Below are 57,671 nucleotides of genomic sequence, written 5' to 3'. Positions count from 1 at the left end.
CGGAGTTCGTGTCCGCCGTGGCATATCGGGCGCCGCGGGACGAGCGCGAGCGCGTCTTGGCCGGTCTGTTCGCCGAGGTGCTCGGCCGGAAACAGGTCGGCATCGACGACAACTTCTTCGACCTGGGCGGGCATTCGCTGCTGGCGACCCGATTGGTCAGCCGGATCCGGCTCGCGCTCGCGGTGGACGTGCCGATCCGGCAGCTGTTCGAGGCGCCCAGCGTCGCAGAACTAGCGGTCAGGTGCTCGGCGATGGCGACATCCCGGCGTCCTGCCCTACGCAAGATGAACCGAGAGGCCTTCTGATGATCCCGTTGTCGTTCGCGCAGCAGCGCCTGTGGTTCCTGCACCGGTACGAAGGGCCATCGGCCACCTACAACATGCCGATGAGTGTGCGACTGACGGGTGTGGTGGACGTGGCCGCGTTGCGCGCGGCGGTCGAGGACGTCGTGGGCAGGCACGAAAGCCTGCGCACCGTGTTCGCCGAGATCGACGGCGTGCCGGGCCAGCGGGTGCTCGACATCGACGAGGTGGCGCTGCCGGTGTCGATCGACGATGTCGACGGGTCGGACGTGCCTGCGGCGCTGATGCGGGCGGCACAGTACGGATTCGATCTGACCTCGGAGATTCCGTTGCGGGTCAACGTGTTCCGCAGCGGGCCCGACGAGTGCGTGGTGCTGCTGGTGGTGCACCACATCGCCGGTGACGGGTGGTCGCTGGCGCCGCTGATGCGTGATCTGTCCCAGGCATACGCGGCCCGGTCGGCGGGCCGGGCTCCGGGGTGGGCGCCGCTGCCGGTGCAGTACGTGGACTACACGTTGTGGCAGCGCGAGCTGCTGGGGGATCGGGCGGACCCCGAGTCGTTGATTTCCCGGCAGTTCGACTACTGGCGTACGGAATTGGCGGGATTGCCCGCGGTCCTGCCGCTGCCGACGGATCGGCCGCGCCCGCCGGTGGCTTCCTATCGCGGCGACGTGGTGGCGTTGCAGATCGACGCGCGCACGCGCTGCTCGGTAGAGCGGCTGGCGCGCCGGGACGGGACTACCGTCTCGATGGTGTTGCAGGCCGCGTTGGCGGTGCTGCTCTCGAAACTGGGTGCCGGACAGGATATTCTGATCGGCACACCCATCGCCGGTCGTACCGAAGAGGCCCTGTCCGATCTGGTCGGGTTCTTCGTCAACACCTGGGTGCTGCGGGCCACGGTCACGCCGGCCATGTCGTGCACCGAACTGCTCGAACAGGTTCGGGAAAAGGCCTTGGCGGCCTATGAGAATCAGGACGCGCCGTTCGAGTTACTGGTGGAGTTGTTGCATCCGGTGCGGTCGCCCGGGCATCATCCACTGTTCCAGGTGTCCTTGGCCTTTCAGAACAATGAGCTGCCGGACCTGCGGTTGGCGCAAGCGCGGATCGAGAGTGTCGCGGTCGCGACGGGTACGGCGCGGTTCGACCTGTTCTTCAGCATTGCCGATGCCGCCGGATCCGACAGCGGATGGAGCGGGTTCATCGAGTACGCCACCGATCTGTTCGATCGGGCGACCGTCGAAGCGCTGGCGGCGCGATTCGTCCGGGTACTGGAACAGCTTGCCGCTGATCCCGCGGTGACCGTCGGGGCTGTCGAGCTGCTCGACGCGGCTGAGCGGCAACGGATCGTGCAGGTCTGGAACGACACGGCCGTCGCGGTGCCGCACCGGACGGTGCCGGAGTTGTTCGGAGTTCAGGCCGTTCGAACGCCGGACGCGGTCGCTGTGGTGTGCGGTGCGCTGGAATTGACCTATCGGGAACTCGACGTCCAGGCCGATCATCTTGCCCAAGAGCTGATTCGGCGTGGCGTAGGGCCGGACTGCGTGGTCGCGGTGGCGTTACCGCGATCGGCGGAGTTGCTGGTGGCGTTGCTGGGGGTCTTGAAGGCCGGTGGCGCGTATCTGCCGTTGGACGTGGAGTATCCGGTCGAACGGCTGGAATTCATGCTCGCCGACGCCGCACCGGTCGTGCTGATCACCGATGCGGCATCGGCGGAAACCCTGCCCGACAGCGGGATTCCCCGGCTGTTCATCGATCGATCCGCGATCAGCCGCACCGATACCGGCCAGCCCGACATCGTCGGCACGTTGCACGGCCACAACCTGGCCTACCTGATCTATACCTCCGGCTCCACCGGCATCCCGAAAGGCGTTACCACCACCCACCGCAATCTGGTGAATCTGGCGCGCCAAGCGTGGTCGATCGGGCCCGGCGACCGGACACTGGTGCACTCGTCGATCGCGTTCGACGGCTCCACCTACGAGATCTGGCCGACCTTGGCCGGTGGCGGCACGCTGGTGCTGGCCGAGCAGCAGCGTTCGGATATCGCGGAGATGGCGCGGCTGATCCAGGCCCATCGCGTGACCCGGATGTTCACCACCCCGGCGCTGCTGCCCGCGCTGGTGGAGTACGCGCAGTCGTTGCGGGACAACCCTTTCGACCCGCTGCGCCAGCTGATCGCGGGCGGGTCCGTGCTTTCCCCCTCGGTTGTCCGCGCTGTGCATGCCGTCCATCCGGACGTCGAGGTGGTCAACGGGTATGGGCCGACGGAGACGACAGTGTTCGCCACCCTGTGCGCCGCCTCCGACGGCCAGGCCGGTGCGTCGGTGCCGATCGGTTCGCCGTTGTCGAATGTGCGGGCCTATGTGCTGGATTCGGGGCTGTCGCCGGTGCCGATCGGGGTGGCCGGCGAGTTGTATGTGGGTGGTGCGCAATTGGCGCGCGGGTATCACGGCCGGGCCGGCCTGACCGCATCGCGGTTTGTCGCCGATCCCTTCGGCGCGGGCGGCGAGAGGTTGTATCGGACCGGCGATGTCGTGCGCTGGACTGCGTCGGGGGAGTTGGTTTTCGTCGGTCGGGTCGATGATCAGGTGAAGATTCGTGGGTTCCGCGTCGAGCCTGGTGAGATCGAATCGGTACTGGCCTCGCATCCGTTGGTGTCGCAGGCGGTGGTGGTCGCGCGTGCCGCGGGGGAGCTGGGTACACAGCTGGTGGGCTATGTAGTGCCCACCGACTCCGCCGATTCCGACACCGGCGAGGAAGAGCTGGTCGAGCAGTGGCGCCGTGTCTATGCGGACCTGTACGGGGGTGCCGAGTACGCCGAGTCCGCGCAGCAAGCCGGTTTCGGCGCGGACTTCAGCGGTTGGAACAGCAGCTATTCGGGGTCCGCGATCGCGATCGAGCAGATGCGGGAATGGCGGTCCGCGGTGGTGCGGCGCGTCCAGGGGCTGGGTCTGGGCCGGGTGCTGGAGATCGGCGTCGGCTCGGGGCTGTTGCTCGCGCAACTGGCGCCGGAATCCAAGGAGTACTGGGCCACCGACTTCGCACCGGCGACGATCGCGGAACTAGCACGCGGACTGAAGGATTCGGCAGCCGACTGGGTCGATCGCGTCTCGCTGAGCGTCCAGGCCGCAGACGATGTCACCGGGCTGCCCGAGAGCTACTTCGACACGATCGTCGTGAACTCGGTGGTGCAGTACTTCCCGAGCGAAGCCTATCTGCGCCGGGTCATCGAGCACGCGATGCGGTTGCTCGCCCCCGGTGGCGCCTTGTTCCTCGGCGACATCAGGAATCTCGCCCTGCTCGCGGAGTTCGCCACGGAGGTGGCGATCACCCGCGGTGGTAGCGATACCGCCGCCGGTGTCCAGGAACGAGCACGCCGCAGCATCTCCGCCGAGCAGGAGCTGCTGGTGGCACCGGAGTACTTCGCGGCCCTGAGCCGCGTCCTCGACGAGATCGCGGTGGTGGATGTCGAACTCAAGCGGGGGTTCGCGGTCAACGAGTTGACCCGATACCGCTATGACGTCGTGCTCCGGAAAGCTCCGGTGCAGGCATTGTCGGTGGCGGACGCACCACGCGTGCGATTCGTTGACCGTGCCGCAGTGGAATCCGTGCTGCGGGCGCACCGTGGTGGCCGGGTGCGGATCACCGACATCCCGCACGCCGGGCTGGTCGACGCGGTGGCGGCCACCCGCCGCATCCGAACGGGCGGGCCGGTGGCCGGCCAGGAAGGTCTGCTCGGCATCGAGTCGATACTGCCCGCAACCGCGGATCGGGTCGGCCTGCTGCCGGAGGATCTGCATATCCTGGGCCGGCGGCTGGGGTTCACCACCGCGGTCACCTGGTCGGCGCAACCGGACTGTATGGAAGCGGTATTCGTCGATGCCTCGATCGTCGACGGTGAACACATCACCGACGTGTTCACCGGGTCGGACTCACCGGTTGACCCGTCGCGGTATACCAGCAAACCGCACATCGGCCTGCTGACCGCCGGTCTGCGGCGGTTCGTGGCAGACCGGTTGCCGGAGTTCATGATTCCGGCCGCGGTGGTGGTATTGGACTCGATGCCGTTGACGGTGAACGGGAAGGTGGATCGGGCGGAGTTGCCGGATCCGGAGTTCGTGTCCGAGGCCGCGTACCGGGCTCCGCGCACCGAACGGGAACAGGCGCTGGCGGGCTTGTTCGCCGAGGTGCTCGGGGTGGCGCGGGTCGGTGTCGACGACAACTTCTTCGATCTCGGCGGGCATTCGCTGCTGGCGACTCGGCTGGTGAGCCGGGTTCGGGCGGTGCTCGGCGTCGAGGTGCCGATTCGGGTGGTGTTCGAGGCCCCCAGCCCGCGGCGCTGGCCGAACAACTCGACAGCGGTGCCAGAGTGCGGCCCGCGGTGCTGGCGGTGCGGCGACCGGAGCAGGTGCCGTTGTCGTTCGCGCAGCGGCGGTTGTGGTTCCTGCACCGCTACGAGGGCCCGTCGGCGACCTACAACATCCCGATCGCGCTACGGATGACCGGTGCGTTGGATGTGCCGGCGTTGCGAGCCGCGGTGGCCGATGTGGTCGGGCGGCACGAGGCGTTGCGCACGGTGTTCCCGGACGTGGCCGGGGTACCGGTGCAGCGGGTGCTCGATATCGATGCCGCTGTGGCGCCCGTGCTGGTCTCGGAGGTGGCGGACGACGAACTCGAAGCGAGAGCGGGTGAGGCGGCGCGCCACGGGTTCGACCTGGCTTCCGAGATTCCGGTGCGGGTGAGTGTGTTCCGTTGTGCACCTGAAGAATTCGTGCTGCTGCTCGTGGTGCACCATATCGCCGGGGATGGGTGGTCGTTGGCACCCTTGTTCCAGGATCTGGTGACCGCGTACACCGCTCGGTCACAGGGGTCGGCTCCGGACTGGGTGCCGTTGCCGGTGCAGTACGTGGACTACACGCTGTGGCAGCACGAGTTGCTGGGGGATCGGCAGGATCCGGAGTCGTTGATTTCGCGGCAGTTCGACTACTGGCGTAGCGAGTTGGCCGGGCTGCCCGCGGTGCTGCGATTGCCGACTGATCGGCCGCGGCCACCGGTCGCGACCTATCGCGGTGACACGGCCCCGCTGGAGATCGACGCGCGAACTCGCACACTGGTGGAACGGTTGGCGCGTCGAGAAGACACCACGGTCTCGATGGTGTTGCAGGCGGCTTTGGCGGTGCTGTTGTCGAAGCTGGGTGCGGGGCAGGATATTCCGATCGGTTCGCCGATCGCCGGGCGTACCGACGAGGCCCTGTCCGATCTGGTCGGGTTCTTCGTCAATACCTGGGTACTGCGCACGACCGTGCTGCCGACCGCGTCGTTCACCGAACTGCTGCACCAGGTTCGGGGGAAGGCGCTGGCGGCCTACGAGAATCAGGACGCGCCGTTCGAGCTGCTGGTCGAGTTGCTCCATCCGGTGCGATCGCCCGCGCACCATCCGCTGTTCCAGGTGTCGTTGGCCTTGCAGAACAATGAGCTGCCGGACCTGGGATTCCTGGGGGCACGGATCGAGCCCGTCGCGCTCGGCACGGGCACCGCGCGATTCGACCTGTTCTTCAACATCGTCGATACCCCGTCCGGGTCGGGCAGCGGGTGGGGCGGTTTCGTCGAATACGCGACGGACTTGTTCGACCGGGAAACCATCGACGCGATGGTGGCACGTTTCGGGCGGGTACTGCGTCAGCTCGCCGCCGACCCGGCGGTCACGGTCGGATCCGTCGAGATCCTGGATGAAGCCGAGCGCCGGCAGATCCTGCACGCCTGGAACGACACCGAAGCCCCGGTCGCGCACACGACGGTTCCCGAACTGTTCCGGTCCCAGGTGGCACGGACGCCGGACGGGCTCGCCGTGGTGTCCGGCGCGGTGACATTGACCTACCGGGAACTCGCCGCCTGGGCCGACAGCCTCGCCCACGAACTGATCGGGCGTGGAGTGCGTCCCGACGGTGTCGTCGCGGTAGCGCTGCCACGGTCGGCGGAGTTGATCGTGGCATTGCTGGCGGTGTTGCAGGCCGGTGGCGCCTATCTGCCGCTGGACCCGGAGTACCCGGTCGAACGACTGGAGTTCATGCTCGCCGATGCCGCGCCCGTCGTGCTGGTCACCGACGAGCCCACCGCGAAAGTTCTGCCCGGCAACGGAACCCAGCAGCTGCTCATGGGTCGCTACGAGACCGCCCGACCGGACGTCGGCCGACCCGATGTCGCCGGATTGCACGGCCACAACCTCGCCTACCTGATCTACACCTCCGGCTCCACCGGCATCCCCAAAGGCGTGACGATCACCCACCGCAACATGGTCAACCATGTCGGTGCGGCAGTGACGCGGCTCGGTGCCGAAGGACTGTCCCGGGTATTGGCAAGTACCTCAACGGCATTCGACGTCTCCGTCGTCGAGATCTTCGCACCACTGTGCGCAGGCGGGACCGTCGACGTGGTCCGTGACGTACTGGTGCTCGCCGAGCAGGACAACTGGTCCGGCAGCATGATCAGCACGGTGCCTTCGGCGTTCGCGGAAGTACTGAACCACACCGACACCACCATCGACGCCGGCACCATCATCTTCGCCGGCGAGCCGCTGACCGCGGCGGTGGTCGAACGTACGCGCGCTCGCATCCCGGGCGTCGAGGTCGTCAACGGATACGGTCCGACGGAGACAACGGTGTTCGCGGCCATGGCCGTGGCATCCGCCGTCTCGGTGGGCGCAGCGCTGCCGATCGGCTCGCCGCTGCCGAATCTGCGCGCCTACGTGCTGGATTCGGGGTTGTCGCCGGTTCCGGTCGGAGTAGCCGGTGAGTTGTATGTGGGCGGTGCGCAATTGGCGCGCGGGTATCACGGCCGCCCGGGTTTGACGGCGGCCCGGTTTGTCGCCGATCCGTTCAACTCGACGGGTGAACGGTTGTATCGGACAGGCGATCTGGTGCGGTGGGCCCGGACGGGTGTGCTCGAGTTCGTCGGTCGGGCCGATGACCAGGTGAAGATCCGTGGGTTCCGAGTCGAGCCGGGCGAGATCGAATCAGTGCTGGTGTCGCATCCGTTGGTCGCGCAGGCGGTGGTGGTCGCGCGTGATGCGGGGGAGTTGGGCAAGCAGCTGGTCGGTTACGTCGTGCCCGCCGAGACCGCCGCCGCCGGAGGCGTTTCCACCTCCGATGCGGACGCCGTCCACGGTGAGAGCGAGCTGGTCGAGCAGTGGCGCCGGGTGTACGAGGACTTGTATGCCGAGTCCGGGCAGCAGGCCGACTTCGGTGCGGACTTCAGCGGCTGGAACAGCAGCTATTCCGGGTCCGCTATCGCGATCGAGCAGATGCGGGAATGGCGGTCACACACGGTGCGGCGGATCCGGGAGCTCGGCGCGGGACGTGTGCTCGAGATCGGTGTCGGCTCGGGGTTGCTGCTGGCGGAGCTGGCACCGGAGAGCAAGGAGTACTGGGCTACCGACTTCTCTGCTGCGACGATCGCGGAATTGGCACGGCGACTGCGAGATTCAGGCGCCGACTGGATCGATCGGGTCTCTTTGCGTGTGCAAGGCGCTGATGATGTCACCGGGCTGGTCGAGAACTCCTTCGACACGGTGGTGCTGAACTCGGTGGTGCAGTACTTCCCGAGCGAGACGTATCTGCGGCGGGTCATCGGGCACGCGTTGCGGTTGCTGGCGCCCGGTGGGGCTTTGTTCCTCGGCGACATCAGGAACCTCGCGCTCGTAGAGGAGTTCGCCACGGGGGTGGCGATCGCGCGCGGCAGTGGTGACGACGACCCCGGCACGACGTGGGAACGGGTGCGCCGCAGCATCGCTGCCGAACAGGAGCTGCTGGTGGCTCCCGAGTACTTCCAGGCGCTGGCCGGTCTCGAAGACGAGATCGCGGTGGTGGACGTCGAGCTCAAACGGGGATGGGCAGTCAATGAGCTGACGCGGTACCGCTACGACGTCGTACTCCGGAAAGCCCCGGCGCAGGCGATATCCGTGGCAGCCGCGCCGCACGTCGGGTTCTCCGATTGCGACTCGCTGGAAGCCGTCCTGCACGCCCACCGCGGCGGCTCGGTCCGGATCACCGACATCCCGCACGCGGGACTGGTCGACGACGTCGCTGCCGCGCGCTGCCTCCGGGCGGGCGAGCACGTCACCGGCGAGACCGGCCTGCTCGGCACCGAAACGATACTGCCCGAACCGGCGGATCGGGCCGGCGCAGCACTGCTTCCGGAGGACCTGCACGTGCTGGGCGAGCGGCTGGGATTCACCACCGCGGTCACCTGGTCGGCGCGACCGGATTGCATGGACGCGGTATTCATCGACCCCGTGATCACCGATGACGCACATCTCACCGAGGTATTCACCGCGCAGATCCCGGCAGCCGATCCGTCGCGATACACCAACAACCCATACAGCGGGCTCCTGGTCGCGGGCGTGCGCGCGTTCCTGCTGTCGCGGTTGCCGGAGTTCATGGTCCCGGCGGCGGTGCTGGTGCTGGAGCAGTTCCCGTTGACCGCCAACGGAAAGCTGGATCGAGCGGCGCTGCCGGATCCGGAATTCGTCGCCACCGCCGACTACCGGGCCCCGCGCACCGAACGGGAACAGACGCTGACCGCTCTGTACGCCGAGGTGCTCGGGCTGGCCCGGGTCGGCATCGACGACAACTTCTTCGACCTCGGCGGGCATTCGCTGCTGGTGACCCGGCTGGTCAGCCGGATCCGGGCGATCCTCGGCGTCGAGGTGCCGATCCAGGTGGTGTTCACCGCACCGACACCGGCGGAGCTGGCCGGACAACTCGACAACGAGCTGACCGCGTACCACTTCGATCCGGTGCTGATATTGAAGAGTTCCGGCTCGCGGAAACCGATCTGGTGCGCACCCCCGGGCGGCGGACACGGTTGGGGCTACCGGAAATTGGGCAGCCACCTACCCGACCGGCCCGTGTACGCCCTCCAATCGCGCGGCTTCGACGGCGAGCCGATGGCGACGTCGTTCGAGGAAATGGTGCACGATTACGTCGAGCAGATCCTGCTCGTGCAGGATGCCGGGCCGTTCCACCTGCTGGGCTGGTCCCACGGCGGTGCGGTGGCACACGCGGTGGCGGCCGAACTCGCACGTCGCGGGTTCGAAGTCGGATTCCTGGGGCTGTTGGACCCCCAACCCGCGCAATCCTCGGACGCACCCCCGGAAATCGACCAGGACGAGATGAAAGAAGCGTTCACGAGCTGGATGTCGGATCGGCTCGGCGATCAGCTGGCAGCGTCGCAGGTAGCCGAACTGACCGAGCGACTGGCCCGAATGATCACCAACAATATCGGGCTGTATCACCGATACGACTCACCATTCTTCTCCGGCGACGCCACAATATTCTGCGCGACCGTCGACGCAGACGGCAATTCGATCGCGGCGGCAACGGAGCACCTGACCCAGCTGTGGCGGCCACACCTCGGCGGCGTCATCGAGACATTCGAAGTCGCTCATCCCCACGCCGACTTCGACCGCGACGAACCGATGGCCGCCATCGGCCGCACGATGAAGACCCTCCTCGAATCCGCCGAGTAGCTTGTCTGTCGTGTCGAATAATGTTGCGGTCGAATTGATTCGGCGATGTGCCCCGAAAAATAGGGGGCCTGGCGACTGGGTGGCATCATCTCGAGCATGATCAATCGCAGACTTCCCGTGCTCGCGCTTTTCGCGTTGTCCGCCGCCGCAGTGGTGCTCCCGTCGAACACCGCCGCCGCGATCCCCGGCCTCGACGCTCCGGTGATCGAAGAGACCTTCTCGGTGCCGGGCACCGTATCGGCCAAGTTCCGCAACCCGAACACCGAAGGGGTGTGCTGGATTTTCAACAACAAGACCGGCGAGATCTTCGGCGGCAACAACCCCACCTCCTTCGCCATCCCCGACGGCAAAATGGTCCAGACCTCGCTGGGCAACCTCCCGGCGGGTGAAGAGATCCACGTGCGCGGCGCCTGCGCCTACGAGCGCCCGATCGGCAGCCACGACGCCGTGACCGTCACCGATGTCATCGTCGTCAAGGTTGTCGACAAGCCGAGCACCGGCAGCTTCGGCTGAATCGCCCGAGCAGAGAGTAGAGCCGGGGCCTCGCTCGGCTGAGCGACCGGCGGGCTTGTCGATCCGGATCGCCTGGTAGCCAAGCGGTTTCGAGCAGATACCGCTTGGTCCGGCAAAGTCCACCCGGACGGGTGGTAGGTCGTGTGGTGGGGGACAGCGGACACTGGGTGGGTAGTTGTCTCTGCGAGGGAGGGGGATAGGCATGGGCGAGTATCCGGGAATTCGTCGGGTAGTAGAGGTGGTTCGTCGGGTGTCGGGGGGTGGGCCTGTGGTAGCTGGCGGAGCGCGGGACGCTGACGGGAACGAGCGTCCCGTGCCGATCGCGATGGCGCCGCACCGGTTACCTGTGCTGGGGCATCTGGCGCCGATGTTGCGTGATCCATTGGGATTCATGGCGTCGCTGCCTGCGCACGGTGACCTGGTCGCTATCGGCCTGGGGCCGGTGACCGCAGTGGTGGTGTGCGATCTGGAGCTGACTCGCCAGGTGTTGCTGCATGACAAGATCTTCGACAAGGGTGGGCCGACATTCGACAGCGGGAGAGAGTTGGTCGGTGAGGGCTTGGCGACGTGCCCGCACGCGAAACATCGCCGGCAACGGCGTCTGCTGCAGCCAGTGTTCAGTGCGAAACGCATCGCCGCGTACGTGCCTGTGATGGCGCAGAAGATTTCCGAACTGGTCGATTCCTGGCACGACGGCCAGGTCGTCGACGTGAAGGCCCAACTGCACACCTTCGCCGCGCGCGTGATCGCTGCGACATTGTTCGATGGGGCGATCTCGGATGCGAAGCAGGAGCGGCTACTTCGCGATGTCGAAGCCGTCTTCGCCGGTGTGATGCGGCAGGTGATGATGCCGGAGTGGATGCGGCGGTTGCCGATACTGGGTAATCGCGCCTGCATAGCGGCGGCTGCCGAGGCACGCGCCATTCTGGGCGCGCTAGTAGTACAGCGTCGTGCCGAGGGTGTCGATCGCGGTGATCTGTTCTCGGCGTTGGTTTTTGCCCGAGACAGTGCGGGCGGTGGGCAGTTGAGCGACGACGAGATCGTCGATCAGGTGCTCACGTTCTTCTTCGCGGGCACCGATACGAGTGCCGCGACTCTGGCGTGGGCGTTGATCCTGCTCGATCAGCATCCTGAGTTCGCCGCCCGTGTGCACGCCGAGGTCGACACTGTTCTGGCCGGGCGATCCGCGCGGCACGAGGATTTGCCGAACCTGCAGTTCACCGGCCAGGTGATCACCGAAGTTCTCCGGCTGCGCCCACCAGGCTGGTTACAGACTCGGACGGTGACCGAGGACACGCAGCTCGGAAAGCACTCGCTGGCTGCCGGTACCACCTTGATCTACAGCTCGTATGCGATCCAACATCGGGCAGATCTGTATCCCGACCCCGAGCGGTTCGACCCTGACCGATTCGATCCCGGCCTCGCCACGCCACCCCCGCGTAATGCGTTGCTGCCGTTCGCCACCGGTGCCCGCAAATGTATCGGTGACAACTTCGCTGTGACCGAGGCGACCCTGGCCTTGGCGACCATCGCGGCTCGCTGGCGGCTGCAGACTGTTCCCGGTACCGACACCAGGCCCACCATGGCTGTCGTGCCGCAGCCTCGGCAACTGCGCATGCGCGCCACCGCACGTGCACCACAGCCCGCCCGATCCGAAGGCACCATTCAGGCAGTCTGAGACACCGATCGACCGGTCTGTGCGGGCGAGGTCTCGGATGGCAAGGTATTCCTCGTCGGTGAGGTGGGCGCCATTCAGGCCGCGCGGTCTTCGGCTCCGCAGGGACATCCAGGCGCGGATCTCTGTCAAGACCGACTGATATCGCTGCAGGAACATGCGCCGTCCAGCAACACTTGGGTATGGAGCTCTTGGTGTTGGTGGTCCCTGTCGGCCTGGTCGGCTTGGGATTCCTCGCGATCTCCATCAGCGCCCTCAAGGAAGACCGCGCTAGAAACCGTTGGCATAAGGAGCATTTCGCGCGGCAGCAGCAGGAGCAAAGCGAAGCTTCGGGACAGGAGCAGCGGATTTTCGACGAGCTCCGGAGGAAGTACCCGAACCTTCCCCCGCCACGGCGACGGCGCTCGAGCCCGCCGAGCCTGTACGGGGCTGCCGATGTCCCGTATCTGATCATCCGGCAGATACGGAACCGCTGGTAAGCCCTTACCGATCGGTGGTGGGCCAGTCCGCTGGAAATCGGCATGCGGGACGTTGGTGCCGGCCTCGATTAGTTCGGGTCGAAGGACTGTGCACAGTCCCGAGTCGATGCCATGGTGAGGCGTTGCGGGGTCGTCAGGGAGCTCGAAGTCGCTGTCGTGAGCGGTATTCGGCGGCTGCGGTTTTCCGCAGTCCCGGCAGACCGACCTCAGCGCAGCCGGGAGTCGAGCAAGATGGTCGCGATGGCGATCTGGGCCGGATCCAGGGCGGTGTGGCCGTCCTCGACGTCCCAGTGCGCGTTCTGCAGCACGCGACCCAGCGTCCAGCCCGCCGCCCGCTGCCGGTCGAGGCCGAGTACCTCGGTGAGCAGGTCGAAGCGGTAGCGCACGGCCCGCGCCGTGTCGCCGGTGGCGACCATCTCTTCCCAGCGATTACCCAACGCGGGCAGCAGCTCGAAGCCGGGATCGCCCGCGAGCGGCTTCGGATCGATGGCCAGCCACGGTTCCCGCTCGGCCGCGAGGATGTTGTCGAAATGCAGGTCCCAGTGCAGCAACCGGTCGCCGGGTTCATCGACGAGCTCGGCGACGGCGGATGCGCAGGTGCGAACCAGCTGCCGCTCGGCCGGGTCGGGCAACGCCGCCACGATTCGGGGCACTTGATCGAGCATGGCGGCGGCGATGTCGGCCAGTCGCCGCAGCCCGGCTGGTGCGGGAGCCGCGACCAAGCGGGCCAGTAGCTCGGCGAGAATCCGCAGTGCGGCGCGGTCGTCGGCCACCGAAGACAGTGGACGGGTTGCATCCAGCCGTTCCAGTAGCAGCGTGCCGGTGTCCGGATCGTGGTCGAGCAGGCGCACCGCGCCGTCGCCGTTCCAGCCGCGCAGGCCGAGGGGCTCGCCCACGTTCTCCTCGTTGACCGGCTGTAGTTTCAACGCGGCGGGCGTTCCGTCCGCCTTGATCACCGGCAGCACCAGTGACACCATGCCGTGTCGTGCCGGACCGTCCAGGCGCAACGCCCAGCGGTCGAGGAAGCCCGCGGCCAGGCCGGGCAACGCCGCGATCCAGGCACGACCGGACGCACCGTCGTGTGCACTGTGTGACGCCGCCAAAGCGGCGGGGACGTCGATGCGGATCGACGTGCTCATCGTCGAATCTCCTTCGTAGGTTCGGAATGTGGACACGAAGGAGGTGAGGTGGTGCCCGGCTACCGGGCTGGGGTCAACGCATACCGGCCACTTTAGTCGCCATGATCAATGTGCCGCGGCGGCCATGATCTCGCGTTCACGTCCGCGTTCGGTCAGCTCGCGCCGATGACCCGATCCGCGCGCACCTCCGAACCTGTTGTGGGGCAATGTCTCGCGCCACAAACAGCCGCGCTCGCCTCTCGGGCATGCTCGACGGCCGTTAGTGTCGGTGGATGGATCATGACCTCGTACTCGACTACCTGCGGCGGATCGGAGTCGAGGCCTCGGTTCGTCCCGACCTCGACACCCTGCGCGACCTCCAGCGGCGGCATCTCGACACGGTGCCGTTCGAGAATCTCAGCATTCATCTCGGCGAACGCATCGTGCTCGACGAGAAGCTGTTGGTGGACAAGATCGTGCGACGGCGGCGCGGCGGGTTCTGCTACGAGTTGAACGGAGCGTTCGGCACCCTGCTGTCGGCCCTCGGGTTCCCGGTGACGATGCTGGCCTCCGGTGTGTACGACGGCGGGCACGTCCGGCCGCCGTTCGACCATCTCGTGCTGCGCGTGGACCTGGACGGTCCGTGGCTGGTGGACGTGGGATTCGGCCGAAACGCCTGGTATCCGCTGCGTCTGGACAGCGCCGACGACCAATCCGATCCGGCCGGTGTGTTCCGGGTCGTCCCGGTCGAGGACGGCAGCGGCGACCTCGACCTGCTCCGCGACAACGAGCGGCAGTATCGGATCGAGGCCCGGCCCCGCCGGCTGATCGACTTCGAGCCGTTCTGCTGGTATCACCAGACTTCGCCGGATTCGCACTTCACCGGCAAACTGGTGTGCTCGCGACCCACTGCCACCGGCCGCATCACCCTCAACGACCACACCCTGACCCGCACCGAGAACGGCGAGCGCACCGAACAGACCCTGACCGACGAGGCGGCGCTGGCCGCCTACCGCGATCTGTTCGGTATCGCCTTGAACCACCTACCCGCGGTCGCGAAGCGGCGGTAGGTGGTTCCGCGATCGCGCTGCCAACGGAGGCCGGGACCTCGGCTGATCGAACCAGCGGAAGCGGGTCCTGCCACGTGGCTGAATTTGCCGTTGTCGCGGGTCATACCGCTCACGCGCGCGTTGCCGAGGCAGCGGAGCCGCGGTGCGCAACTATGTCGAGGAGCCGGTCGACGAGACGCCTTGCTTCGGCGTCGGTCATCGGTTCGGTGAACAAGGCGTGGAAGTACAGGGGCGCCACGACCAGCTCGACCAGGTCGGCCAGCGTGGGGACCGGCTCGCCACGCTGTTCCGCGCGATCGAGCATCGCCTGTAGTTGACGCTCGCGTTCGGCGAAGGCCGGTGAACGTCGACGCTGTTGTCCCGGCCGGATTTCCATGACCACGGCCCGAAGAATCAGCGGGACATTTCCGTTCCGCAGTGAAGTCGCGACCGCGGCGGCGTAGCGATGGAGGTCATCGGGCAGGGCGCCGGTGTCGGGAAGGGACGCGGTGGTGGTCGACCACTCGTCGACCACGTCGTGCAGTAGGGCTGACATCGTGCCCCACCGCCGGTAGATCGTCGCCTGGTGCACCCCGGACGCCGTGGCGACCAACGGGACGCTCAATTCTTCCCACGGATGCGTCTCCAGCAGCCCGAGCACTGCTGCGTGGACTGCGGCGCGCACGCGTGCGGACCGTCCACCGGGCCGCTGCATGGTTCGTCGGTCGTCCATACCTAGATCATAACGCGAGGATTCTTGCATTAGTGCCCGGCCGTGCGTATCGTCACTAACACGAGGATTTTCGCGTTACAGTTCGGAGGGCATCATGCAGCGACAGATCTTCACCTTCGTCGGCCACTACCTCGAGATGGTGCTGGCGATGTTCATCGGCATGGGCCTGCTTGCTCTGCTGTGGATGCTGATCTGGCCCGGTCTGCACGACCGGCCGGTGGCGAGCACGCTGGTCATGGCGGCCGATATGACGATCGGCATGGCCGGGTGGATGGCGATACGCGGGCACAGCCGACGGATGATCCTCGAGATGTCCGTGGCGATGATCGCGCCCTTCGCAGTGCTCCTGGTGCCGCTCGCGACCGGAGCCATCACGGCCGACACCCTGATGACGGTCGGGCACGTGCTGATGTTCGGCACGATGCTCGCCGCCATGCTCCTGCGCCGCTCGGACTACACGCACCGGCGCGAGACGGTCGTGCCGCCGGATCGGGTCGGGAACATCGCGACGCCGTGACGCCCGTAGACCCGAGAACGAAGAAGACACCCATGAATCCGTCGATGACCGCAGCCGCCGGCCTCGCCGATGCCAAGCGGCCGGTGCTGAGTTACTGGCCGGCCGCGTTGGGGTTGGCAGCTGCGACCTTCCAGATCGTGACCGGCGTGGCGACCGACGCAGTGGCGATCACGGTCACGGTCGCGGCCTGCTGCTACCTGGCCGCGGCTGCGCTCGGCCGACCCTGGATCGCCTGGGCCGGTATCCCGGCGGGCTCGGTCGCGGTAGTGCTCAGTGAGATCGCTGGTATCGCCTGGTGGCAGGGCTTGGCGGCGTTCGCAGTTGTGTTGGTAGTGGCCGGTGTGGTGCGCCGGGCACCGGTCCGTCCCTTCACCGCGCAGATTCTGGCGCTGGTGGGGTTCGGTGGCCTCGCCGTAGCCGCATTGCTGGTCAACCCACGCTTCGGCCTTGCCATTGCGGGTACTGCCCTGGCCGCCCACGCCGCGTGGGACTACGTGCACTGGCGGCGCAACGCGGTAGTCCCACGTTCCCTGACCGAATTCTGCTTCGTGCTCGACATCCCCTTCGGAGTCGCTGCCATCGTCATGGCCATCACCGGATGACTGCCACGCCGCTTCCCGACCCACACCTGGCGGGCATCAGCGAGACGCCTCGTGCCCGGTACCTCGGTATCGGATCGAGGTACCGCCGGGGAGTGATGTGCCCGCGGGTCGGCGGTTCATAGCGTGAGTCGCATGCCCACAGTCTCGAAGGTCGCTGCCGCCCTCGCTCTCGCCGGAACCGTCGCCGGTGCCGGAATCGGTGTCAGCTCAGCAGATCCCGTATCGACGGGGACGGCGCAGCGGGTCGCGGTGATCGGCCTCGGTGGCACCATCGCCGGCGCCTCCGACCGGCGCACCGATCTGGAAACCTATCGGCCCGGCGCCCGGCCGATCGCCGAGCTCGTCGACTCGCTGCGTCCCGAAATCGGTGATATCGCGGCGTTGTCGACCGAAGACTTCGGGCAGCGTGGGTCCGGCGACTACACCGTCGGCGACCTCTACGATCTGGCGCGGTTGGTCGAACGCCGCCTCGAAGACCATGATTCCGTCGTGGTCAGCACCGGTTCGGCCACCATGGAAGAGCTGAGCTACTTCCTCGACCTCACCGTGCGCAGCACGAAACCGGTTGTCGTGACCGGCGCGATGCGACCGTGGACCGCGATCGGCAGCGACGGACCGGTCAACCTGTACAACGCGATTCGCCTCGCCGCGAGCAACCGGACCACTTGCTTCGGCACGGTCATCGCCCTCAACGACCAGATCCTGCCCGCCCGCGACGCCACCAAAACCGACTCGACCCGCGTGCACACCTTCACCACCCGCGAGTACGGCGACCTCGGCACCATCGACCAGGCCGGCGTCCGCCTGCAACGTGCCCCCGCCCGCGTCCAACGCTGCGACGACCCCGCCCGCTGGCGGACCCCCTTCGACCTGACCACGATCAACCGCGACACCCTCCCGCGCGTCGACATCGCCGATAGCTACCTCGACGCCCCCGCCGAGCCCATCACCGCCTCCGTCGCCGCAGGCGCCAAGGGCATCGTCTTCGCAGGCACCCCCTCGCCGAACCAGGCGCGCGTCGCGATGGCGGCCAAGGGGATCGCCATGGTCGCCACCAACGCCTACGGCTCCGGCGCGATCACCGTCGACCCGAAGATGGGCGTCGTCAGCGGCGGCGACCTCGCCCCCGAGAAGGCGCGCCTGCTGCTCCTCCTGGCACTGGACAGAACGGCCGACCACGGCCAGATCGTCGCCTGGTTCCGCGATTACGGCAATCAGCAGTTCTGAGGCGCCCGAGGAAGACCTGTCAGGAGCTGCGCCTACATCGGCGTGATCGCCCGGACGACGAGCATGCGCTGTGGGCTCGGGCAGATCAGGTTGTCCCAAGGCAGCCAGAGCGATTCGGTGTTGTCGGGCGGGTAGACGCGCAGGGTGTTGGTGCGCAGGGCCGCGCACTCGTTGATCTGCTTGGGATAGGAGATGAACTCGAATTGCGCCGCACCGTCCGGTGCGAGCGTGACCGGAGCAGGTTTGGGCGCTTGCGGGCCCTGGTCTCGAACGGCGGGCTCGCCTACCGGCTCACCGGTGGGGCCGTTGGTTTGCGAGATGCCCGGGAACCCCTGCAGGACACAGGTTCGTGAGCTGGAGTTGATGAACCTCAGGAACCAGGTCCCGCCCACCGGGCCGCCGACGCCCTTGTCCAGGCGAAGCTGGGCGGTCACGCACTTCGGGGGAGCGGTGTCGGCGGGAGTCGTCGGGTCCGCGACGGCGGTTCTGGTCGCAGGTGCGGGCGCGGGTACGGGTGCGGGCGCGGCGGTGGCCTCGGGGACGCTGCCACCGGGCTCAGTCGTGCGCCCGGGTTGGGTGGTCTGCCCGGTTTGTGCTGAAGGCAGCGGGGTTCGGGTGGGCGGCGCCCCGGGTGTCGAGTTCAGGCCGCAACCGCTGGCGGTGATGACGACGCCCGCCGCGAAGCCGGCGACGATCAGGGGCTTGATCCGCATGAGATTCCTTCGAGTTCGATATTGCGACCGTTCGGTATACAAGCTGCACATCGAGGTGCGTCGGTCCCCGTTACTCGATGCGTCGGTTGCGGATCTGGGTAATCCGCTGCAAGTCAACGCAATTCGCCGAAGCTCTGTCTGATACTGCCTGCTCCGGACACCTTCGGGCAAAGTGTTAACACCGAGTCGATCAACCTGCGCCCCAGAAAGTGGGGGCCGTTCGCGGATGAGCTACGGGGTCTCGGTGGTTCGAGACAAGAGGCCGCGGTCCAGGGCGACGACGACGGCGTGGGTGCGGTCATTGACGTCGAGTTTGGCGAAAATGCGTAGTAGGTGGGTTTTTACGGTGGCTTCGGCGATGGTGAGGCGTTGGCCGATTTCCGGGTTGGAGAGGCCATCTGCCACTGCGTGCAGGACGTCGATTTCGCGGGGGCTCAGGGTGATCGGGGCGGGGCGGCGGATGCGGGCTACCAGGCGTTCGGCGACCAGGGGAGCCAGGACTGTGCGGCCGCGGGATGCGGCGTGGATGGCCGCGACGAGTTGGTCGCGGGTGGTGTCTTTGAGGAGGTAGCCGATGGCTCCGGCTTCGACGGCGCGTTCGATATCGGAGTCGGTGTCGTAGGTGGTGAGGATCAGTACGCGAGTTGTGCTGCGGGTGGTGATTTCTCGGGTGGCTGCTACACCGTCCAGGATCGGCATGCGTAGATCGAGCAGCGCCACGTCGGGTTTCAGACGTTCGACCAGTGCGATCGCTTCGCTGCCGTCCGCCGCTTCGCCGACGATATCGATGGACGGTTCGGCGGCCAGCAGGGCCGCGATTCCGGCGCGCATGACGACGTGGTCGTCGGCGAGGATCAGGCGGAGGCGTTCGGCCATGTCAGTTCCGATCGTTCTGCGGTAGGGATGCGAAGATGCGGGTGCCCGCGCCGGGTGCGCTCGTCACGGTGAGTTCGCCGCCGAGTTCGGTGAGGCGGTTGCGCATACCTTCGAGGCCGAATCCGCGGGCTTCGTGTGGGGTGAATCCGATTCCGTCATCGGTGATTTCGAGTTCCACGTCGAATGGACCGCGAGTCAGGACGACGCTCACCGTGCTGGCCCCCGCGTGCTTGCGCACATTCGCCAGCGATTCCTGAGTGCAGCGCAGCAGCGCGATCCGGGTGGGCTGGTCGCAGTCGATGTCGGCCAACTCCGCATGCACGGTCAGCCCCGTGTCCTCGGCACACCGATCCAGGATCCGCCGCAGCAACGGCGCGATCCGCCCGGTCGCGCCATCGGCCGACGGAGCTGCGCCGACGAGAACTCTCGCCTCCGTGAGGTTCTCGCGGGCCGTGCGCTCGATCGACAGCAACTGTTTGGCGCTGGTCACCGGATCGGTCTCCATACCGGACCGAGCCGCCTCCGCCAGCACGATGATGGACGCGAAGCCTTGGGCGAGCGTGTCGTGGATTTCACGCGCGAGCCGTTCGCGCTCCTCGGCCGCGCCCTGGCGTTGGTGCGCCGCGGCCAGTTCCGATTGCGTACGTTCCAGCTCGATACCGAGCAGGTGGGCGCGTTCGTCACCCCGTTTGATCACGCGGTCCATCCACAATCCGAAGAGCACACCGCCGACCAGGCCGATCAGCGTGAAAACGGCATTGCCCGGCGAGAATCGCGTCCCCGCGACCGTCCCGATCAGCGTGGCCACCGCGCCCGCGCCGATGTAGCCGATCGCCTGCCGCGGGGTCGCGGTGTAGAGCCAGAACATCGGCAGCGACACGATGAAGAACGCCGCGCCGCCCTCGAGCAGGATGGCCGTCGCACCGAGCACCAGAACGAGCAGGCCGAGGAAGTCGCTCGACCGCACCCGGGGATTGCCGGGAAACGACAGCAGGATCAGGTAACCCACGGCGAGCACGGCCACCAGCGCCCACGTCCCGTACTTGACGACGTCGATGCGGTCGTGCACCGCGATCACCGGCGGCCACAGACCGAACAGCAGCCAGCACCCGAGGTAGCACCGCCGCAGTATCCGGAACCGGTCGTCGGTGCGCGGCCGCTGGGTCATTTCTATGAGCCTACTTTCACCGGCACGCAGCCCGCGGTGGTGACGGCAGGGCGTACCGGCCACCAGGTTCGATCACCCAGCAGGAGCAGCAGCGCGGGCAGAATCACGATCCTGATCACGAAGGCGTCGAGCAGCACGGCCGCCGCGAGCGCGAAGCCCATCTGCTTCATCTCCATGATGTGCAGCGGAACGAAACTGGCGAACACCGTCACCATGACGAACGCGGCGCTGGTGACCACGCCCGCCGAACCGCCGACACCGTCGAGCACGGACCGACGGGTCGGTACACCGTTGTCTACGGCTTCCTTGATCCGGCTCAGCACGAAGACCTGATAATCCATCGACAGGCCGAACAGGATGACGAAGAGCAGCAACGGGACTCGGGATCCGATCGTGCCGGTCGAGTTGAAATCGAGCAGGCGCTCGGCCCAGGTGTGCTGAAAAACCCAGGTCAGCAGGCCGAGCGAGGCGCCCGCCGAGAGCAGGTTCAGCACCACACCGACCAAGCCGAGGACAATGGAACGGAAGGCCGCGGCGGTCAGCGCGAAGGTCACCAGGAGCAACCCAGCGATGACCAGCGGCAGTTTTTGCTTCTGATGCTCCGGATAGTCCGCGTAGCGGGCTACGTCGCCGGTTACCGCGTAGTCGATGTTCGGAAGGGCGCCGATCGTGGCAGGAACGTAGTCCGCGCGAACTCGTTCGAGTGACCGCTGCGCCGCGTCGTCGCTGACGTGATGCGGGACAGGCAGTTCCAGCAGCGTGACCCGGCCGTCGGCCGAGGTGCGCGGCTCGTCGGGCCGCTTCATCGCCGGATCGTCCGCGGCCCGCTCGGCCAAGGCGCGCAGCGCGTGGGTGACGTCGTTCGCCCGTGCCGGGTCGGCCGCCACGACGACCTGGTGCATCGACTTCAGTTCCGGGAAGGCGGCATTCAGCCGGTCGAAGGTCTGCATGGCCGGGATGCTGCGCGGATGGGTCTCGCGCCCCATATCGGTGAGCTCGAGGCCGAAAACCGGCGCGGTCAGCGCGAGCATGGCGAGAACCGAAACAGCCAGTGCGGCAGCGGGCTTCGCCGCGATCTTGCGCAGCACGAACCCGGTGAACCGCCCGCGCGACGATGTGCGGCGGACCGGTGTGGCATGCCCGGCCGCTCGGCGCTCGGCCCGGCGCTCGGCCCGATCGGTGAGCACCGTCAGCAGTGCGGGCAACGCGGTGAGCGAGCTGGCCACCGAGACCAGGGTCACCAGGATCGCGGCGGTCGCAATCGAGGAGAAGATGACGTCATCGACGAGGTACAGGGTCGCGGTAGAGGCCGCGACGGCGAGCCCCGACACCACAACGGCCCGGCCCGAAGTCGCGGCCGCCACCGCCACCACCGCCCGCGAATCCAGCGCTGCGCCGGGGCGATCGCGCTCCTCCCGTGCGCGCTTCAGGTAGAAGAGCGTGTAGTCGACGCCGACCGCCAGCCCGATGAGCAGGATGATGTTCGTGCCGACTCCGTTGTCCGGGAACAGATGTGAAGCGGGCATCGCCAGTCCGATGGCGGCGACGATAGAAGATACGGCCAGCAGCAACGGCACCAGCGCCAGCGCCAACGACCGGAAGACCACCAGCAGCGTGAGCAAGGTGACCGGCACCGCGATCATCTCGGTACGAGCCAGATCCCGGCCACGCAACGCGTCGACCCCACTACTGACCGAGGGGCCACCCGTTTCTTCGATCAGCAGCCCAGGATTCGCTCGCGCCACCTCCTCGGTCTGTGCCCGCAACGCCCCTACATGCTCATCGCCATCGAGCTCCGCACCCGCCATGGTCACATCGATCCGCAACGCCGTCCCATCGGCCGAATACACCGGCGCAGCAACAGAATCGACCTCCGGCAGCGCCCGCATCCGGTCGGTGATCTCCCGCGCGACGCGCTCGGCAGCCACATCCAACCGCATCCCGTCATCGGTGATCAGCACCCGCTCGATCGCCCGCTGCTGCAATCCTCCCGAGGTTGCTATCGCCTCCCCGCGCCCCGCCTCACCGATCCAGAAATCCTCGGTCGCCGCGGGTTTCCCGCCGATCCCCACCCCGATCCCGAGGCACAGCGCCACGAAGACAAACCATCCGACAATAGCGAGCCACGGCCGACGCGCACTCCAACCAGCTATGGCTACCAAGCGATTTCGCATGCCCCGAATCCTGCTCGGTCACCTGTCGTCGCCGACAGCCTCGACCGGTCGAACTCGGTGTCCACCGATCGGTGGACACCAGCGGGTGCGGCCGCGCAGGTCGGCGGTCTTCCGCGTCGGATGGGCGTGGGCCGCCGTCGCGGGTCCGGCGTGGATCGCGGGCCTGGTGACCCAGTGTCGGGCGTCGACGGCAACGGCTGAGACTGCACGCGAAAAGCCGAGTCTCCGAGCGCAATTCTGCTGAGAACGGTATGGGCTCGAACGGACCCGGTGACGACTGGGGATGTGTCGCGTCCAGGTGGCTTGTTCCCCAGTCGATGAGACATGGTCCGTGAGGGGGCGTGTCCGTAGCATCCGGTGTACTGCGTTAACTTCAGGGGGAAGGAAACCACCGCGTTCTGGCAGGACTGGTCGCCGAAAGGCGACATCGTCGCAGGCTCGTGCCCGTCATCGATTTCGCTGTCCGTCGCCGTCGGCCCCTTCAGTGTGGGTGGCTCATTCAACGCCTGCGAGAAACTGAAGATGGCGAAATCGAATCCCGAGGTAGGTTACTCCCTCGCCTGGGAAGGCGCCCTGCACCGAAAAGACAAGCGTGAGGTCTCCTACATGATCTCACTGGGCCTGAACGCCGCGGGCGCTTCCATATCCCTCGACAAGTACATGAGCGAAATCGTCGATCGCTAGATCGAAGAGATCGTGAATTCCGATCCGCGGCGCCGGAGTAGCAGCCCTGCGCGATCTCGGTCACTGGAATGAGTTCAGTGCGGCACGGTCACCGGGTCGGTGCAGCTGTCGGGGAGGTCGACGAAGGAGCAGGTGGCAGGCGGCCGGGTGGGTCGATAGTCGCCCGGTACTCCGCCGGACGCGGTGATGGCGCGGTAGGCGGCGACCGCGTCGGTGGGCTTGCGGGTGAGGGTGGGGTCGGTGACGACATCGACGGTGTAGAGGCCGAAACGCAGTGTGTAGCTGCCCCAGGCGAAGCTGTCGGTGAGTGTCCAATATGTGTAGCCGATTACGTCGATGCCGTCGGCGTGGGCGCGCTGCAACCAGTAGACGGTGTCGCGCAGGTGGTCGGCGCGGCTGTACCCGTCTTCTCGCAGGCCGTTCCGCGTCACTATCCCGTTTTCCACCACATACACCGGTTTGCCGGGAAATCTGCGTGCGCAATAGTGCAGCGCGTAGTACATCGATTCCGGCTGTACCGCATGCGTCAGTGGGTTGTTCAGGTCTTGCGGGGCGGTCAGCGTGTGCTCTGCCAGCTGCGGCAGCGTGTCCAGCGAGAAGCTGAGGTAGGTACCGAGACCGACGAAGTCCAAGCGGTCGATGACCTTATCCAACATCAGGCTTTCGGTAGCGTCCGCGATGGTGCCTGCCGCGATATTGGTCGACATCGTCACCTGCGCACTGGGCTGCACCAGGTGGATGTAGTCGTAGATGGCGTTGTGCACATCGGCGAGCCGCGACGCCATCGGCGAAATGCCGGTGGCCGGTAGCGTGTCACGCGACTCGAACTTCAGGTAGGCGCCCGGGTTGGCCACCGTGATCCAGAGCGGGTTTCGGGGTGCGTAGCGGTCCACCACTGTGCGGGCATTGTCCAGCCACGCCTCGACAATGCCCGGATCGCCCCAACCGCCACGCTCGGCGATCCACACCGGATACACCCAGTGGTCGAGGGTGAGCATCGGACGGATTCCGTTGGCGGCCATGGCATCCAGTACGCGGTCGTAGAATTCGAAACCGGCCTCATCCCATTCACCGGGCCTGGGCTGCAGCCGCGCCCATTCGATGCTGATGCCGTACACCCCGACGCCGAGGCCTGCGGCCAGCGCGATATCGGCTGTGTACCGAGTGTAGAAGTCCACGGAATTCGGGAATCGGGCGAGTGCGGTGTGCTGGGTGAACAGCCTCTCCTGGTGACTGTCGGGTGTGTGACCTTCGCTCTGAAATCCGGAACATGCGACACCCCAGAGGAATTCGTCACCCAGTGGCGGCAGATCGGTAGGCGGCGCGGGCCGCCCGGCGGCCGCTGGCGGTCGGCCGAGGACGGTGCCCGCAAGACCGGCCACCGCGAGACCGAACGCGGTGCGCCGGCTGAATCGGCTCATGGGCATAGTGTCGGCAGCTTCCGTCCCGGCAAGTAGGTACTGAGGTCGGTGGCGATGGTGTTGGCGGTGAGGGTGCAGATGCGGTCGGCGGCGTGCTCGGGCTCGAGGTCCCAGAGCCGAACTGCGCCTTGGCCGCCGGTGCCGATGAGGTAGTTGGCTGTCGGGTGAAAAGCGACATGCCACCGGCCTGAGCCCGGTGGGATGAGGGACGGGCCGTAGGGGCGGGGGTGTTCGGGATCGGTGAAGGTCCACAGCCGGACAGTCGAGTCGGTGCCTGCGGTAGCCAGGCGGCGGCCATCGGGACTGATGTCCACCGAGGAGACAGCGCTTCTGCTGGCCGCCAGTGGATCTCCCAGTGGCCGAATGGTTCCCGGGTCGGTGATGTCGAAGACGCGGGCGGTGCCCGCGTCCCAACCGGCGACGACGGTGCGGTGGTCGGGGCTGACCGCGAGACCGAAGCCGTCGCCCAGCCAGTCGGCGACGGTGGTGCCGATCGGCCCGGTGGAGTGCTGCAGCGACAGCGGTGTGTCCCATACGTTGAGTTTGTCGGCGAGTGTGGCACCGATCTTGCCGTCGCGGCTGGCGGCGAATCGAAATCCCGTGCGCAACAGTCGACCCGATGACGGTACGACGATCGCTGGGCTGCGCTGCACCGGCCGGTCGGGGTTGGTGTAGTCCCAGGCGATCAAGGTCGCGACCGGCGCTCCGGAGAGGGTGACCAGTAGCTGCTGGTCGAGGGCGAACGCCACACCGGCGGCCTCCGGAAAACGGTGTGTCGCACGGGGTTTGACCGGGTCGGAGATGTCGAGGAGCGTGATCACCCCGTTGATCGATAGTGCTGTGAACCGGCCGTCGAAACTGACGACGGGGTAGCTGGTGCCCGACAAGCCTGTGATTCCGGTGACGTTGTCGACGGTGCCGCGTAGCTGCGGTGCCGCGGGGTCGTGGATGTCCCAGATGCGGGCGGCGGCGCCGTGGGCAGTGGTAATCATCCGGGTACCGTCGGCGCTGACCGCCGGGGGATGGATCTGCCCCGCCTGCCCAGCCGGGGTGGTGCTCGGCAGCGACCATTGCTGCACTGTGCCGCCGACCGTGGCGATCGTGAAGTAGCGTCCGTCGGGGCTGAAGGCTGCGCCGGCCGGGATAGTGGAGCATCGCCGGTTGCCGGATGCGGCGGGGCAGTTTGCGGCAGCGGCCAGCGGCGGTCCTAAGGGGGTGGGGTGAGCGAGGTCGGCGAGGTTCCACAGTTGGGTGCCGAAAGATGTGACGGTCGCAAGAGTCCGGCTGTCGGGGCTGAGAATCGTGGTGACCAGGTCGTATGCGGAGGGGAAGGAGAAGCCTGCGGCTGCCGGGTTCGGATGGCGGGGGTCTTCGACGTTCAGGAACCGAATTTCGGCGTCGCTGCCTGGTGCCTGCGACGGCCACCGGCCAGCGGCAACCAGTAGCGGTGTGCCGGCCGAGAAATCCAGGGCCATTCGTCCGTCGACGACTTGCGCGACCTGTGTTCCCGTACGGGTGCTCGGTGGTGCGTCGAGGTCCCACAGCCGAGCGGTGAGCGTCTTGCCGAACGAGCCATGCGCCGTTGCGCTTGCCGTCCCCAGCGTTTTGTCACTACTGCTGAATCCCAGCGCGTAGACGGTTTCACCGACGGTCAGCGATGGCGAGCGAGGTGTGGCTGTCCGGGTGTCGGTGACATCCCACAGCGTGACCTGCTTGTCGTTGGCGATGGCGACGGTGCGGCCGTCCTTCGAGAGCGCCACGCCCGTAATCGGGGACCCGGTGTCGACGACATGTAGCAGGCGGGGCTGTTCCGGGGTGGACAGGTCATAGATTCGCGCGGAGTGGTCTGCGCTGCCCGCGATCAGGATCGATCCATGCCCATCGAGACCGGTGATTTTGCTGGTGTGGTCGGTGATCGTTGCCGTCAGGGCGGTGGTGGCCGGATCGCGTACCCGGATGACATGATCGTCGCCTGCGGTGACCAGCAGACCGTTGTCGAGGTAGACGAGCTTGGCGATCTCTCCGTCGTGGTCGGCGAATGTGCGTGCCACTGGCAGGTTCTGGCTGGCGATAAGTCGTGCGGCGGCGTCGGGACTATCCGGGCGCAGTCGCTGTGCGAGGAGGCTGAGCTCGGCGGACAGCGTCGGTTCGCTGTTCTGCAGGCGGTCGGCCTCGCTCAGCACGGTGGTGAAGAAGACCTCGTCGCGCTCCCTGCCGGTGAGGTCGGCCCGGACGACGCTGGTCAGCGCGGCGACCAGCAGCACGACCACTGCCGCCGCGAGCCCGGCCTGCGTGGCGACGCGCCTGCGGCGCTGGCGAATGCCCGCCATTAGGAAGTCGCCGGTCTGCCCGGTCGGTCTCGGTTGATGTTCCCGGGCCTGCGCCAGGCGTGAGCCGCGATACAGCAGGGCCCGATTGCGTTGCGAGGCGGCCCATTCCGCCGCGTCGGCGGCGACCCGCTGGCGGAAGAGGTGGCCTTCACGATCGGCGTCGATCCATTTCCGCAACTCCGGCCATGCCTCGATCACCACCTCGTGGGTGAGGATCGCGGTATCGGCGTCGAGGGTGATCAGCCGTGCCTGGGCAAGGGTTTCCAGCGCCGTCGCCGCGGCGTCGGGGTTGCTGGTATGTGCGAGCAGATCAGCGCGGGCAACCCGGCGCCGGGTATCGCGCGTGTCGTGGCCGACGGTGACCAGCTGTAGCAGCATGTCTTTGGCCGCTGCTCGCTGCGGGTCATCCAGCTTCTGCCACGCGGTGTCGGCGGTATGGGCCACGGAACCGGCGACACCACCCGCGGCCCGGTAACCGGCGACGGACAGCTTGCGTCCCTTGCGTCGCTGCCAGGCTGCCTCCATGACATGAGACAGCAGCGGCAGCGCGCCTGAACTGTCACCATCGGTGAAGCCACTCAGCCCGCTGAATTCGGTCAGGATCAGTTCCACCAGGCCAGGTTCCAGCTTCAGTTCCGCCCTGGCTGCCGGTTTGGTGACCGCGTCGGTCAGTTCATCGCTGCTCATCGCGGACAGCAGGAAAGGGCGCCGCGTGATGGCGTCGGCCAGTACGGGATAGTCCAGGCAGGGGGCGAAAAAGTCGGCCCGCACCGCGATCACCACCGTGACACCCTGGTCCGCACAGCGCGGCAACCGGTCGATGAACGCCCTGCGTACGTCGTCGCCGATTGCCGCGGTGAACAGTTCCTCGAACTGGTCGACCACCATCAGGCGCCGACCGCGACGATCCGACGGGATCTCGATCGCAGCGGGATCCGGTGTGCTGGTGGTGGTCGTCCATTCGGGCGCGAGAGCGGGGATCAGCCCCGCGGCGAGTAGCGACGACTTGCCCGCGCCGGAGGCGCCGAACACCACGATGATCCCGCCACCGGCCCGGTCGGTCGACCCAACGAGCGCCACCAGGTCGTCGGTCGCGCGTTCGCGGCCGAAGAACCGCTCGGCGTCGCCCGGAAAGTACGGTGCCAGGCCTTGATACGGGCAATGGAGGTCCTCCGGAGGTTTCCACGCAGTGGCGTCGGACCACAGACGTTGCCACTCCCGCAGGTTGAGAAGTCCTGCGGGAGGGCGCCCTTGGGCGTGTTTCGCCAGGTCGATCAGCGTCAGCAGCGCCGGTCGGAGCACTTCCCACCGGGCCGGGATAGCACCGGCGCGCCAATCGCTGAGCCGCTGGGTCGTGACCGTCCCGGCGTGGCCCCTGGCTGCCTCCTCACGCTGGTTGGCCGTGCGTGCCACACGATCGAGGACGGGATTCCCCGCGCGTTCCCACAGTCTGTTGAACTGCCGGGTGAATACCTTGCGAGGTGAACTACCGACTTCCTGATCCGCCGGCGTATCAACCATTGGCCGCACATCGACTTTGCCAGCGCCATAAGTGATCTCCGGCCATCAACGTCTCAACTCCCCGGTTTCGACATCTTCCCCTGCGGCACAACCACATCGACGATACCTCCGGCGGGCGCTGGCGATTCGTTCCTTACATGGAATCCGCTGCGCGTCAGCACATCCGGGCGAGTCGCGTACTGCGCGATACCGTTCGGGTGTCGCTGATGCGTCCGGCCCAACGGCGGTTTCCGCACCTGAATGGCGTTCGCGACAGCCAGTTTCGGCGAACTGGCGGTCAGCTCGTCCGGACCGGACACTAACCTGGGTCAACCAGTGCGGATGCCGCACGGCATGCGCCACTGCGCCGACCAGGTCGACTCCCGGACCGGGAAACGCGAAAACATTCTTTTACCAGCAACTTTCCCCGTCTGTACACGGGGAACGATCGTCCCGTAGCTGCCGTTGCGCCAGGATTTTTTCAGGACCTCACCGACCCACGAAGCAGCTCGGAGAGGTTCCGTAGGAACGTCTGGAGGTGGGAGGCTCCGGAGGGGAGAGCCTCCCACCTCCAGACGGCAAAGTGCGGGCAGCGAACTGGTCCGCGTCGAGGAGTAGGGATGCTGCGGGTAGCTGCCTGGGGTCGAGCATGTGGATCATCGCCCTCACTCACTGCGGCCGGCGTGCGATCTCGGGAGCCAGGTGCCGTGGAATCCGTTGGGTACGCGTACCGGGAGGCGAACCTCGGCGAGGGGGCCGTTGCTCAGGTCGGTGGCGTCGATGATGGTCAGCGAGCTGGTGTCGCTGGTGCGGTCGTGGACGAAGGTCAGCAGGTATCCGTCGTCGTCACCGGTGCTGTCGGTGCGTGGCACGAATACCGCTTCGCCGCAGGTGTTTCCGGTGGGCAGCCGGAGCGTCTGCCCTGCGTTGCCGAGCGTCAAGTCGTATTTGTAGATTTGGGAGTGCGACGGTCGTGCAGCCAAGGAGAAGCTCGTCACGTATCCGAATCGGTGGGGCAGTCCGACGTCGGCGTCGGCGACGCGCGGGTACTCGATATCAGCGTCGTCGAGGGCCTCTTCGGTGACTGTGCCTGTCTCGAGGTGCAGGATCCATCGGTGCAACCTCGGAAGTCCGCCGCCGACATCGCCGGGCCCGTCGCGCCACAGGGTCCGCACGCGGCAGCCGATGACGGTGATCGTGTTTCCCGCGTCGAACGCGTTCATCGTGTGCCACATGAAGCAGGGTTCGACATCGAACCAGCGCACGCTCCCGCCCTGTCGAGGCATGACACCGAATCGGGCGCCGTGCGTGTCGTCCCACCGCCACGGCAGCCCGGCGGCAGCGGCAGCCAAGTCGAAGACGACGGGCAGGTCCAGGAAGATCACCGACGACGCGGTGATCGCGAAGTCGTGCATGAGGGTGGCACGCGGAACGGGAATTTGCTGTGCTTGCAACAATTTTCCAGCTGCCGAGGCCCGGTAGTAGGTCAGAAATGGTGGACGCTGCCTGGTCCCGAAGAACAACAGTTCGCCTGTTGTCGGGCAGATCTTGGGGTGGGCGGTCATCGGTGTGGCCAGCGCATCGCAGAAGGTGAACGGTCCCACAGTCTCGAGCTCGGGGGTGATCTCGTAAGGGAAGCCGCCCTCCTCGAGTGCCAGCAGTCGGCCGGCGTGGGACACGACGTGGGTGTTCGCCGTCGTGACTCGGAAATCCATTGTGCCGCTGTTGGAGTCGAAGGCCAGCTCGTACCGTGGCTTTCCTGGGTTCGCCCACAACGGAGTTCGCACGTATCTGTTGCGATACCAGACCGCGCGGCCCTGCTCGAGTGACACCGCGTGCACCATGCCGTCCCCAGCGAAATAGTGCGGCGACGTTCTCGTGCGCGGATTCGGGCCATTGCGCAGGAACACACCGTCGAGATCGCGCGGGATCGCGCCGATCACCTCGGCCGGTACCGCCGTCACCTCGTCCGTCACCGGGGCGTTGTTGCCCGCCAGATGCAAAGGTCCATCGGTTTGTGTCATGGCTGTCCTCCTGGTGCTCAGGACGCCAGGATGCAGTGACAATTCGCCCGGAAACAGTCTTGTTCTTCCCGAGTCCGTCAGCCGGTCGGAGCATGCGCAGGTCACAGCGCTGCAAAATTTCTGCGCCGCACTATCGGCAGAGTGGATGGCCCTGGCACGCACGCTGCCCGAAACGTGCGGACCGCCGGGCACAGGTCCTGTGGAGCGCACACACTGATCTGCCGAACGATGGTGCAGGGCAGACTGTTTGCCCGATCGAGCCCCATTCGAGTAAGCGTTCGATGAACTTCCACGAAACTTTTGCGCTGCGTGCCACCGGCAGCTCGTCTGACCGCCTTTACCGGGTAGCCCGGCTGATCGACGGCCGTGACAACTCCCAGCGCATCCAGCAGTTGCAGGGTCGGCGATCAACGGATGAGTTCGAATCCAGCTACCATCAACGGGTTCCGGTCGGAACCAGGTAATTCGCTCTCGGCTGAGCGGGGGAGTCTCGGGCGGGCCGCCACATCTCGAATGTCGCATGCGACGACACGTCCGGACTCGTATCGCCGCCGTGTAATTCGCCACGTTCGTCCTGAACGCCCCTTTTTCCCGCCCCGGCGACCGTACCCTGGATCTGTTGGGAGAGGTGGGTGATGACTAGACGACACCGACCATTCGGGCCCCCGCGCGGGCCGCATCCGAGGCCGAGGCGAGCATGCCCGGTCGAACATCTTCCTCCGCACCGAGTTCTGGGCCGGCGATGACCACATCCGATGGCGTCCACCGTTTCAGGTTGTGACCGTCCGGTTCGGCTGAGTGGGGCTATTTCGGTGATCCCGCACAATGCTTATCGGAAACGCCGAAATGCGTTCTCCTGGTTGAAAACTCAACAGTGGGCGCTCTACAATGAGGGCCATGTGAATCCGGTCTGGCCGCAACCATTTCCCGAGTACGTGATCCGCTGTAGGAGCTGGATCGGAACATCGAGTTCGCAGTGCTGCAAGCGAATTCGATGATCAGGTGAACGAAACCTTACGAGAAGGTATGTGGCTCAGTGAACTTTGACAGGTGATCGTTCCGGCTCCCTTGTGCTGGTTCCTGGCGGTGTCCGCATAGCTGTGCGGTAACGCCGGTTCTGGAACGTCGTAGCTCGGCGGCGATGGCCCAGGTATGCCCGACGGTGGATGAACGACCGCTGGGATCGGATGAAGTAGGAGGCGGTAATGGTCATGCAAATGCTCCGGGATAGTGGATCGCTAGCCGGGCTTATTCGGCACGGAGACCGAGAGTTCCACCAACAATTGCAGCGGATTCTGCGCAACCCGGACTTCGCCGTCACGGAACGGCAGAGCCAGGAACAGCGGCGTCAGAACGCATATGATCAACTTCGGGACCTGGTCAAGAGGATCGGCAGCACCCGTGCTGTGGCGACCGACCTCCCTGAGCTGTTCGCGGTGTTCGATTGGTCCGCGGTGCTGGCGACGGATCTGATCCCGCTGATCTCCGGCCACTACAACCTGGCCTCCGGCAGTCTGGCCACCTTGACCGATGCCGACTCCGCCGCACCGTATCTGCAGGACCTGGATGACGCGTCCAGCATCGGTGTGATGCTGCTGACCGAGTACGGGTGCGGCTCCAACATCGGCTTCATGCAGACCACCGCGAGGTGGGACGGCGACGGGTTCGTGCTCGACACGCCGAACCCGCGGGCGCGCAAGTTCATGCCCAGCGTCGGCATCCCGGTCGCCCGGGTCTGTGTCATCGGTGCGCGGTTCATCGACGCGGCCGGCGTCGATCAGGGCGTGCATCTGTTCACGGCACGACTACGCGACGCCAACGGCGAGCCGTGCGCGGGCGTGCGGATCACCCAGCTCGACCATCAGCCGCTGGTCATCATGGACAACTCGGTGATCAGCTTCGAAGGTCTGCGGGTCGAGCGCAGTGCCTGGTTGAGCAATGACCTGGCTACCATCGATGAGCGAGGCGTGCTGACGTGGCGTGACGAGAACAGCCGGCGTCGCGGGTTCTCTTCGGCGATCAGCCAGCTGACTGTTGGGCGTTTGGCGCTCTCGTCCTGTTTGAACGCTGCGGCACGCGCGGCGCTGTACATCGCGCTCCGTTACGCCGCCAAGCGGGTAGTGCCGTTGACGCCGGCCGACAGCCCGTTGATGGTCGATATCCCGCACGTACGCGACACCTTGCTCACCGACCTGGCAGGCACTGTTGCCCGGACCGTCTACGGCAACGCGATCAAAACCTCCCTCGCCGGTAGCGATCTCACTGATCGCGACACGGTGGTGTCGGTCATGCTGGCCAAGCACTTCATCCAGCTCCACGCACTGGAAACGGTCACACACTGTCGGATCAAGATGGGCGCGCAGGGCATGTTCAGCGCCAACCGCGTCGCCGACTACCTCGGCGTCTGTCACGCCGCGATCACCGGCGAAGGCGACTGCCACGTCCTGGGTTCGGTCGCCGGTCGGGTGCTGGCCAGGCAACTCGCCGGTACGTTGCCCCCCGAAGTCCGCGTGCACGACCCCGCCGACCCCGACGACCGCCTGCGGTTGCTCGGGGCGCGCACCCTGACGATCGCACAGGAGGCGCAGCGGCATTTGGCGACACCGGCGCTCGCGGACCGCTTGGCGGTCATTCCCGACGCACTCGACCTCGCCGAAGCGTACTGCACCGAAGCGGCGTTGCGGTTGCTCGACGAACAGGCCGGTCATCCTGAAATAGCGGCCGTCCGTGACGTTTTCGCGTTGCACCACCTGCTGGAGCAGGCCACGTGGTATCTCACGCACGGCCTGCTCGACATCGCCGCGATCGAAGCCACGAAGCAGCAACTCCGGCACGCCATCGACCGTCTCGCCGACAATCTGTCTGCGGTGCTTGACGCCTTCGAGCTCGACGACGAGATCCTCGGTGCGCCGGTGTTGTCCGATGATCTGCCTACCGCGTGGGACTCGCGTTGTGAGAGCTCCCAACGACACTGATCCTGCCATCCACCAGGACGCTTGGTGCGGCTGCGGTGCCCCGGTGCGGGCGCCGCAGCCGCAGCCACCCGACGAGGTATGTCCGAATCTGTACGGTGTCGGATCTCGTTGACAGGTAACAAGATAGCGGTGATGTTACTCGCGCGTCGCGGGTACGATGCTGGGCGAAACCGACACCAAGGAGACGGCAGTGCATCCGCAGCACACGCTTCATGGCTCCACCCCCGCCTCGACCCCGTCGATCGAGTTCGCGGGGCCCCGAATCTCGATTTGCAGCGAAGAATTCGCGGCCGATCCGCACGGGTTCTACCGCCGGATGCGTAAGGACTACGGACCCTTGGTCCCGGTCGAGATGTGGCCAGGGGTCCCCGCAACCCTGGTTATCAAATATCGCACCGCCGTCCGAATTCTCAACGACTCCGAGCATTTTCCCGCCGATCCGAGGATCTGGCAGAAGACTGCGCCCACCGATATCCCGATCATGCCGATGATCGAATACCGGCCCAACGCGATACGTACCAGCGGTGCGGAGCACGCCCGTTACCGCCATGCTTTGAACGACGCCTTGGCCGGCATGGACCTCAACTTTCTGCGGTCCATTGTCGAGAGATCCGCTGTCCCGATCATCAACACATTCTGCCGGGACGGGAACGCCGACGTATTGAGCCAGTACGTACTCCCGCTGATCTTTTCGGTTTTCTGTGAGGTCCTCGGCTGCCCGCCGGACATCGGCGAGCGAGTCGCGAAGGCCAGTGCGGCGATGTTCGACGGTGTGGACACCGAAACGGTGAACGCGATCATGGGCTCCGCGTTGCTCGACCTCACCGCGTTGAAGCGCGCGCAACCCGCGGACGACGTCACCACGAGGCTGGTCCAGCATTCCGCCGGATTGTCCGACGAGGAGATGGTGCATCAGCTGGTGCTGCTGTTCGCGGCCGGTGTCGAACCGCCACTGAACCTCGTGGCCAATACCCTGCTGTTGATGCTGACCGACTCCCGGTTCACCACCGTCGACAACGGTCAGCCGCTCTCGACCAGGACCGCGCTCGACGAGCGGCTGGCCACGGACCCGCCGATGGCGAACTACTGCATCACCTACCCTCGCCAGCCGGTCATCATCGAAGGCGTGTGGCTGCCCGCGAATCAGCCGGTCATCGTGAGCATGGCCGCCTGCAACACAGATCCGGAGATGAATACCGGAGAATTTCTGGACAACGGCTGGAATCTGGCGTTCAGCACGGGCCCGCACGCCTGTCCCGCGCACGCTCGGCCGTACGGACTGCTGCTCGCCCAGGAGGTCATCGATCAACTGCTGGACGTACTCCCGGAGTTGGCGCTGGCGGTTGCCAAAGAGGAGCTCGTGTGGCGCCCCGGCCCCTTCCACCGAGCATTGACAGCGTTGCCGGTGGTGTTTCCGCCTACTGCGCCGTTGCCGGCGCTGTGAAGGTGGTTGCCCGGAGCAGTTGAAAGCCGTTGGACAGAAACGGCTTTCGCGGTAGACCGACTCGCTGAGCCGCCCGGCCCCGGCTCAGCGAACCTCCCTCTGCTGCCTCAGCCGAGGTTCAGCGGCGGGGTCGGCGGAAACCGCACTGGCAGAGCAGCCAGCGCGCGGTGGAAACCGCCTGTGCGCCACTGCAACTGGGTTTCGGGTACGGCTAACCGGACCTCCGGCAACGCATCGAGCAACTGGTCGAGCGCTTCCTGCGCGATGACCATCGCGACCGACTGGGCCGGGCACGAATGCGCGCCCGCGCCCCAGGACAGATGCGAGCGGTTGCCCGTGCGGTCACCGTCCGCTGCGGCGGGATCGGCGTTGCAGGCGGCCAGGCTGATGAGGACCGGTTGATCCACCGGCAGCCAGGTGTTCCCGATGATCTGCGGTTGCCGCGGGTAGCTGAAGCACGAATTCGCTACCGGCGGGTCGGTGAAGAGCATCTCATCGATGGCGTCCCGGATGGACAGGGCGCCACCGAGGAGTTCGCCGCCGAACCGATCATCGCTTGCCAGCAGCAGTACCGTGTTCGCAATCAGATTCCAGGTCGGTTCGGTGCCCGTCACATACAGCGTGGCCACCTGATCGATCAGCGCCTTCTCGTTCGCAGCCGCGCCGTGCTGGAGCAGCCACGAGGTGACGTCCGTGCCCGGCTCGATCTGCTTCGCGGCCACCGTCTCCGCGATCGCCGCGGTCAACATCTCATCGCCCCGCTGCGCGGACGCCGCGTCGGCGGCGTTGCGCAACGAGATCAGCGCCGAGAACGCCCTGCGGCCGTTCTCCGGCCCGAACCCCAGCACCTCGTGGACCACCTCGACGGTCAGCGGAATGGAGTACTGATTGAGCAGGTCGGCCGAGCCGGCCTCGCAGAAGCTGTCGATCCGCCTCGACGCGATGCGTTCGACCGTGGCGCGCAGCGCGTACAGATCGACCTGGTTCAGACAATCCGTGGTGGCACTGCGGTTTCGCGCGTACTCCGGATCGGTGGTCCGCGGCGCGCCGGGGCGCCACCCCATGGTGGGCAGCACCGGACAACTCGCAGCGCGATCGGACTGCGCTTCCCGCGGGTCGGCCGGAAAATGCAGGGGGTCGCTCAAAATTTGCAACGCTTCCCGGTAGCCGATAATCAACGTCGCGGGGACCCCGGGCGCCAGTTCCAACGGAACCAGTGGGCCGTGATGGTCGCGCATGGCTTGGTAGGCGCTGTGCGGATCCGCCGCGAATTCCGGCGTGTGGAGCGTCACTTGCGAGACTCGTCGGAGCGAGGCACCGCCGGCGGATCACCTAGCGGGCAAGCGTGCTCGGTCGTCGATCGTGCCGGAGCAGACGACATGGCCATGACAGTTACTCCTCGGAAAATATCGGCTGACGTAGATCTGCACAGCAGCAAGGTTGTTCACGCCTCGGCTGCCCGACGCTGGGCCGGCATGGCAGCAGAGGCAGGGTCAGCGCACAGATAGCAGGCGAAACCGCAGGGAGTTCAGGGATCGATCTGTTCGGCGTGACCGTGACACGTTGCGCCTCCCTGCTCGTTCGCCCATGGCCGCCCGGCGCTCAAAGCAAACCGACCGGTACATCCAAATATGTTCGACTACAGCATGTTTCGATGGAGCGCGTCCGAGCATACTAATCTCGAGCAGCGTCCGCAGCCCGAATCGTCGGTCACTGTAGTTCATCGCAGCCGGTGTCATCGGACGCCTGTGCCTGCATGCTCGAGACCGTCTGCCGCACGGCGCGGCAACGATCGGGCGCTGATGGCGGCGGGCGCACGGTCGAGTCCGCCGAGCCGGAGCAGCTGCGGGGCCACGGTGCGTCGACCGTCGGCTGGGCAACGGCTAAGCAACGGCTGGGCAACGGCCGAGCAGATGGTGCGCGCCCGATTCGGTACGGCGGCCGGTCCGGCGCAGCGGAGGACCCCCGAACGCCGCGCCGTCCGGGGGGCGAAGTCACTGAGTGTTCCGGTCTCCCGTACTGAGAAATCCGGTCGCCGCGATGTCACTCGGCCCGGTTGGTCGGATGGTGTGCCGACGCACCGGGCTGGAGCGGTCGGTGGGTTCTACTGGGGCACCAGCGCGTTGCGGCGCACCTCCGACCAGGTGTCGGTATCGGTGCAGATACCGCAGGAAGGGCCGTAGAACATCGCTCGGGCCGCGGGCTCGCCCGTCAACTGGAACCGCAACCAGGCGGTTGTGGACGCGAAATACACCGACGGGTCGAGGCCGATGGTGAAATGTCCGACCCCGCGCAGCTCGCCGTAGATCGCCGGTATCCGGGTGGCGGCGTTGTAGAAGGACTGGACCAGCCACGGCCGGACGATGAGGTCGGTCTGGCCGGCCATCAGGAACGCCGGACCGTGGACGTCGCGGATGTCGGCCAGCGGGCCGGGTGCGATCGACAGCACGGTGTCGATGCGTTCATCGGCTCCTGACACGATGGCGCCCGCACCGCCCTGGGAGTGCCCGGCGGCTGCGATGTGCGTGAGGTCCACGTGCTGGTAGAACTCGCTGCCGGAGTCCGCGTCGGCGCGAGCGAGGGCGTCGATGCCCGCCAGCATGGCGTGGGCGGAGCCGGATTGACCAGTGTTGGCGGCCGAGACTATGAAGCCGTGGCTGGCCCAGTGCAGCAGCAGAGTGCGGTAGTGCAGCGGAGCTGCGAAAGTTCCGTTGCCCCAGATGATCACGGGGTGACGCCGGGAGCCGGCGCCGATGTCGCGCGGGTAGTACAGGGTATGGAAGGCCCCGACCCGGACCGTGGTGGCGTACGGTCCCTCGGAGCCGAAATCGCCGCTCGCCGAGGGTATTGGGGCCGAAGGCTGCGGTGAGGTGGCGGGCTGGGCCGCGGTGGGTGCCGCGCTAGACAGCATCGCCGCAGCCGACAACACCAGGGCCAGCACAAAACTCAGCAGTGGCTGGCGGGCGGGGGAACTGCGACGGGGACCGGGCCGGGCGCTGCGTGATGGCTTAGACATGAACGCTTCCTTCTGAGCTGAAGTGGCTTCCGCAAAGTGTGAACCCGGCCAGGCCCGGCGCGGCAGTGGCCGGCGGCTCAGATATTGACCGTCTCGTTTGGGTGATGTGACGATCTGCCGATGGCGGAGCTGTATGACCGATTGGCGCCCAGACTCCCGGAAATGGCCCGCAAGGTAGTCAGCCGGTGCGCGGTCGAAGTGCCTTTTTACCGCGACCTGCCCGCCGAGACGCTCGCGGGTCCGGTCACCGAATCGGTGACAGCGGCCTTGGGCGTTTTGCTGAGGCTGCTGCGCGACAAGGACACTATGCACGCCGACGAGCTGACGCGGCTGGTGGAGCTGTCCGGGCGCCGTGCCCTCGACCATGTCCCCCTGGAAGCGGCTTTGGCGGCCTACCTGCTGGGCGCCAAAGTGTGGTGGCAGACCATCACTGAGCTGTCCGGCCCCGACGAGCTACCCGCCGCGGGCACCTTTCTGCTCGACGGCCTGGCGATCGCGATGCCCGGGGTCGTCCTGGCACACGTACAGGTCCAAGAGGATCTACGTAGCCAAGACCATCGGCTCCGCAACGAACTACTGGCGGCGCTGCTGCACGGACGCCCCCACCAGGTGATTGCCCAAGCCGCGCAGATCGAGGTGGCCGCACGCCACAGCGTCCTGGTCTTCCACCTCGCGACGCGGCGGCCGGATCGGCTGGTGCAATCGGCGTTGGACGCCTTCGCCGGAACCCACGTGCTGACCGACCACACCGAGGGCTTGGCACTGCTGCCCGCCCGCGTTGACATCGGTGCGTTGATCACCCACCTGCGGCAGGCGCTGTCGACCACCGTGCTCGCTGCCGCCGCCACCGCGGCCACCGCCGAGCTGCCCGCCGCGGCCGCCGAGGCACGCGAGGTCATGGCACTGCTCACCAGACTCGGCCGCCGAGAAGGCTTGTACTGGTTCGATGACGTCCTGGTCGAATACCAGCTCGCCCGCCCCGGCGCCGGACTCGAGCGTCTGGCCGCCAAGCTCGAGCCGCTCGTGCAGCACCCGCATCTGATGGACACTCTGCGCGCGTTCGTCCGCACCGGTTACAACCGTCGCCAGACCGCCCTCGAGTTGTTCGTCCACCGCAATACCGTCGAATACCGCCTGCACCGCATCGCCGTGCTCACCGGTCTCGACCTGACCGAACCCGCGCACACCCGCATTCTGCAAGCCGCGCTCACGGCTGCGGACTTGCTACAACCGCGATCCTCCGAGGGACCACCCTCGCGCTGATCCACCTGCTGACCGGGGTCGATACAGAGTCTGTGTCGGGTGTTCGCCGGACAGACACAGCGAGGACCTGCGGCGAAACTGATCAGGTACGTACTTCGGTGCTGTCGGAGGCGATGTCGACGCAGTGCTGAGTCGCTGCGGTGCCGCCGCTCGCGTTCGACGCTGCGGAAGCCGAATTCTGTGGCACGACAGCCACACTCTTCCTCGGAGCCACTCAGGGCGAAGCCGGACAGGTCGGTATCCAGTACCGGGACCCGCGGAGTTGGTCAATGAGGTACCGCACTACTCGCGTGCACGTGGTCGTCACAGCGAAGACTTATAGCTACCGGGGGATTTCTCCCGGATTCGTTCAAGGAGATGGCCATGCCGCCCACCACCTCTCGTCTCGGGAACGTTCCCGGTGTTCGGGGCAGGCCGGGCACGGTGCGTCGGCTGCTCGGAGCGATGCTCGTGGTGGTGGTGGGGATACTCGGCGTGGTGCCCGCAGCCTTGGTGAGGGCGCAACCCGGTTCGGGAACGCCGTCAACGTTCGGCACCTTTACCCCAGTGCCACCGGCCGAGCTCACCGCACCGGGCACCGCCGAACGCGGCAGCCGGATCGTGGTCCGGGGCAAACGCTGGTGCTCGCCGGTGTCCATCACGCCGGACTGGTCGGAGTCGATGCGGGTGGACACCAGCGCGGAGGGTTCCTTCGAGGCCACTCTCGTCGTGCCCGCCCAAGCCGAACTCGGCAGGCATTCGATATCGGTTTCGTCGTGCCGCGCAACCGAGGTCACGCCCTCGACCAAAGCCACGGTTGTAGTCACGGTGGTGCCGGCGAAGGTCGTCACCACCACAACCAGCCCTATCACCACGACAACAAGGCCCAAGATCTCCGCGCCGGCGATCGATGACGTGGAGACGACGGTGACGGAAACGCAGACCCCGAGCGCGCAAACCGCAGGGGACGAGTCCGAGCTGGGCGGCGCCGGTATCGGACTCGTTGCCATCGGACTTCTGGCCGCTGCCGGTGTGGCCGTCGTTGCCGGTAAGCGCAGGCTCGTCCATCCTGCCGATCCGGCCCCGGACCGTGACCCGCCTCCACAGCGGGTCCGCGTCCACGTCGTCGCGGATCCGGCCCCGTCGACCCGCATACATGTGATCACCCGAGTTCCGGAGGTCAGTGTCCGGATCACGGTCGGTGCACCGCGGCTGAGTATCAAGGAGTTTCCCGCATGACGTATCCGGATTCGATCTCGGCGCGGGTGGTGTTGTTCCAGGGCGCCGCGCGTTCGGTCGGGGTGGGTGAGCTGGTCCAAGTACTGCGCGAGAGAGGAGTCGGCGCCCACGCGTTGCACGGTGTGGCAGTCGTGACCGAGCAGCTGCGCGCGAACGTGCTGGAGGAGATTGCTGCGGCGATCGCCGGGCTGCTCGACGTCGACCTCGGTGATGTCGCGCTCGCCGGATGGGCTCGATACAACCGCCTGCGTGAGGCGGCGATCCGCACCGACCCGCACGGAATCGAGCAGGTCGAGCTCGTCACACACGAGATCACTCACGGCTACCAGCCGCGCCTCGAAATCATCGTCGACGCGGTCCCGATCGCGGAAATCGTGCTCGAGGTTGCCATTACGCTGCTGCTGCAACCACTGACTGCCACGGTGCGCAGCGGCGCGCTCGTCGCATTGGGCCAAGGCGAGTGCACCGCTACGGTTTCGGTGGGCGTGAAGCAGGTCGGCCAAATCCTCGAACGTGAACGCATTCTCGTCGCGGCACACATGATAGATCTGCGTCGCCCGATTCCACTGCTCGGCAGACCCGGCACCCCGCCCACGGCACCAGAGAGCGGCGGGCGGCGTGCTCGTACGTCTTTATGAGAGCGGCTTCAGCTGTTCTTGAAGGGGTTGAGGGTCCTTCCGGCGAGGTAGCCCAGGCGGATGGGCAGGGGCTTCATGGCGGCGGCGGAGATCTTGTTGACGGTGCCGGGGATGCACACGGGTCGGCCTTTCATCACGGCTGTCCAGCCCTCGGTGACGACGGCGTCGGGCTGCTGCCAGAGGATGCGGGGCAGGTGGTCGGCTTTGTCGCGAGTGCCCATCACATCGTGGAACTCGGTGTGGGTGAAGCCGGGGCACAGGGCGGTGACGTGGATGCCGTGGGGTTTGAGCTCCATGTCGAGGGCTTGTGAGATGTTGAGGACGTAGGACTTGATGCCGGTGTAGAGCAGGCTGGCTGCGGGTGGCGCGAACGCGGCGATCGAGGACAGGTTGATGATGCGGCCCCAGCGGCGTTTCTTCATACCCGGGACGACCAGGTGGGCGAGTTCGGTCTGGGCGGTCACCATCAGCTGGATCTCCCTGGCCAAGACCTCCCACGGGGTGTCGGCGAAGGGGGTTTTGCCCGACAGTCCCGCGTTGTTGATCAGGATGTCGATGTCCAGGCCCAGCTGGTCGGCGTGGTCCAGGATCGCGGTGGGTGCGGCGGGGTCGGTGAGGTCGGCAGCGAACACCTCACAGCGCACATCGTGCCGTTCGGTCAGCTGCGCGGCGAGTTCCCGGAGGCGGTCGCCGCGGCGGGCGACCAACAGCAGCTGATAGCCGCTTGCGGCCAGGTGGTGGGCGAACGCCGCGCCGATGCCGGCGGAGGCGCCGGTGATCAGCGCGGTGCGGGGGGATGTGGTCATGGTTCCTTCGCTCAGGTGCGGATCAATAGGTGAGCGGCGTCAGGCAGGTAGGCCGGGCAGCTCGCGGGGGCCGGGCGTGAAGGCGGGCCGGGCTCTGCCGATGTCGCCGCGGTACGGGCCGACCGGGCCGGTCAGCAGGAAGGGGCGGGCGACCCGGCGCTGCGCGTCGGTGAATCCCCAGGTGCCCATGCCCAGGTAGACGCCGGGCGCGGCACGTCGCACCTCGTCCACCATGTGGATCGACCCGCACACCGAGGTGTACGCGCGATAGATGAGCGTGTAGGCCGGAGCGCCGTCGTAGCGGGACGGCGCCAACAGCGTGCGCATCGGATGGCGCTGCCGGACCCGGCCGAACGCGCCGAAAGTGTTGTAGCCGCGCCCGCCGTTCTCATCGACGGGCCGGAATGCCTTGCACAGCCACGGCCCCAGCGGGTTGGCCAGGGCCACCTTCGCGGTCACCACGGCGAACAGATTCGGCTGCGCCAGCATAGTGGCGGTGTACTCGCCGTCGATCTCGGCGATGGTGGGAGCTTCCAGCGTGGTGAACAGGGCGAGCAGGCCGCTGGTGTCGAGCCGGCGCAGCTCGGCGGCCGCGTTGTCGGTGTCCATGGAACCAGCCTCGTCTCATTGTCTCTTGAACGTCGCTCAAGAAGCGTAGCGTCTTCTTGAGCGACGCTCAAGATAAGGTGGTGAGGTGCCAAAGAATCGACGCCCGCAGAACCGCGAGGAGAAGCGCGAGGAGATCATCGCTGCCGCGCAACGCCTGCTCATCGACGACGGCTTCGAGTCCGCGTCCACGAGCCGGATCGCCAAAAGCGCAGGCGTCACCGTCAATACGATCTACTGGTACTTCCAAGACAAGGACGAGTTGCTCATCGCCGTCCTGGACCGCATCCTGGCCGACGCACTCGCCACCTACACGGAGATCGGCGCCCAGTCGTTGAACGACCGGCTGCTGTGGGTAGTCGACCAGCTCGAACAGCTGCACGGTCTCGTCAACACCGTGCACGCCCGCGCCGTCGCCTCTCCCGCCATCGACACCTGGCACACCGCGTTCCACCAGCTGGCCGACACGCTGTTCGCCGAGGACCTCCGCACGGCAGGCGTCCCCGAAACCGACCTCGCCGCCATGTCCGCCATCGGCACCTTCGTCATCGAAGGACTCCTCACCCACAAGCGCGACGACGCGGACAAGCGAGCGATCATCGACCTGCTCGTCCGCAGCCTCACCGCCGCCTCCGGTCGATCCGCGGCCGGAGAGTAGTTGAACAGATCGCCGAGAACGCCGAATATAGGGTCACCGCCGTAAAGCCCAGGAGCAGAAGCTGATTCGACCCGACATGCGGTCGGCGTATGCGGTCCGCGCTAGATGTAATGGGAAAAGTCTCTGCATCAGGGTGTGCGGTGTGTCCAATCCAGTGGTTCCGTGGTTTCGAATACGATGTCACTCGGCGACCGGTATCCGCCCCCGCTTGGCGGCAACTGTCGTTGGCAGGTGCGCCGGACCCATCCTTCTTCGACGCGGCAACGAACTTGATTCTGGATTGGTCAGAGGCCGTGACGGCCAGGTGAACCCATCTCTTGCAGACATCAACCAACGCTGTAGGGAGCAAAGCGATGCTGACTTCGAGGGGTATGCGGTGTGTGATTGCCGCGGCCGCATTAGCCGTATCTTCTTCCGCCGTGTGCCACGCCGACGAGGGCTCGGATGGAAACACGTATGAGTGCGAGAAGGTCATAGCGCGGGACGTGGGGAAGGAGCGGCGCCAGCACATCGACCCCACGGAAAGAGGGACTTTTTATTACACGGAAGTAGTCATCGTCAATGCCGTTGGCTCCACCTGCAAGCCCCTCGGCTCGGCTCCCAGCACCGGCCCCGCAGGCCTCGCTTTGATCACCACAAAAGATGGGGAATTGGTGAAGGGGGAAAAGAAGTACAAAGGCAGGATGGACCTGCTGTGCTGGTCTGTGGATGCCGGAGACGGGAGCGGGATCGTCACAGGGGAAAGATGTGCAGCATACTGACTTCATCGTGGCGTCGAATATTCGCCTGTTGGTGTGTCCTTGTGGGTCAAGCGATTTGGCGTGCCGGGCAGAGATCGTGCGGCAGTCGGCTCGCCAGCTCTCCGGCGTAGCGGTGCTCGGTGTTCCGGTCGGCAAGGACGGTGCCGTCGCGGACTACGGGGGATCGATGCCGTCCTGGCGGAGTGCATTGGTACGGAGTGGGGCGGCCTGTCCGAACCGGCACCTGAACGGGATGAATGGTGAACTGCTGCAACCGTTGTCGGGATGGGGCGATGGCCGGTAGGTGAACTCATTGCAATTCGGGGCGGGTGGGGTGGCGAGGCCACAGGCTGATCCGGCATCGTGGATTGCGGTGCTTCGTGCTGCGGAAGATGTGGCTGGTGGCAGTGAAATATGTTGCGGGACTGTAGGTTTTTCTGACTGCGTCGGCGTGGGCGCCGGTAGTCGGCTATGAGCGGGAGCGAGTCGTGGGGGCGCACCGGGCGCGGCGCGTTCCTCGGCGCGGGGGCGGGCGTGGTCGGCTCGGCGGCCGGAAATGTGGCCGTCGGCGCCGTGACCGGGGATTGGTCGTCGTTCGTGTCACCCGCGGGCTGGGTCGGTAGTGTCGTGCGTGGCGGGCTGGTCGGCGGCGCACGCGGGGGTTTTGCGAAGTCGAGCCCCATCTCCAGATCGGATGTGCGGTATCCGCTGTGGATACACGAACCCGGCGCGCCCCGGACGCCACCGTCCGACGCGGCCAGTCGCGGCGGCACGTCGGTGCACAGCGGCTCGCCCCGATCTCCGGGGCGTTCCTCGATCGAGTTGCGGTCGGTGCACGGAGATCGCAACTCGACGCACGGGGTTCGGGGGTGTCGAATGGTCGAGGCGGAGAGGGTAGTTCGCGCGGGCACGGGGGAGACGGCTCGTCAGTTCACAGTGCCTCGGATAGCTCTTACGGCGGATCGAGGAGCAACCACGCGGGTTCCCCGCGCGGAGCCGGTCCAGCGCCGTCGACGATAGGGAGCGGAAGTTCTTCGCGCGGAACCGGTTCGGATTCCCGCCAGCCTGTCTCGAGTACGCGCTCGGGGGACGGAACGAACACCGGCAGCAGCGATACCGGCAGCCACGGCACCCTCGCCAGCGACGGACGGTCGTTCCACACCGCGCGGGAGCCCTCGTTACATACAGCGCAGGAGTGACACGGAACCCAGTCGTTGCACGGATCCACCAGTGACGCAGGGGCATCGGGTTCGAATCGCAACGGCTTCGTACCGCCCACCTCATAGCAATCGTCGGTCGACGGCGGATGGCGGCCGCCCGGCGGCCACGGGTCCGTCGTGGACGGAGTCGCGCCGGTCGCTTCGCCAACGCCCGGCTCTTTCGTCGGAGGTTCTTCGATCACCCACCCGCCACCGGGCGGCACCGGCTCCACTCACCCCGGCGCAAGCTCGAAGGCCACTGGCTCGCAAGGAAATCCGGGACGTACCCCAGCGGAACCCTTCCTCGGTCCCGGCAAAGACATGAAGGCCAAGACCCGCCCGAAATTACTTCCGCACTGGGAGCCGCTGCCGGGAGCGTTCGACGTCCCGGACGCGCCGGCAGCCTCGGTGTGGGTGCTGGAGCAATCCGACGATGCCGGCGCGCCGGATGAGAGCACAACGCGCACCGGCGTGGACGCGCCCTTCACGCTGAACAACCGTTGACAGCACGAGCAGAGGGGACTCAGACGAATGGCACGCAAGGTAGAGGTCGACACGAACCAACTGCGGCACGCCGCGACCGGCTGCGATCACATCCATGACACCATCGCCCGCACGCTGGGCACCCTACGCGCAACGGTGAACGGCAGCGGAACCCCCTGGGGGAACGACAATTTCGGCAACAAGTTCGCCCAGGGCCCAAGGGTTACCTGCTCGCCCGCGAAAACCTGCTCGCCGCCGCCGACCAGATGGCTACCACATTCGGCGAGTACGGCAAGGGCCAGCGCGACGCCGCCGACAAGATGATGCGATGGAGGACGGCAACACGAACGGCCGCCGCTGACTGAAAGTGCCGAATCTCAGCGATTCGACAAGGCGACCTCCCACGCCGCCTCGATCATCCGGAACATCTCGTCCAACGCGGCGTCCGGGTCGGCGGCCGCGCGGGCCAGCGCGTACGCGTCGATCACGAACCTTGCGATAGCCCGGCAGTGCGTCGTCGTCGGCGGCAGGTCGAGGTCGGCAGCGATGGCGGTGGCCAGCGAGTCCGCGTAGCGCAACCGCATGGACTCCTCGTACTGCCGCAGCGCGGGCGATCGGTCGATCATGTCCCAGAGCGGGCCGGCTTCGTCGGACGCGCAGTGCCGCACGATGGCATGGATTTCGCGGTGCAGTGAAGGGATGAGTGGTTCATCGGGGGAGCGGTCGGTGACTGCCAGGGTGAGGCGTCGGTCGAAGTTCTCTTCTTGCTCGAAGACCAGGGCCTCTTTCGAGGCGAAGTGGGAGAAGAGGGTGGTAACGGCTACGTCGGCTTCCGCGGCGACATCGCGAATGCCGACCGCGTCGTAGCCGCGTTCCAGGAAAAGCCGCAGGGCGGTATCGGCGATCTTCTGGCGGGTCGCGGCCTTCTTGCGCTCGCGACGTCCGACGGTCGGCGCTGTCACGTGCTGATGCTATCAGGTGCGAATCGGTAACCGATTGAAATCACTAACCGTTGCAAAACACTAACGGATAGCGTTATGTTCGATGCATGAAAGCAGTGCGCTTCGCCGAGTACGGCGGCCCGGATGTCCTGGAACTGGTAGACGTGGCCGAACCCCATCCGGGGCCTGGTCAGATACGAATCGCCGTGCGTGCGGCGGGTGTGAATCCCCACGATTGGCGGGTCCGCGAGGGCCAGTTCCAGCGGATCAACCCGATCCACCTACCCGCGGGCGTCGGACAGGACGCCTCCGGCGTGGTGGACGAGGTCGGCATCGGAGTCAGCGGCGTCGCGGTCGGCGACTCCGTGCTCGGCCGCGGTTCGAACACCTACGCCGAGTTCGCCGTCCTCTCTTCGTGGACGCGCTTACCTCCGGGGCTGACCTTCGCCGAAGCCGCCGGGTACCCGTCGGTGGTCGAGACCGCGCTGCGGATCCTCCGTCTGGTCGGCGTCCAACCCGGCCAGACACTGCTGGTCAGTGGCGCGGCCGGCGGGGTCGGATCGGCGGTGTTGCAGATCGCCCGCGATCGAGGCATTGCAGTGATCGGCACCGCCGGCCCCGCCAACCAGGACTACGTGCGCAGCCTCGGCGCCCACGCCACCACCTACGGCCCGGGCTGGGTCGAGAGGGTACGTGAGCTCGGCCGCGTCGATGCCGCGCTGGATCTCAACGGGGCGGGCGTGATTCGCGGACTGCTCGACCTGACCGGTGACCCGGACAAGGTGATCACCATCGCCGACCTCGAAGCCCCCATGCTCGGCATCCGCTTCGCCGGCACCGGCGGCAACATGCCCGAGGCGCTCGCCGAAGCCGTCGACCTCATCACTCGAGACAAACTCCGCATTCCGGTCGCGCAGTCCTACCCGCTCGCCGAAGCCGCCGCCGCGCACGCGGACAGTCAGGCCGGACATACTCGCGGACGCCGAGTCCTGCTCCTCTGAGCCGACTCACGCAGTCGCACAGCCGGATTCGGCGTCAACTGCAGTGTCGTTGTATGTACGCCCCGACCAGTCAGTCCGGTGCGCGCGTACTGCTAACGCCGTAGGCGGAGTGCCGATCTGGGACCCGATGCTCGCCGCGTTCTTCGATCGCCACCTGCGCGACGGCGACGGCTCGGCCACCCCATTGCCGACCGGTACCTGGCCGGACCAGGCCGCCCCGCGCGGCGACATGCAGGCAGACAACAGCGGCGACAGCAAGGGCCGGGTAGGGGTGAGCGGTCCGCACCCGGAGGCCGACGAATCCTGGTACGCGGACAAAGGTTTGCGCAATCCCGACGGCGTCCGCCTCGACCTGGCCTACGAATTGATCGAGGCGATCACCGCGCGGTAGTTGCACCTGGCCTGAATTCGCGTCGGGCAGCGTGTTCACAGTGGTGCTGTACGGCGGTCGATGACGCTGTTGCTGAGTAGGTGCAGGACGTTGACGGTAAATATCGCCGGGACGACGACAGCGACCGTTCCGGGAAACTGTTGCTCGATTAAGAGGCCCAGAATGATCGCTGTGATGCCGTTCTGCTGTGCGAACGACAGATGTAGTTGGTCTTGCCTGTTGAGCCGAATGGTCAGCAGCCAGCCGATCAGAACCTGTGACCCGAATGCTGCGATGCCGAGCAGGACTCCGTGCATTATGGACACGCCGTCGACGAGAATCAACCCGGACGCGAAGGCAGACAGCATCAGTGCCAGATTCACTGCCGCTGGGATAAAACGTCCGATATCGGGACGATAGAACAACCCGATCAGCGCGAATCCGAGCATCCAGCGACCCCAGACGGCGACCGCCCCGAGTACCGCGAGCAAACTTGTGCGTATGGTCTCGGGACGGGCGGCAGCGAATTTCCACAGCAGTAAACCCGCACCTGCGAATACTATGTTCGTCAAGGTGGTGAGAATGTAGCCGGACGCCCCATACCACGACGATCCCGCACCGTCGACGACCTCGACACCGGCGGCCTGTGCGACGATCGGAGTTATGAACAGGGCCAGTATGACGGTCATGGGGTCGTCGAATGATGCCCAGGCGGCAAGGATGGTCTTGGCGCGTGGCGACAGCCGAGGGTCGTCGAGTATCGAGGCGACAGATAACGGATCTATTTGGGCTACCACAACACCCAGTGCGAGATATCTGATGTCCGCAGTCAGCAACCATATGGTAGCCCCGATCAACGCCGATTTCAGCAGTACACCGACAGTGACGACAGCCAGAATCAGCCGTATCTCTTCGCGTGCCTTCGCGAGATCGATGCCGTATGTACTGCCGTAGAGGCCGATAGCGAGCAATACGAGTACGCTCACTCCGTATACGGGATTGCTATCGGCATGCTCCCAGTTGAGGATGCGTGCGAGCGAGTATCCGGCGAGGGTTACGCCGAGGAGCAAAAGGAGCCGAACGGTCTGTTTGGTCATCACTCGTCTCGCTGCTCGACGACCTCCTCCAGTTCAACAATCGGATGAAGTCCCATGTCGGTTCGGATCGTATCGACTAGCCGTCGCAGTTTTGCATCGGTGACGTTGACCTTCCGCTGTGCGAGCGTCACCCCGATGAGGTGCTGGTCTTCGGCGATCCGATGATAGTATATTGCACCCATCTCCACGTCGAATACCAGACGGATGAGTACGCCGCTCTCGACGTCTCGCAGATTCGAGTTCCACTGATAGGTCAGGTAGCCGAAGCGGCGACCGATCTTTTCGTATTCGTCACGCCGCATCGACGGCGTCGAGCGCCGAAAGTAGAGAGCGAGCTGGGGATGAGCCAGTACATCGATGCGGAATTGGAGCTCGTTATCTCGATACAATGCGATGTAATGAAGATCGGCGACATCGAGCTGCGCGAGGCATCTCTCGTGCACGAGCCGTGAAGTCTTTTCGGCCCCTCGGGTGAAGCGAGTTGTTACACTTGGGGATTTTTCGGCAGCATGGTCATTCATGGTGTTTCCTGGTCTGCAGCGATCGGGAGACTATTTTGGCAAGTTGCGCTCCAATCAATCGGCGAATATGCGAACTTCCCAATATTGCACCTGATCCGGCCAACGAGACGAGCGCGGCAGTCGACGAAATTTCGTCCGGCTCGGCATTGCGCAGCACCAGAGAGATAGCGATGATGAGATAAATGAACAGGGCAACCCGCTCGCCTCGTACCAGATCGGGTGACAGATTGTTGGAGGAGAACTGCTTCATCGGTAACCTGTAAACCGAGCCTGTCGACAGATCTCGGTCGAAATGGCCGAGCGCGCTTGAAAGGTGGTTCAAAAACAGCGATTCCGGGTTCGGCAGATGGCCGACCAGCGTACGCCGCGCCGTCTCGATGTCGAAAGGTACCGTCGCAAGACATGGTGAGCGAAACAATGTTGACCGAGCCAATGCTGTCGGATCCTCGAAGGCCTTGTTGACGATGAATCCGCCAAGCTTGCCCAGGAGTTGTTGGCGAGCGAGCACATCGACCAGATGTCGGCTGCTCTGCACCGAGGAGATATCAGGCTCGACAACCAGAATGATCTCTTCAACGCGACGGCAGATCGCCAGGGTGTCGTTGTCGAACCCGCCCCGGCAGTCGACGAGCGTCCAACGTCCCAGCTCCGCGAGGCGTTTGGTCATCACACCGAGAAGTTGTGTGAGCTGGTCTTCAGTGAACTCTTCGATCAGGCTCTCGTGGAGACCAACGGACAGGTAAGCCCAGCGTGTCCGCGCGAGGTCGGTGTCGTCGAGAGGTCGCAACAGGCGCCATATTGCGGACATGTCTTCCTCGGCCGTGACAGAGCGCGCGAAGTCGAGGAACCCATTGGTATCGCTGTGGGTACCGCGGTCGAGCGCATACGACAGTCCCGCTGTTACCGGATCGCCGTCGGCCAGCACCACCGGCGCCAGGTCCGGCGGAATTCTGCTCGCGAGCAGTTGCGCGAGTCCTATGGTGATCAGTGTTTTGCCTGCGCCACCCTTACCTGAGACCACAGCGATCGAACGAGGGTGTTTCAGCTCGTCTTGCGTAGCGGATGTCATATCCGGCGGCCATTCTTGTTCTTCTTGACCGAACGTTCCAGGTTCTTGACGGAACGTTCCAGTTCGCTGATTCGGTCGGCATGTTCACGCGCCAGCTGGTGCGGCCTCTGCAGCAGGGTGGCCACCCGGACGCATCCGAAGAGCGCCGCGGACAGCAGGAGGGCGATGAACGCGCTGAATATAAAGAGGGCATAGAATTGTCCCGGGTCGACGCCCCAGCGCTCGATAAAGAGGGTGTAGGCGGACTTCCCGCCGATCAGCGCCGTGGCGATGAACGTCAGGAGGCTTACCAAGAAGCCGAGCAGTACATCGACCCCGGTGATCTCGATCCGCACGCCTGGAACCCGCACGCGGAGCGACGCGGTAAATCGGTTGTGCTGGCCTGCATTTCCTGTAGCGGTATGGCCTGTGGTGGTGCCATTGTGGAATCCGAGAAGGTGCGACCAGAGCCACCCGGTGAGGATTACCGCGAGCACTGCCACCGTCAAGGAGAAGGCCAAGGTCACCGCTTCCACCGGCGCGGCGTTCGGGCTTGGCGTTGTCCTCCGTCGTGTCGGTATCGGCCGTTCTGAAGGCCATTTCTGGTCGCGCCGATGTGGTGCGTGTCTCGACAACGCCCACGGTTCACACCTCGAGTAGGCGATACCGCCTCCCATATGCTCCTCGCTTCTCAGAATTTCCCCTCTCATTATCTGCACAACACGGATGCTGCGGTGTCCGCTGAAGAACCGACAGCGGAGGACTGGATTCGTAACAGCATCCCGACCGGTATGGCTGAAAGCCGCGATAATCGTCTCGGGATTGATGGGGCCTTGATGGGCAGGCGGACCTGCTGGTGCCGCTGCGGTAGGCAACGGTGGGTACGTAGGTGCTGGCGGTGGATCCTCGACCCGCCGACGAAGTCTGGCCCTCGGTTCGCGGTTGGAACACTCGCCGTTGCCTGGACGCGCGGCGCTGGCGAGCCAGCCGCAGCCAGGTGCAACAGCTCGAACTCATCGGTACGGGGGCTGGCCGTAGGCTGCCGGCCGATTTAGAGATCGAGCACCCGAGCCGGTGTGGCCGCGGTGCGTGTGCCGCAGTTGTGGCGACCACCCGACGATAATTGGCCTGGCTACGTTGTTTGTGCTGGTGCGCTGTCCTCAACCAGTGGTGCCTTAACGAACTGGATTATTTACAGCCGCACAAGTCGTCGAGTTCGCCAATGATGGTATCGTCGGATGAATTCACCTCCGATGGCTGTGGAAAATCTCAAAAGAAACCGACCGGGCGATATCCATGCCCGTCTCTCTCAGCTATTCCTCAGGCGGTTCCGTTCTGGAGAACCTACACTCAACTACGTAGTTGACGTCGTAATGTGACCAGATTTATTGTTCATGAATGCTCGAAAGGGGCAATTTACTGTGAACCGCACCGCTGCATCTGTAAGAACCTTTCACCGTGCGCTGTCGACCTTGATCCTCGCCCTGGTACTTATATTCGGAGCGGTTGGAATTTCTCAAGTCGCTCAGGCTCCCTCGGCTCAAGCCGCACCTGCCGGATACTACGCTAAGAATTGCCTCGTAAAGTCTCCTGTCAGCGGCCGATGTGACGTTTGGGGTGCGCCCTACTGGATTAATGGGAACAAGCTTCCCGATGGTAAGCGAAATATATGGATTGACGCCTGCTTGTCCGGTGGCACAGTCGCGGCTGTGGTGGGAATGTTTGCGGGTCCTCAAGGGGTGATTTCTGGAATGTTCCTCGGCTGTGCACAGGGTCTCGCCGCAGCAGCGATGGTCTCGTAACTTCTTCAGCATCGAATCGCCTGGCCACCTCGACGCAAGTCCGCGATCGAGGTGGCCACAGGTCGCCCTGTAAGCAGGATTTCGAAGCAGAGCCCGGATCGCACTCCGCCGCCGTGGCGCACGGCCGCCACTCTGCGGGTTCGCGCTCGGCTATCGGCTAAATTCGGCCGCCGTCGATGACTCCGCTATGGTCACGTTCTCTCGCCATCCACCGATCAGATCAGTGAGCCGATATCGTGGGTGACGATCTTGTCGAGGGCGCGTTCGGCGACGGCGGCGATGGTCATGGAGGGGTTGCAGGCGGCGGTGTTGCCGGGCATCAGTGCGCCGTCGAGGACGTAGAGGCCGGGGTGGCCGTGGATTCGGCCTTCGAGGTCGCAAACTGCACCCATGCTTGCGCCGCCTAGTGGGTGCCAGGTGGTGGGGAAGAGGGTGTTGGTGTCGATGAGCGTGCTGTCGGGGCCGGCGATTTTGTGTACTGCCGGGCCGATGTGGTGGCGCTGGATGTGGTTGTCGCCGTTGGTGGGCCAGCGCAGAATCGCGTCGTCTCGGCTGGTGTCGTAGGTGAAGGTGCCGCGGCTTTCGCTGACGCCGTAGCCGACCAGCATGGTGCTGCGGGGGTCTAGGGAGAGTGGGGGGATGGAGGCTTGGATGACGGTGTGGGCGGTGTTCGGATCGGTCCAGTTGAGACTGCCAAAGACCACCGGGCCACCTTGTGGCGCACCGAATTCCGCAGACGGATCGGTCCAGACGTAGATTCGGTCGGCGTTGGAGCCCCAGTTCTGGCCGAGGGCGTCGGGTAGGTCGGGGATCAGGCCCTTGCCGCTTGCCCGCATCAGTAGTCGGGTGGTGTTCAGGCTGCCGGCGGCCATGATCAGGGCGCCGGTGGTCAGGACCTTGTGTTCGAGCACGGTGCCGATGGTGTCGAGGCGTTGCACGTGGACTTTCCAGCGTCCGTCGGCGGCCCGCTCGACATCGGTTACCTCGTGCAGGGTTTCGACTCGCGCCAGGCCGGTGGCTTCGGCGGCGGCGATGTAGGTGACGTCGACCGAGTGTTTGCCGCCGTTGTTGACGCCCATGGCACCGTCGCCGTTGGTGTAGGACGGCTTCATTTCTCCGCGCAGTTCGGCGAGAGCGAAATCCCAGTCGATGGGCATGGGAATCTTCGACAGCGGCAGGTCCGCGTTACGGACTCGGTCGGCGAATACCCTTGCGGCCCGGTAATTCTCGGAGGCGATCAGATCATCGGGTGCTTCGGCTAGGCCGAGCATCTTCGCGACCCTCGGGAAGTGGACTCGGTTCATCAGTGCCCAATCCAGCTCCTGCGGGAAATGGGTATTGAACACCGTCTCGGCGGGTTGCAGCGACATCCCTTGATAGACAAGGGAACCGCCGCCGACGCCGGCCCCGCACAGTGCGGTCATGTTCTCGCCGGGCACCGCCTCCACCAGGCCGGTGTAGGGGTCGAACACCATCGGCCGCCCGAAAACGTTGGGGCTGGAGCGATACCAGAGGAACCGCTTGTCCGGCGCCAGTGCCCGAGGGAACGTTTCGGCGTTCGGCCCGGTCGGCCAGCGCAGCCCGCGCTCGAGCACGGTCACGGGCACGCCCGCTTGGGCCAGCCGCAGCGCGCTGACGCCGCCGCCGAAGCCGGAGCCGACGATCACTACGCGGTGGTCCTCGTGGGTCAACGGAATGTGGTTCACCTGGGCGGCGGCGTGCGGCGCCCGGACCATGGCGGCGGCGCCGGTCGCGGCGAGACCGGTCAACAGTGACCGGCGCGAAATCGCTTTCATAACAATGCTTTCGGTGGTAATCGTCGGTCGAAACCGCGCACTGAACCTCTACCCGGAGCGGATGAGGGCATGGCGAGGCACGAGCCGTTGATGGTGGCGTCGAAACCGAGCGCTGAATTGCTGCCCGGAGCGGATGAGGGCATGGCAAGACGCGAGCCGTTGCTGGCGGCTCGAAGGTCGGTCAGCGCCGATTCGTCAGCGGCGCAAGGTGATTCAGTCGATGGTGCAGCCGGCGACCGGTTTGCCGGCGAGGCGATCGAGCAGGTAGGTGATCGCATTGTCCGGCCCGAATCCGTCGATCATTTCGGGTCCGAAATGGTTGGGGATGGTGGCGCCGGAGAAGATCGGGGGCAGGTTGTTGGTGCGGAAGGTGACGGTGCCGCCCTTGGCGCACCAGTCTTCGGCGAGCCTGCGGGCCTGGTTGTAGGGGACGGTGTCGTCGTTGAGTCCGCTGGTGATCAGCACTGGGGTGGTCGGTGCGACGCTGCCCGCTCGGAGTTCGGCGAGTGCGGGGGCGGCCTCGGGGATGTCGTGCAGATGCTCGATGAGGGGGCGGCCGTCGATGGTCAGCGAGCTGGTTTTCAGGAATGGCTGCTTGACGATCACGTCGCCGATGCACTCGGTGCTGAGGGTGTGCAGCATGTCGCGCCCCGCGGGGCTGGTGACCCGGCCGACCGCTGCGTTCAGCTCGGGGTAGCGGGCGAGCAGGCCGTTGATCGCGAATCCGATTGCGCCGCCGATCAATGCGCCGTCGATGCGCTCGAGGACGGCCGTCAGGTCGGCGACGGGTCCGCCGGCCCAGGTTCCTTTGAGGTTCAGCTCGGGTGCGTAAGAGGGGAGCAGTTCCGCGGCGCCGGCGGTGGCGCCGCCGCCTTGGGAGTAACCCCAGAAGACGAGCGGCGTTTCGGGTCCGACGCCGCCGAGGTTGTTGGCGGCACGGGCGCCGTCGAGGATCGCGTGGCCGCCTTCGATGCGATTGGCGAAGGTGTGCATGCCCGGCGTGCCGAGTCCGATGTAGTCGGTGACCAGAACCCTGGCGCCGAGTGCGCTCCACACGGCAGAAGAGGGCAGTTCTTGGTTGGCCGACAAGGAGACCGACGGGTCGGCGGAGAGGGTCACGCCGCTGGCGAAGGCCACCGACATGGCGCAGTGGTCGGCTTGACCCGCGGTGCCGGGGCCGATGACGACGGTGGGGCGCGGCCCCGCGCCGCGCCATGGGCCCGACGCCTCGATGTAGGTGCCGGTGATCGCGGTCGGCGTGCCGTCCTGCAGTCGGCTCGCATACATAACGTGCTGTGCCTGGACCGGCCAGCCTGCCGCGGTGGGCGGAGTCGCGAGGATGGTCATGGGTTCGGTCTTGATGATCGCGCCAGGGGTGGCCGGAATCTGCGCGGGCGGTGTGTAGAACGCACTCACCGGAGCGGCTGCCGCCTGCTGTGTATCGATGCCGACTCCGCCGATGGCGACGGCGCACGCCGCTGCCACCGCACCCGCTGCCACCCGAGACAGTGCCTTCGCCCGCGTGCGCAACCCGTGCTGCTCGTACATGTGATGACTCTCCGCTTCCTGCCCGGCAACGTCGCCGCCCTGAACTGAGTCGCGATAGCTATGACGTATGACTCGGGTCACGGCGGTGCGATGCCCGGAACAGTAACACGGTTACTGGTCGGTGGGGAACCGCCGGAAACTGTTGAAGTTCACGCCGACTCGGCGGCCCCCGGTCTCCGGATGCGGTCGCACCGTTGGTTCAGCTGCCGGGTTGCGGGCTCGGCAGGAAGGGCGCCGCGAGAGCCGGATTCACGCTCCAGCGCGGTGCGTCGTTGCCGGGAGCTGGGCCGGTCGCCGCGGCGGCATCTGCGCTGTTATCACTGGTCAGACGACGGACAGTGCGTTCGAGAATGGGCAATATCTCGGTGATTTCGAGACTGCCGTCGGCATACCGCCCGATCAGCGCGTAGGCCATATTGGCCAGGATCAACGCGACGTCCTCGAGGTAAGAGGGGTCGGCGCGCTCGAACAGCGGTGAGGCGACCGGCAAGATCGCGTTGATGCCTTGATTGTCGAGCCGGTGTCCGTTCTCGGTGGCCCGGGCCCGGTGGTAGGCCTCGAGCATCCGCGGATTGCGTTCCCACGGTTCGAAGACGTACCCCAGGACGCGCATCAATCCGTCATACAAACTTTCGTGCGCGGGCGGCTGTTCCATGCCCGCGTAGCTGTTGGTCGCCATCCAACGCTCGACGGCGGCGATCATCAACGCGTCGCGATCAGGGAAATGCTTGTAGACCGTGGCCAGGGAGACGTGTGCGCGACGGGCGACCTCCCTGAGTTGAACGGCGTCGTACCCCTCGGAGTCCAGCAGCTCGAGCACTACCTCGATGATGGCCTGCGCCGTGGAAATCGCCTTTGCTGCCACTCGCTTACGGTAGCGCCGGATCGGAGCTGCTTACCACTTCGGTCCGGCGGGTCGCCTGTACCGAACTGCGCCTCCCGTTCGGCGCGCTGAGTTCGCGGGCGCCGCATAAGGTTCGGCGTCGGTACCGATCAGGCCCGGCGCTCGCGGCCGGCGTAGTGGTTCTCGGCGTACCACTCGCCGCGGCCTGCGGGTAGCAGATCGAGGATGTTCCACACCGGGGACAGCAGATCGATGCCGCGTTGGGTGTCGTCGTGGAAGTTCGCGGGCAGTGTGTAAAAGTGCCGCACCCCGTCGTCCTCGGCGGTGAAGACGCTGATCATCGGTCGCTGATCACCGTTGGGCCGTTCGGCGTTCAGATCGGCGTTGAAGGTGGTGTCGTGGCTGGAGAGGATGCGCAGCCCGTCCCATCCGCGCCGCAGGGCCCACTCGCGCAGCTTCGGCAGCGGCGCCTTGGCGATGACGGCGAAGCTGGTGCGCTGGCCCAAATGATGGGCGACGCCCTGGAATCCGTCGACCCACAGCGAGCACATCGGGCAGGCTTCGTCGTCGTTCGGATGGAACATCAGGTGGTAAACGACCAGGGTTTCGTGCTGCCCGAACAGCTCTCGCAGTGTCGTGGTCCGGATCGGTTCCGGCTGGCCGAGGTCGGCCGGGCCCTCGGCGAAGGAGTAGTCGTCGACGAGGAGCCCCGGGGGTACACGTCGGCGCGCGGCGGCCACGTCCTCGATCTGATCGCGCAGCGTGCGCTCGGCTTTCGCCAGTTCGATACGGGCCGTGATGTATTCGTCGCTCGCGCCCTCGGGCCACATCGGCTCCATCGTTGCGGCATCCACTTCGCCCATGACGGGTTGATCTCCTTTGGTTTCGGATAGTGAACCTGCCGCTGGTCACGGTAGAGCACGGGCGTCAAGTGTGCGAGAGAACCGCGAACTCGGGGTTGCCTCTGCCATGTTCACAGTTACTATAGGTTTATATACCTACCTGCACGGTGGTGAGGAGCGCGGC

At 65.9% G+C, this 57,671-nt stretch carries 43 protein-coding genes (1 of these 43 running past the window's edge); 21 read left to right on the top strand and 22 right to left on the bottom strand.

What is annotated here, in order from left to right:
• From NN4_RS26970 to NN4_RS26950, 5 genes are all read left to right on the top strand, one after another.
• On the top strand, nucleotides 1-305 hold the end of the coding sequence (locus tag NN4_RS26970; protein ID WP_147137138.1) for a non-ribosomal peptide synthetase. It extends 17,917 nt beyond the left edge of the window; the window shows 305 of its 18,222 coding nt (coding positions 17,918-18,222); its start codon lies off the left edge, out of view; it ends in the stop codon at nucleotides 303-305.
• Entirely contained in the window at nucleotides 305-4,804 is a 4,500-nt protein-coding gene (locus NN4_RS46280; RefSeq protein ID WP_147137135.1) for a non-ribosomal peptide synthetase, read from the top strand. The genes NN4_RS26970 and NN4_RS46280 overlap by 1 nt, the downstream gene beginning before the upstream one ends.
• Nucleotides 4,693-9,828, top strand: a complete 5,136-nt coding sequence (locus NN4_RS26960; RefSeq protein WP_147137132.1) for a non-ribosomal peptide synthetase — start codon at nucleotides 4,693-4,695, stop codon at nucleotides 9,826-9,828. The genes NN4_RS46280 and NN4_RS26960 overlap by 112 nt, the downstream gene beginning before the upstream one ends.
• A gap of 96 nt (nucleotides 9,829-9,924) precedes the next feature.
• Nucleotides 9,925-10,341: a hypothetical protein gene (locus NN4_RS26955; protein WP_147137129.1), complete on the top strand. Its 417-nt coding sequence runs from the start codon at nucleotides 9,925-9,927 to the stop codon at nucleotides 10,339-10,341.
• A gap of 313 nt (nucleotides 10,342-10,654) precedes the next feature.
• Nucleotides 10,655-12,019 (top strand): cytochrome P450, encoded by a 1,365-nt coding sequence (locus tag NN4_RS26950; protein ID WP_246181102.1) that lies wholly within the window; start codon nucleotides 10,655-10,657, stop codon nucleotides 12,017-12,019.
• Nucleotides 12,020-12,701: 682 nt separating this feature from the next.
• Here NN4_RS26950 and NN4_RS26945 read toward each other — a convergent pair.
• Nucleotides 12,702-13,634, bottom strand: a complete 933-nt coding sequence (locus NN4_RS26945; RefSeq protein ID WP_186818655.1) for an aminoglycoside phosphotransferase family protein — start codon at nucleotides 13,632-13,634, stop codon at nucleotides 12,702-12,704.
• Nucleotides 13,635-13,906: 272 nt separating this feature from the next.
• Between NN4_RS26945 and NN4_RS26940 the strand changes: the two genes are divergently transcribed.
• Nucleotides 13,907-14,683, top strand: coding sequence for an arylamine N-acetyltransferase family protein (locus tag NN4_RS26940; RefSeq protein WP_147137126.1), 777 nt, complete (start codon nucleotides 13,907-13,909; stop codon nucleotides 14,681-14,683).
• Between the two features lie 109 nt (nucleotides 14,684-14,792).
• Here NN4_RS26940 and NN4_RS26935 read toward each other — a convergent pair whose 3' ends face one another.
• Entirely contained in the window at nucleotides 14,793-15,395 is a 603-nt protein-coding gene (locus tag NN4_RS26935) for a TetR-like C-terminal domain-containing protein (protein ID WP_186818654.1), read from the bottom strand.
• A gap of 94 nt (nucleotides 15,396-15,489) precedes the next feature.
• Here NN4_RS26935 and NN4_RS26930 point away from each other — a divergent pair, with 94 nt between their 5' ends.
• From NN4_RS26930 to NN4_RS26920, 3 genes are all read left to right on the top strand, one after another.
• Complete coding sequence (locus tag NN4_RS26930) at nucleotides 15,490-15,912, top strand: hypothetical protein (RefSeq protein WP_147137118.1); 423 nt, start codon at nucleotides 15,490-15,492, stop codon at nucleotides 15,910-15,912.
• 44 nt (nucleotides 15,913-15,956) lie between these two features.
• The gene (locus NN4_RS26925) at nucleotides 15,957-16,514 is read left to right on the top strand and encodes a hypothetical protein (protein ID WP_147137115.1); all 558 of its coding nucleotides are present in this window, start codon (nucleotides 15,957-15,959) and stop codon (nucleotides 16,512-16,514) included.
• Between the two features lie 132 nt (nucleotides 16,515-16,646).
• On the top strand, nucleotides 16,647-17,741 hold the full coding sequence (locus NN4_RS26920) for an asparaginase (protein WP_147137112.1): 1,095 nt from the start codon (nucleotides 16,647-16,649) through the stop codon (nucleotides 17,739-17,741).
• Nucleotides 17,742-17,773: 32 nt separating this feature from the next.
• On the opposite strand, the gene NN4_RS26915 is transcribed toward NN4_RS26920, so the two are convergent.
• From NN4_RS26915 to NN4_RS26900, 4 genes are all read right to left on the bottom strand, one after another.
• A complete protein-coding gene (locus NN4_RS26915; RefSeq protein ID WP_186818653.1) occupies nucleotides 17,774-18,454 on the bottom strand; it encodes a DUF4232 domain-containing protein in 681 nt (226 codons plus the stop codon).
• 231 nt (nucleotides 18,455-18,685) lie between these two features.
• A complete protein-coding gene (locus NN4_RS26910; RefSeq protein ID WP_147137106.1) occupies nucleotides 18,686-19,330 on the bottom strand; it encodes a response regulator in 645 nt (214 codons plus the stop codon).
• 1 nt (nucleotide 19,331) lies between these two features.
• The gene (locus tag NN4_RS26905; RefSeq protein WP_147137103.1) at nucleotides 19,332-20,498 is read right to left on the bottom strand and encodes a sensor histidine kinase; all 1,167 of its coding nucleotides are present in this window, start codon (nucleotides 20,496-20,498) and stop codon (nucleotides 19,332-19,334) included.
• A 2-nt stretch (nucleotides 20,499-20,500) separates the two neighbouring features.
• Nucleotides 20,501-22,594 carry an MMPL family transporter gene (locus tag NN4_RS26900; protein WP_222595173.1) on the bottom strand — a complete coding sequence of 698 codons (2,094 nt, stop codon included), beginning with the start codon at nucleotides 22,592-22,594 and terminating at the stop codon, nucleotides 20,501-20,503.
• A gap of 435 nt (nucleotides 22,595-23,029) precedes the next feature.
• Between NN4_RS26900 and NN4_RS26895 the strand changes: the two genes are divergently transcribed.
• Nucleotides 23,030-23,356 carry a hypothetical protein gene (locus NN4_RS26895; protein ID WP_147137097.1) on the top strand — a complete coding sequence of 109 codons (327 nt, stop codon included), beginning with the start codon at nucleotides 23,030-23,032 and terminating at the stop codon, nucleotides 23,354-23,356.
• Between the two features lie 74 nt (nucleotides 23,357-23,430).
• Here NN4_RS26895 and NN4_RS26890 read toward each other — a convergent pair whose 3' ends face one another.
• The 3 genes from NN4_RS26890 to NN4_RS26880 form a co-directional block, all read right to left on the bottom strand.
• Nucleotides 23,431-24,777, bottom strand: coding sequence for a family 1 glycosylhydrolase (locus NN4_RS26890; RefSeq protein ID WP_147137095.1), 1,347 nt, complete (start codon nucleotides 24,775-24,777; stop codon nucleotides 23,431-23,433).
• A complete protein-coding gene (locus NN4_RS26885; protein WP_147137092.1) occupies nucleotides 24,774-28,628 on the bottom strand; it encodes an NACHT and WD repeat domain-containing protein in 3,855 nt (1,284 codons plus the stop codon). Before NN4_RS26885 ends, NN4_RS26890 begins: the two co-directional genes overlap by 4 nt.
• A 644-nt stretch (nucleotides 28,629-29,272) precedes the next feature.
• Nucleotides 29,273-30,631 (bottom strand): carotenoid oxygenase family protein, encoded by a 1,359-nt coding sequence (locus NN4_RS26880; RefSeq protein WP_147137089.1) that lies wholly within the window; start codon nucleotides 30,629-30,631, stop codon nucleotides 29,273-29,275.
• A 1,217-nt stretch (nucleotides 30,632-31,848) separates the two neighbouring features.
• On the opposite strand from NN4_RS26880, the gene NN4_RS26875 reads away from it, so the two are divergent.
• Together NN4_RS26875 and NN4_RS26870 are read left to right on the top strand one after the other, a co-directional pair.
• Nucleotides 31,849-33,606, top strand: a complete 1,758-nt coding sequence (locus tag NN4_RS26875) for an acyl-CoA dehydrogenase family protein (RefSeq protein WP_147137087.1) — start codon at nucleotides 31,849-31,851, stop codon at nucleotides 33,604-33,606.
• Nucleotides 33,607-33,796: 190 nt separating this feature from the next.
• A complete protein-coding gene (locus NN4_RS26870) occupies nucleotides 33,797-35,050 on the top strand; it encodes a cytochrome P450 family protein (protein ID WP_246181101.1) in 1,254 nt (417 codons plus the stop codon).
• 107 nt (nucleotides 35,051-35,157) lie between these two features.
• Here NN4_RS26870 and NN4_RS26865 read toward each other — a convergent pair whose 3' ends face one another.
• Together NN4_RS26865 and NN4_RS26860 are read right to left on the bottom strand one after the other, a co-directional pair.
• Nucleotides 35,158-36,342 carry a cytochrome P450 family protein gene (locus NN4_RS26865; protein ID WP_147137084.1) on the bottom strand — a complete coding sequence of 395 codons (1,185 nt, stop codon included), beginning with the start codon at nucleotides 36,340-36,342 and terminating at the stop codon, nucleotides 35,158-35,160.
• Nucleotides 36,343-37,154: 812 nt separating this feature from the next.
• On the bottom strand, nucleotides 37,155-38,066 hold the full coding sequence (locus tag NN4_RS26860) for a poly(ethylene terephthalate) hydrolase family protein (protein WP_222595172.1): 912 nt from the start codon (nucleotides 38,064-38,066) through the stop codon (nucleotides 37,155-37,157).
• Between the two features lie 120 nt (nucleotides 38,067-38,186).
• Here NN4_RS26860 and NN4_RS26855 point away from each other — a divergent pair, with 120 nt between their 5' ends.
• The 3 genes from NN4_RS26855 (at nucleotide 38,187) to NN4_RS26845 (ending at nucleotide 41,185) form a co-directional block, all read left to right on the top strand.
• Nucleotides 38,187-39,329: a PucR family transcriptional regulator gene (locus tag NN4_RS26855; protein ID WP_147137081.1), complete on the top strand. Its 1,143-nt coding sequence runs from the start codon at nucleotides 38,187-38,189 to the stop codon at nucleotides 39,327-39,329.
• Between the two features lie 363 nt (nucleotides 39,330-39,692).
• Nucleotides 39,693-40,547 (top strand): hypothetical protein, encoded by an 855-nt coding sequence (locus NN4_RS26850; RefSeq protein WP_147137078.1) that lies wholly within the window; start codon nucleotides 39,693-39,695, stop codon nucleotides 40,545-40,547.
• Nucleotides 40,544-41,185 (top strand): hypothetical protein, encoded by a 642-nt coding sequence (locus tag NN4_RS26845; protein WP_147137075.1) that lies wholly within the window; start codon nucleotides 40,544-40,546, stop codon nucleotides 41,183-41,185. The genes NN4_RS26850 and NN4_RS26845 overlap by 4 nt, the downstream gene beginning before the upstream one ends.
• Before the next feature lie 8 nt (nucleotides 41,186-41,193).
• On the opposite strand, the gene NN4_RS26840 is transcribed toward NN4_RS26845, so the two are convergent.
• Nucleotides 41,194-41,991, bottom strand: a complete 798-nt coding sequence (locus tag NN4_RS26840) for an SDR family NAD(P)-dependent oxidoreductase (RefSeq protein WP_147137072.1) — start codon at nucleotides 41,989-41,991, stop codon at nucleotides 41,194-41,196.
• A gap of 39 nt (nucleotides 41,992-42,030) precedes the next feature.
• Complete coding sequence (locus tag NN4_RS26835) at nucleotides 42,031-42,600, bottom strand: hypothetical protein (protein ID WP_147137069.1); 570 nt, start codon at nucleotides 42,598-42,600, stop codon at nucleotides 42,031-42,033.
• Between the two features lie 85 nt (nucleotides 42,601-42,685).
• On the opposite strand from NN4_RS26835, the gene NN4_RS26830 reads away from it, so the two are divergent.
• The 4 genes from NN4_RS26830 to NN4_RS26815 all read left to right on the top strand — a co-directional run bounded on the left by NN4_RS26830 (nucleotide 42,686) and on the right by NN4_RS26815 (nucleotide 46,001).
• Nucleotides 42,686-43,255 carry a TetR/AcrR family transcriptional regulator gene (locus NN4_RS26830; RefSeq protein ID WP_147137067.1) on the top strand — a complete coding sequence of 190 codons (570 nt, stop codon included), beginning with the start codon at nucleotides 42,686-42,688 and terminating at the stop codon, nucleotides 43,253-43,255.
• A gap of 353 nt (nucleotides 43,256-43,608) precedes the next feature.
• Nucleotides 43,609-44,016, top strand: a complete 408-nt coding sequence (locus NN4_RS26825; RefSeq protein WP_147137064.1) for a hypothetical protein — start codon at nucleotides 43,609-43,611, stop codon at nucleotides 44,014-44,016.
• A gap of 1,499 nt (nucleotides 44,017-45,515) precedes the next feature.
• Nucleotides 45,516-45,698: a hypothetical protein gene (locus NN4_RS26820; protein WP_147137061.1), complete on the top strand. Its 183-nt coding sequence runs from the start codon at nucleotides 45,516-45,518 to the stop codon at nucleotides 45,696-45,698.
• Nucleotides 45,699-45,725: 27 nt separating this feature from the next.
• A complete protein-coding gene (locus tag NN4_RS26815; RefSeq protein WP_147137058.1) occupies nucleotides 45,726-46,001 on the top strand; it encodes a hypothetical protein in 276 nt (91 codons plus the stop codon).
• 53 nt (nucleotides 46,002-46,054) lie between these two features.
• On the opposite strand, the gene NN4_RS26810 is transcribed toward NN4_RS26815, so the two are convergent.
• Nucleotides 46,055-46,639 (bottom strand): TetR/AcrR family transcriptional regulator, encoded by a 585-nt coding sequence (locus NN4_RS26810; protein ID WP_147137055.1) that lies wholly within the window; start codon nucleotides 46,637-46,639, stop codon nucleotides 46,055-46,057.
• A gap of 86 nt (nucleotides 46,640-46,725) precedes the next feature.
• Between NN4_RS26810 and NN4_RS26805 the strand changes: the two genes are divergently transcribed.
• Together NN4_RS26805 and NN4_RS26800 are read left to right on the top strand one after the other, a co-directional pair.
• The gene (locus NN4_RS26805) at nucleotides 46,726-47,619 is read left to right on the top strand and encodes an NADP-dependent oxidoreductase (protein WP_147137053.1); all 894 of its coding nucleotides are present in this window, start codon (nucleotides 46,726-46,728) and stop codon (nucleotides 47,617-47,619) included.
• A gap of 109 nt (nucleotides 47,620-47,728) precedes the next feature.
• Entirely contained in the window at nucleotides 47,729-48,010 is a 282-nt protein-coding gene (locus tag NN4_RS26800; RefSeq protein WP_147137048.1) for a hypothetical protein, read from the top strand.
• Between the two features lie 35 nt (nucleotides 48,011-48,045).
• On the opposite strand, the gene NN4_RS26795 is transcribed toward NN4_RS26800, so the two are convergent.
• The 8 genes from NN4_RS26795 to NN4_RS26760 form a co-directional block, all read right to left on the bottom strand.
• Nucleotides 48,046-49,086, bottom strand: coding sequence for a cation:proton antiporter (locus NN4_RS26795; protein ID WP_147137043.1), 1,041 nt, complete (start codon nucleotides 49,084-49,086; stop codon nucleotides 48,046-48,048).
• On the bottom strand, nucleotides 49,086-49,607 hold the full coding sequence (locus tag NN4_RS26790) for a hypothetical protein (RefSeq protein WP_147137040.1): 522 nt from the start codon (nucleotides 49,605-49,607) through the stop codon (nucleotides 49,086-49,088). Before NN4_RS26790 ends, NN4_RS26795 begins: the two co-directional genes overlap by 1 nt.
• Entirely contained in the window at nucleotides 49,600-50,676 is a 1,077-nt protein-coding gene (locus tag NN4_RS26785) for a nucleotide-binding protein (RefSeq protein WP_147137037.1), read from the bottom strand. Before NN4_RS26785 ends, NN4_RS26790 begins: the two co-directional genes overlap by 8 nt.
• Nucleotides 50,673-51,191 (bottom strand): hypothetical protein, encoded by a 519-nt coding sequence (locus tag NN4_RS26780; RefSeq protein ID WP_147137033.1) that lies wholly within the window; start codon nucleotides 51,189-51,191, stop codon nucleotides 50,673-50,675. The genes NN4_RS26785 and NN4_RS26780 overlap by 4 nt, the downstream gene beginning before the upstream one ends.
• 1,481 nt (nucleotides 51,192-52,672) lie before the next feature.
• Complete coding sequence (locus NN4_RS26775) at nucleotides 52,673-54,253, bottom strand: GMC oxidoreductase (RefSeq protein WP_147137031.1); 1,581 nt, start codon at nucleotides 54,251-54,253, stop codon at nucleotides 52,673-52,675.
• Nucleotides 54,254-54,466: 213 nt separating this feature from the next.
• On the bottom strand, nucleotides 54,467-55,801 hold the full coding sequence (locus NN4_RS26770; RefSeq protein WP_147137028.1) for a lipase family protein: 1,335 nt from the start codon (nucleotides 55,799-55,801) through the stop codon (nucleotides 54,467-54,469).
• 199 nt (nucleotides 55,802-56,000) lie between these two features.
• Nucleotides 56,001-56,666 carry a TetR/AcrR family transcriptional regulator gene (locus tag NN4_RS26765; protein ID WP_246181100.1) on the bottom strand — a complete coding sequence of 222 codons (666 nt, stop codon included), beginning with the start codon at nucleotides 56,664-56,666 and terminating at the stop codon, nucleotides 56,001-56,003.
• Nucleotides 56,667-56,794: 128 nt separating this feature from the next.
• Entirely contained in the window at nucleotides 56,795-57,508 is a 714-nt protein-coding gene (locus NN4_RS26760; protein ID WP_147137025.1) for a DUF899 family protein, read from the bottom strand.
• Between the last annotated feature and the right edge of the window lie 163 nt (nucleotides 57,509-57,671).

This window comes from Nocardia ninae NBRC 108245, from assembly GCF_007990755.1.
GTDB lineage: Bacteria > Actinomycetota > Actinomycetes > Mycobacteriales > Mycobacteriaceae > Nocardia > Nocardia ninae.
This window is presented reverse-complemented; position numbering and strand designations above follow the sequence as displayed.

What these genes read in the sequence shown, in the direction of transcription:
- NN4_RS26860 (WP_222595172.1), bottom strand. Translation starts at nt 38,066, where the DNA reads ATGTCTAAGCCATCACGCAGCGCCCGGCCCGGTCCCCGTCGCAGTTCC.
- NN4_RS26915 (WP_186818653.1), bottom strand. Translation starts at nt 18,454, where the DNA reads ATGCGGATCAAGCCCCTGATCGTCGCCGGCTTCGCGGCGGGCGTCGTC.
- NN4_RS26795 (WP_147137043.1), bottom strand. Translation starts at nt 49,086, where the DNA reads ATGACCAAACAGACCGTTCGGCTCCTTTTGCTCCTCGGCGTAACCCTC.
- NN4_RS26840 (WP_147137072.1), bottom strand. Translation starts at nt 41,991, where the DNA reads ATGACCACATCCCCCCGCACCGCGCTGATCACCGGCGCCTCCGCCGGC.
- NN4_RS26820 (WP_147137061.1), top strand. Translation starts at nt 45,516, where the DNA reads ATGAAGGCCAAGACCCGCCCGAAATTACTTCCGCACTGGGAGCCGCTG.
- NN4_RS26825 (WP_147137064.1), top strand. Translation starts at nt 43,609, where the DNA reads ATGCTGACTTCGAGGGGTATGCGGTGTGTGATTGCCGCGGCCGCATTA.
- NN4_RS26890 (WP_147137095.1), bottom strand. Translation starts at nt 24,777, where the DNA reads ATGAGCCGATTCAGCCGGCGCACCGCGTTCGGTCTCGCGGTGGCCGGT.
- NN4_RS26875 (WP_147137087.1), top strand. Translation starts at nt 31,849, where the DNA reads ATGCTCCGGGATAGTGGATCGCTAGCCGGGCTTATTCGGCACGGAGAC.
- NN4_RS46280 (WP_147137135.1), top strand. Translation starts at nt 305, where the DNA reads ATGATCCCGTTGTCGTTCGCGCAGCAGCGCCTGTGGTTCCTGCACCGG.
- NN4_RS26925 (WP_147137115.1), top strand. Translation starts at nt 15,957, where the DNA reads ATGACCGCAGCCGCCGGCCTCGCCGATGCCAAGCGGCCGGTGCTGAGT.
- NN4_RS26850 (WP_147137078.1), top strand. Translation starts at nt 39,693, where the DNA reads ATGCCGCCCACCACCTCTCGTCTCGGGAACGTTCCCGGTGTTCGGGGC.
- NN4_RS26885 (WP_147137092.1), bottom strand. Translation starts at nt 28,628, where the DNA reads ATGGTTGATACGCCGGCGGATCAGGAAGTCGGTAGTTCACCTCGCAAG.
- NN4_RS26930 (WP_147137118.1), top strand. Translation starts at nt 15,490, where the DNA reads ATGCAGCGACAGATCTTCACCTTCGTCGGCCACTACCTCGAGATGGTG.
- NN4_RS26855 (WP_147137081.1), top strand. Translation starts at nt 38,187, where the DNA reads ATGGCGGAGCTGTATGACCGATTGGCGCCCAGACTCCCGGAAATGGCC.
- NN4_RS26790 (WP_147137040.1), bottom strand. Translation starts at nt 49,607, where the DNA reads ATGAATGACCATGCTGCCGAAAAATCCCCAAGTGTAACAACTCGCTTC.
- NN4_RS26940 (WP_147137126.1), top strand. Translation starts at nt 13,907, where the DNA reads ATGGATCATGACCTCGTACTCGACTACCTGCGGCGGATCGGAGTCGAG.
- NN4_RS26935 (WP_186818654.1), bottom strand. Translation starts at nt 15,395, where the DNA reads ATGGACGACCGACGAACCATGCAGCGGCCCGGTGGACGGTCCGCACGC.
- NN4_RS26945 (WP_186818655.1), bottom strand. Translation starts at nt 13,634, where the DNA reads ATGAGCACGTCGATCCGCATCGACGTCCCCGCCGCTTTGGCGGCGTCA.
- NN4_RS26785 (WP_147137037.1), bottom strand. Translation starts at nt 50,676, where the DNA reads ATGACATCCGCTACGCAAGACGAGCTGAAACACCCTCGTTCGATCGCT.
- NN4_RS26905 (WP_147137103.1), bottom strand. Translation starts at nt 20,498, where the DNA reads ATGACCCAGCGGCCGCGCACCGACGACCGGTTCCGGATACTGCGGCGG.
- NN4_RS26920 (WP_147137112.1), top strand. Translation starts at nt 16,647, where the DNA reads ATGCCCACAGTCTCGAAGGTCGCTGCCGCCCTCGCTCTCGCCGGAACC.
- NN4_RS26805 (WP_147137053.1), top strand. Translation starts at nt 46,726, where the DNA reads ATGAAAGCAGTGCGCTTCGCCGAGTACGGCGGCCCGGATGTCCTGGAA.
- NN4_RS26910 (WP_147137106.1), bottom strand. Translation starts at nt 19,330, where the DNA reads ATGGCCGAACGCCTCCGCCTGATCCTCGCCGACGACCACGTCGTCATG.
- NN4_RS26775 (WP_147137031.1), bottom strand. Translation starts at nt 54,253, where the DNA reads ATGAAAGCGATTTCGCGCCGGTCACTGTTGACCGGTCTCGCCGCGACC.
- NN4_RS26835 (WP_147137069.1), bottom strand. Translation starts at nt 42,600, where the DNA reads ATGGACACCGACAACGCGGCCGCCGAGCTGCGCCGGCTCGACACCAGC.
- NN4_RS26845 (WP_147137075.1), top strand. Translation starts at nt 40,544, where the DNA reads ATGACGTATCCGGATTCGATCTCGGCGCGGGTGGTGTTGTTCCAGGGC.
- NN4_RS26770 (WP_147137028.1), bottom strand. Translation starts at nt 55,801, where the DNA reads ATGTACGAGCAGCACGGGTTGCGCACGCGGGCGAAGGCACTGTCTCGG.
- NN4_RS26880 (WP_147137089.1), bottom strand. Translation starts at nt 30,631, where the DNA reads ATGACACAAACCGATGGACCTTTGCATCTGGCGGGCAACAACGCCCCG.
- NN4_RS26955 (WP_147137129.1), top strand. Translation starts at nt 9,925, where the DNA reads ATGATCAATCGCAGACTTCCCGTGCTCGCGCTTTTCGCGTTGTCCGCC.
- NN4_RS26760 (WP_147137025.1), bottom strand. Translation starts at nt 57,508, where the DNA reads ATGGGCGAAGTGGATGCCGCAACGATGGAGCCGATGTGGCCCGAGGGC.
- NN4_RS26815 (WP_147137058.1), top strand. Translation starts at nt 45,726, where the DNA reads ATGGCACGCAAGGTAGAGGTCGACACGAACCAACTGCGGCACGCCGCG.